This window comes from Sphingobium sp. YR768, assembly GCF_900111125.1.
GTDB lineage: Bacteria > Pseudomonadota > Alphaproteobacteria > Sphingomonadales > Sphingomonadaceae > Sphingobium.
Genome location: NZ_FOGE01000019.1, coordinates 1 through 57,671, shown reverse-complemented (window position 1 = coordinate 57,671; position 57,671 = coordinate 1). Strand labels below are relative to the sequence as shown.

Below are 57,671 nucleotides of genomic sequence, written 5' to 3'. Positions count from 1 at the left end.
TGATGCTGGCGAGCAACAGGATGGCAAGGAGCAGAGAAGGTGCGAAGCCGGAAAAGGCGCAGGGCAGGGCGATGACGGGCAGGATCGTCATGATGATCAATCGGCCACCACGACGGCTGCCGATGGCAGAATCTGCGCTGAGGCCGCCCAGCATATAGCCCGATACGCCCGCGATCAGCAGAATGACGCCCAGCATGTTTGCGAAGTCGGGCAGTTGCGCGTCGAAACTGCGCATCAAAAGCGGCGCGGTCCACGCTGCGACCCCGACGAACGCAACATAATAGAGGCAAAAGCCCAGAAATAGCGGCACGACGACGGCACGTTGCCGCCACAGATAGGCCAGCTTATCGACGGCAGTCGGCCCGCGCATCGCATCGGCACGAATGCCGCGCCGCGCCGGTTCCTTGACCGAAAAGAAGAGCAGGCCGACAATCGGCCCGATCGCACCGCATAGGATGAAGGCGCTGCGCCAGGGTATGACGAGGCCATACCCCGGAATGGAAAGGTGCAGATTGGCGCCCACTATCCAGCCGGGAATGATCGAGGATAGCGCGGTGCCCATGCTGGCGCCGATCAGGTAGGTGCTGAGCGCACGTCCGCGTCTTTCTGGTGGAAACATGTCCGCGATCAGGGAAAGCGCGGCCGGAGCGACGGCGGCTTCCCCCAGACCCACAAGGGCGCGGAAGATGAAGAAGCTTTCGAAATTGGGCGCAAGGCCGCCCGCGACGGTCGACAGGCTCCATATGATGATCGCGCAACCCAGGACCGTCCGGCGAATATGGCGATCGACCAGCGTGCCGAGCCACAAGCCGCACACGCCACTCAGCAGCGAATAGGCAAGGCCCAGCAACAGGCCCATCTGAATGTCGGTAATGCCCAGGTCGGCCTTGATCGGTTCGGCCAGCACGCCGACGATCGCCTTGTCGATGCTGTAGAGGTTGGCGGCCAGGAACAGCAGCAGCATCGGCCACCAGCTGCGCGATAGCGGTGGATAGGGGGATGGTTCAGTCAACGCGCACGGCCCTTCCGTCGATGCAGGCAAGCAGTCGGCCATCGGCATCGTTCAGGATTTCGAGGCGGTCTTCATCCAGATGGATGATATCCTCGAAATGGAACTTGCCGATGTCCGGGCCGATCCAGGGCAAGTCGCAGCTCAACACCATGCCATCGACAAGATCGAAGCTGTGCATACCGCCGCCCGGATGGGGGTGGTCGGTATGCTCAAGGCCCACCGAATGCAATCCGCAGGCGCGGAAATCGGGATTGCCATTGGCCTGGATGCAGGACACGACGATCTTTTCGATCTCGGTCGATCGCTTGCCCGCCTTGAAATGGGGCAGGGCTTCGCGCCAGCCCAGCCGGGTGGCGTTGTAGTGTCGCAACTGTTCGGCCGACGGTTCGCCGATGATGGCTGTGCGGCCGATGTCGCTGGTATAATGATTAAACTCGGTGGTCGCATCGAACGTAACGGTGTCGCCCTGTTCCAGCGTCGCATTTTTGGGCAGACGGCCAAAGCCGGGGCGGTAGGGCGTGATGAGCAGGAAGACCGGGCGGCCGCCCGCCAGTGCGGCGGCGGACCAGAAGACCCGTTCGGCCTCCGCACAACTCGCGCCCGCAGCGACGGCTTCGGCGGAAATCTGAAGCGCCAGTTCGGTCTTCCGCGCGGCAGCGCGCATGTGCGCCATTTCGGCAGGGGTCTTTACCATGCGGATGTCGCGCAGCAGGTCGCGCGCGGCGACAACCTCCAGCGAGCTGCCCAGCAGGGCGTTCACGTCCAGGCCAAGCCCGCGATCTTCAAAGGCTATCCGGCCTTTGTCGAGCCTGAGTTCCCGCAAATGGGCGGCGATGGCCTCCTGATGATTTTGCGGCAATCCCTCGGCGGTCATCACGCCCTGCACACCGCCCGCGCCAAGGCCCGGTTTGCGGGCATAGCCGCGCACGATCATCCATGTGCCCTGGCCTTGTTGCGGCTGGCCCATATCGACTTCTACCGTCAGGACAGCGGCGTCCAGGCTATGATCGCGCGGCAAAATCGCCAGCGCCAGATCGCCAAATCCCCAGCTCGCGTCGGTGGCCCAGCTGCTGAGGTAAAATGTGTTCACGGGGGTGGAGGCTATGATGGCATCCACGCCTTGAGCGTCCATAAGACTGTCGGCGCGGTCGCGATTGAGCAGCATGGCCCGTTTCCCATATGAGTGTTCAGGACCAGCCTGCCGATGTGGCGTGCGGACTGACGCTGCCGTTTTTGGCCATCCTGTCATGGCGCTGAAAAATTTAGGGGAGGGCGCCGCAGGCAGCCCTCCCCTCTTATGCTCATCAGAAGTTATACTTCACCCGGACGCCTGCCGTGCGCAATTCGCGCAGGGCGACGGCAACGCCAGCGTTATTGGCCAGGCGATTACCGGTATTAGTGAAGAGGCTGAAGTCGATCGCGCTGGGATAAGCCTTGTTATTGAACACATTGTTCACAAAAGCTTCGATCGAGACCGTACCGTTGCCAATGCCAGCACGCAGGTTGACCTGTGTCAGGTCCGGCGTCTTGGTGGTGTTGGCGGCGTTGGTATAGACGCCCGACTTATAGGCGAAGTCGATGCGGCCGAATGCTTCCAGATCGCTCGCCTCGATCGGCACCGTATATTGCGCCGACGCGGATGCCGCATATTTCGATGTCAGCGGATTTTCCTTGCCACGGAAATCGCTGACCCCGGTCAGCCGCGTGACGGTCGGCGCGCTAAGCGAACGAATGCTGCTGTCGTTGATCGAACCGTTCAACCCCAATGTCAGGCGCGAACTCACCGCTGCGGTGATGTCGCCTTCGATGCCAGTCATACGGACGCGGCCGGTATTGTCGGTTGCCTGGATCGAATAGAAGGCGCCTGTGGCCGGATCGGTCAGCGTGGTGGTGATCGCGTTCAGCTGGTCTTTCCAGATGCCGTAATAGGCCGCGAAGCTGTAGCGCACGACATTGCCGAACGCGCGCCCCTTCAAGCCGATTTCGTAATTGTCCAGCTTTTCAGGGCGGGCTGCGATCTTCAGACCGGCGGCCGCAGCAAGCGCCTGCGCAGGTGCGCTCAGGTTGCTGAGGAAGACGGTGTTGAATGCGGCCGGGTTGATGCCCTTGGAGTAGGAGGCGTAGACCATCGTTTCGGGATTGATGTCATAATTGACGATCACGCGCGGCATGAAATTTCGATACTTTTCCTCGACCAGCACCGATCCGCCGGGGTAGAAGCCGGCAGGCGCAAAGGCGCTGCTAGTCAACGTCTGGCCGTCGGGACGGGCATAGGCGATAATGTGGTCGACCTGATAACGACCATCGAAATTGATGCTAAGGCCGGGCGTGATCTTATAGCCCAGACCAAAGAAGATGCCGTAGGTCTTGTTGCGTGTGGCACCGCTGACGACACTGAACTGGCTGACGCCCAGACCGCCATTGTTGCCGCCGCCGCCGCCCTGGAAGAAGGCGTTGAGATAGCTGGCGCCCAAGGTGGCGGTGAAGGGACCATTATCGTCATAGCTGGCACGCAGTTCCTGCGAAAAGTCCCGGCTGACGGCTTCGACCAGATAAGGATAGTTGAAATAGCTGGGCGCACCGGCGCCGATACCCAGACCGGTCGACTGGTTGGGAATGCTGGTGTCGTAATAAAGGTCGAGGTCCGACAACTGGCTGCGGCGCTCATTATTGTATCCGGTCAGCGACGACAGCGTCAGCGCGTCGGTAGCTTCCCAGTCGACCGCCAGATGGAGGTGATAGAAGCGGCTCTTGAGGCCATAGCCCTGCACCCCGTCCTTGGGATCGATCAGGCGACCTTTGGGATTGGCGAGGAAGTTTTTGATGAAAGCGTCGTCAACCGTGTTCATCGACGGGGATGTCGAAGGCAGGCCCGGCAATGTGCCGCAGAAATAGCGGTTCGCGCCAAATGAGCAGTTGGACGAGTCCGGCACCACTATAGCGCCCGTGGTTGGGTGCTGAACGGCATAAGCCGCCAGGAAACCGGTCGCGTTTGGGCCGTCATCATTCTGCGAATACATACCGAACGCCTTGGCGGTCAGATTGCTGGCAGGCGTGAAGTGCAGGGCCAAAGTCGCGGCGCGAGTGCGCTGATCGCCCAAGGTCTGGCCGCGAACGCCCTGGTTCTTCCAGGAGCCTTGCTTTGCGTTTTCCTGCACGGTTGCGCGGAAGCCCAGCAGTCCGTCGAAGATCGGCCCGCCGACACCCAACTGGACGTCATGATTGTCGCGCGTGCCCAGCATCCCGGATGCGGTGCCTTCGAAGCTGGACGGCGGCGCCTTTGTCACGACATTGACCGCACCGGCAAAGGTCTGGCGGCCGAAATAGGCGCTCTGCGGGCCTTTTAGCACTTCGATACGTTCAGGATCGGTGATCGTCTGAATGCCCGTCGCGGTCGAAACCGGGACACCGTCGATGAACATCGACGTCGTCTGGGCGGCGGCGCTGGACGGGGTGAAGCCACGCACGATGACCTGTTGGAACGAGCGGTCGTTGCGACCCGACGCGCTTCCCACGATCTTGAGGCTGGGCGTGAAGTTGGACATGTCGGAAACCGACTGAATGCCCTTGGCCTGAATCTCTTCGCTGGTGAAGGCGCTGACGGAAACCGGGGTCTTGAGGATGTCCTCGGCGCGCTTGCGTGCGGTGACGACGATTTCGCCGCTGCCACCATTGGACGAATCGGCCTGTTCGGCAGGCGTCGCTTGCTGCGCGGAAGCGGAGATAGAGTTTGCGGAAATAACGACTGCGATGATAGAGCATCCGCCAATGAATGATGGACGAAGACGTTTTATGCTATTCATTACCCCAGCCCCTTAAGCTTGTTCGGTTTCGTAACGACCGTTCCAAATAATTTCCTGCGAAATCAGACTTATTCCCATAATATTGTCGTGGTAGGGAGTTTCCCGTCACGACCTGGAATTTTTTCTTCCGTCTGACATGGCAATCTTGTTGAGCATGCAGGCTGTCTTCCACCAACACGGGCAATTTAACCGCTACGCAGATAAATTACTGCGGTGTAGCCAGCGGCGCCGCATTTGCCGTGGAGCTGTGGAAACGGCCTGCGGCCAGGAAACCGAAGCCTGTCCCAATCACCAGCGACACGGTCCCGACGATCGCCATGGAATGACCCACAGCCGCTGGATTGTGAAACACATGTTCCGTCAGGAACGCCACCAGCAACGGGCCGCAGGAAAAGCCGATGAGTGTCAGGACAAAGGCATAAAGCGCCACGGACAGCCCGCGCATGCGCGTCGGCGTGGCTTCCGATATGATCGAGAGCATGGCCGTGCCGAACAAGGCGCTGGCGCAGGTGATTTCAGACAGGAGGGCGATCGCGACGATGCTGTTGCCGACCATCCCCCCGAGAGCCGCAGGAATGGCTGCGAGGCACATGAAGGCAGCGAATCGAATCTTGCCTGCGACACCGCTGCGTCGTGCAACGCGATCGATCAAGACGCTCGCCACCGCTGCACCGATGACGGCCCATATGATCTGGCCGGTTCCCAGGCTCTTACCCGCCGCGCCGATGTCGAACCCATAGGCGCGGGTGAGCAGCACGGCGCCCCACCCGGTCGCCACCGATCCGCCCAGACCGAAAAAGGCGACCATGGCATAGAGCGGCGCAAATATACCGCGCTGGCCAGCAAAATAGGCGAGCGAGGCGGGCAGGCTTGCCCGTGTCCTGGCGTCGCCGGTTCCGCCAAGGCGCGGCGGATCGCGCATCAACAGCATCAAGGCGGCAATGACGAAGCCGAATGCGCCGACCAGGACAAAGGCGATCCGCCACGGCGCCAATGTTCCGACCAATGGTATCCAGGCGAATGTGCCCTGTGGCGCGGCTTGCAATATATATCCGCTCACCACCGACCCCAGGCCATAAGCAATCATCGTTCCGAAGACATAGACCGACATGGGTCGGCCGCGCCGATCGGGTGGAAACATGTCGGTGATCATCGTCACGGCGCATGGTCCCAATACTGCTTCGCCAACACCAATGAACAGCCGGGATGCGAACATATGGCCGAAATCGGCGGACAGTCCGCCGCAGATCGTCGCCGCGCTCCATAGCAGGATGCCGCATATCAGCAACAGCCGTCGACTTACGACGTCGGCGACAGCGCCCAACGGCAGGCCCATCGTGACGTAGAAGATGGAGAAGGCCAGCCCCTGCAGCAGCGCGATCTGGACTTCGCTGATCGCCAGGTCCGCGCGGACCGGATCGATGACCAGCGCCAGCATGCCGCGATCTATGGTCGATACGATCTGGGCGAGGCACAATATGATGACGGCGAACCAGGCCCGCGCCGCCCCGGTCCGAAATTCCGGTTTGGGCGAGGCTCCATGTGTAAACGGAGTGGCGGCGTGGATCATGATAGTCTCCTTATAGCAGCAGCATGGCATCGGAGACGATGGGAGCGCGGCGTTCCGCAGCTTTGTCCGACTAACGGACAGGGACGAACGACGCCCGGCAGCGCACCATAAGGTGCAATAGGAGATGCTATGTTCAACAGGAGGTTTCGATGAAGCTTTTGGCGTTTCTGATGCAGACCGGCGGGCATATCGCAGGCTGGCGGCATAGCGGCGCGGCCGCAGATGCGCTATGTGACATCGACTATTTTCGTTCGCTCGCCCAGACGGCGGAACGGGGCCTGTTCGACGGCGTGTTCCTGGCGGATTCGGTAGGATATGCACCGGTGAAGGGGGCAGAAATCTTTGCGTGCCTCGAAACTCCCAAGCTTGATCCTGCACTGGTCCTTTCGACGATCGCCGCCGTCACGAAGCATATCGGCCTGATCGGTACGGCTTCGACCACCTATTGCCAGCCCTATGAACTGGCGCGCCGGTTCGCGACGCTGGATCATCTCAGCCACGGCCGGGCGGGCTGGAACATCGTGACGTCCACGATGGAAAATGAGGCGCATAATTTCGGTCGCGAGGCCCATATGGATCATGGCGCCCGCTATGAACGGGCAGCCGAATTCGTGGATGTCGCGCGCAAGCTGTGGGACAGCTGGCAGGATGGCGCGGTTCTGGCGGACAAGGATCGCGGTCACTACACCGACCCTGCGCGCATTTCTGCCATCAACCATGCGGGTGATCATTTCAAGGTCGCGGGGCCGCTCAACGTACCGCGCGGGCCGCAGGGGCATCCGGTGCTGGTGCAGGCGGGGGCGTCTGCTACCGGCCAGCGCTTTGCGGCCAGTTGCGCGGAAGTCATCTTCACCTCCCACCCCGGCATCGAAACGGCCAAGGCTTTCCGCGCGGCGATGCATAAACAGATCGCGGAATTTGGCCGGTCGCCCGAAACGCTCAAGATCATGCCGGCGATGACGCCTGTGATCGGGGCGACGCGCGCGGACGCAGAGGCGTTGCAGCGCGCACTCGACTCGCTGATCCCGACTTCCATAGCGATCAGCAAGCTGGGCGCGCTGTTGGGCAATATCGATCTGTCGGGCGCAGACCATGATGCACCACTGGCGCCGTTGCCGGAAGCTGCATTGGCGGGGCAGAATTCGACGCGCGACCGCGTTCTCGAACTGGCCGAGCGGGAAAAGTTGCCGCTTGCAGAACTGGCGCGCCGGGTGGCGGCCGGGCGGACGGGGCGCACGATAGTCGGCACGGCAGAGGATGTTGCCGACGAGCTTCAGGCCTGGGTCGAGGAAGGGGCCGCGGACGGCTTCGTCATTTCCCCGCCCGTCCTGCCGGCCGGACTGGAAACGTTCGTCGATGGCGTCGTACCAATCCTGCAAGCGCGTGGCGCGTTCCGCAAGGCGTATGAAGGTGCGACGCTGCGCGAGAATCTTGGCCTCCAACGTCCGGCCAACATGTATGAAACAAACCCCGCGCTGATCGAAAAGCCGGAAGTCTGGTAAGGCGCAAAGGGGACGGATACCGATTGGTGTCCGTCCCCCCATTCGTCGTTTCACGCCGCGAAATACGCCCATGGCCGTTGGTGCCTGTCGGCGGCGCGGAATGCCTCGATCCTGTCGCGGCGCTGGAGCGTCAGGTCGATCATGTCGAGGCCGCCCAACAGCATCGCCTTGGCCTCTGCCTCGATTGCGAAGTGCCAGCTTTGTCCCGATGCTGCCACGACGGTTTGCGCAGCAAGGTCGATGGTCAATGGCAGGGCCTGAGCGGCGTTTGCCACCGGGCCGCTCTCCAGCTCAATCGGCACGATGCCGTTACGGATGCAATTCCCGCGAAAGATCGGGTTGAAGCTGGGCGCGACGATTGCGCGAAAGCCATATTCGGCGAGCGCCCAGGCGGCATGTTCGCGACTGGACCCGCAACCGAAATTCTCCCCCGACAGCAGGAATTGCGCGGCGGCATAGTCTGGCTGATTTAGGATGAAGGCAGGGTCGGGATTGCGGCCGCCGATCTGCGTATAGCGCCAACCGGCGAACAGGCCGTCGGCCAGTCCCGTCTTCGACACGGATTTCATCTCGCGCGAGGGAATGATCGCGTCCGTGTCGACATTGTCGCGCAGCAGCGGCGCGGCGGTCGCGGTGAGGGTAGTAAAGGGCTGCATGGCTCAGTTCCCTGTCTGCAAGAGGCGCGGGTCCGCGATCATCCCGGCAATGGCGGATGCGGCCACCGTCTCCGGCGAAGCAAGGTGGGTTCGCGTACCCGGTCCCTGACGGCTTTCGAAATTACGGTTGGTCGAACTTACCACCCGCTCGCCCGCGCCGAAACTTTCCCCGCCAGCAAAGAAGCACATGGAGCAACCCGATTCCCGCCATTCGAAACCTGAATTGCGGAATATTGCGTCCAGTCCCTCCGCTTCGGCCGCTGCCTTGACCCGACTCGATCCCGGCACGCAAATGGCGCGGACGCCCGGTGCGACATGCCGCCCTTTCAACACAGCGGCAGCGCGGCGCAGGTCGGACAGGCGCGCATTCGTGCAGGAGCCGATGAAGGCCGCGTCGATGCGCAGGTCGCGCAGAGACTGACCCGCCGCCACGCCCATATAATCGAGCGCCCGGTCATAGGCTTCCCGGCTGTCGCGCGCAGCAACTCCCTCATAAGCGGGCACGACAGCATCGATCGGCGCATAATGTTGCGGACTGGTGCCCCATGTTATGCCCGGAGCGACGTCGGCCGCATCGATCCGCAAATCCGTATCGAAGCGAGCGCCATCGTCGCTGCGAAGGTCATGCCAGCTTTCGACCGCACGCGCCCATTCGTCGCCCGTGGGCGCATAGGGACGCCCCTCCAGATAGGCGAAGGCCTTTTCATCAGGGGCGACGATAGCGGTAAAGGCGGCCAGTTCGGTGGCCATGTTGCACAGCGTCAGTCGCTCTTCGATCTCCAACGCGCGCACCGCCGACCCGGCATATTCAACCACATGGCCTTTTGCGCCCGCTGCGCCAAATCGGCCGAGAAGATGCAGGGCCAGATCCTTGGCCGTGACGCCAGCGGCCAGCGACCCCTCGATCGTAATGCGCATGCTTTTGGGTTTGCGCACGCGCAGTGTCGACGTCGCCAGCGCATGTTCCGCCTCGGTCGACCCGATCCCCCAGGCGAGGCCGCCCAAGGCGCCCTGGCTGCATGTGTGGCTGTCCGGGCAAACCAGCGTCAGGCCCGGCAGGATAATCCCTTGTTCGGGCGAGACGACATGGACGATGCCCTGTCGATCGTCGCCCAGGTCGAACAAGGTGATCCCGGCGGCCTGCGCTGCCGTACGCGTAGCAAGGATGAAGTCGCGGCCGGTCGGCATGATCGTGGCGTCGGTGCGGCCCGGCAGCGTATCGACGACATGGTCCATCGTCGCGAACACTTGCGCAGGCGCATTCACGGTGCGCCCCGCCGCCGCCAAGCTTTCTAGTGCGACGCCACCGGTGCGTTCATGCAGCATGACCCGGTCGATCAGGATCAGGCCAGTGCCGTCCCCAAGATCGTCGATGCAATGCATGTCCCATAATTTGTCGAAGAGGGTGCGTCCGATGCCGGTGTTTGTCGTCACAGGGCCGCTTCCGTTGCGCCGACGATCCGGGCGATGTCGGCTTCGGGCAGGCCGAGTTCTCGCAATATCGCGTCGGCGCCTTCGTTGACCTGCGGGATGTCATGACGCAGCCCGGTGCGCGCGCCGTCAAATTCGATCGGCAGGCCCGGCAAGCGGGTCTTTGCGCCACCCGAAATGGTAACATCCAGCAACCCCCCATCCGCGAGATGCGGATCGTCAAAAAGTTCGTCGGGCCGTGTGATCGGCGCGAAGGGAAGGCCCAGTTCTTCCAGCTTTTCGACCAGTATCTCGCGCGGCATGGCCTGAAACAGAGTCCGGACCTGCGGCAGGATGACGTCGCGCGCGACGACGCGGCCATTATTGGTCACATAATCGGGGTTGAGGCCCAGCTCCTCCAGATCGAACGCGCCACAGAAAGTGCGCCATTGTCCATCCGATACGACTCCGACGAACAATTGTTCGCCTTCACGGCTTGTCTCGAACACGTCATAGATTGCCCAGGCCGAAATGCGCACTGGCATGGGCTGGGCGGCTTTACCCGTGACGGCCATCTGCGCCATGTGCTGACCCACCAGGAAAGCCGTTGTTTCATAAAGCGAACATTTGACTGCGCCGCCCACGCCCGTGCGATGTCGTCGTTCCAGCGCCGCCAGGATGCCGATCACCCCGAACATGCCGCCAGTGATATCGACCACCGAAGAGCCTGCGCGCAGGGGGCGTCCGGGCGGGCCGGTCATATAGGCGAGGCCGCCCATCATCTGGGTCACTTCATCCAGCGCCGTGCGATGTTCATAAGGGCCGTTGAGGAAACCCTTGGCCGAACAATAGATGAGTTCGGGATGATTGGCCGAAAGAGTGTCGTAACCCAAGCCCAGCCGATCCAGCGTGCCGGGACGGAAATTTTCCACCACGATATCGGACCTAGCGATCAGCTTGCGGGCAACATTGACATCGCGCTGGTCCTTCAGGTCGAGGCACAGGCTGCGCTTGTTCCGGTTGAACATCGGGAAATAGCCTGCGCCCGAACCCAGCAGCTTGCGGGTTTGGTCGCCGCCCTTGGGTTCGACCTTCACCACCTCTGCGCCAAGGTCGGCCAGGATCACGCCGACGGATGGTCCCATCACCATATGAGTGAACTCTACTACACGGATTCCGGCCAGGGGTAGTTGCTCTTCGGTCATTTCCATCCTCGATGCTCGACGGCTGTCATGGTCGGGATATGGCAATCGGCCTTAGTGTCGAAGGGTAGCTGACATGACTGACCGCGCAGCGGACATAGATATTCTGGTAAGCGAAGTGGGACCGCGCGACGGTCTGCAAAGCATCAAGGCGATCATGCCGCTGGAAGCCAAGAAGGCATGGGTCGCAGGCGAGGCGGCCGCAGGCGTGCGCGAGATAGAGGTGGGGAGCTTCGTTCCGGCAAAGCTGCTGCCGCAACTGGCGGACACGGCTGAACTCGTGCGCTTTGCCAAGACCATTCCGGGGCTGACCGTTGCGGTACTGGTCCCCAATGCGCGCGGCGCGCAGGCTGCGCTGGAGGCGGGCGCTGACAAGCTGACGCTGCCGCTTTCTGTGTCCGAAACTCACAGCCTCGCCAATCTGCGCAAGACGCATGAGCAGGTGCTGGCCGAGGCGAAGGCGATCGCCGGCATTATCGCGGCTCTTCCGCACGGGCAGCGACCCCATTTCGAAGGCAGCCTGTCGACCGTGTTCGGCTGTACGCTGGAGGGCGCCATCCCCGATGCTCAGATCGCGCGCTTGGCCGAAGGCTTGATGGCGGCGGGCTGCGACGAAGTCGGCCTGTCCGATACGACCGGCTATGCCGACCCGTCCGCCGTCCGTCGCCTGATCGGGCTGGTGCGCGGCGTTGTGGGGGAGCGAGCCGTGACCGGCATCCACCTGCACAATACTCGCGGCCTTGGCCTGGCCAATGCGCTGGCCGCGATCGAATGCGGGCTGGACACGCTCGACAGTTCATTGGGCGGCATTGGCGGCTGCCCCTTTGCCCCAGGCGCCAGCGGCAATATCGTGACCGAAGATCTGGTCTTCATGCTGGAGGCGATGGGCCTGCGCACCGGCATCGACATGGACCATCTGTTCGCTGTGCGGACACAGGTGGCGGCCGCGCTTGAGGGCGAACCGCTCTACGGTTTCACTCCCGATGCAGGTTTGCCCAAGGGCTTTTCCCCGGCGGCAGCGCAGCGCGAAGGAGGTTTGGCATGACGATCGTTGGAACGCAGATGGTGACAGATGGACGCACCGCGCGCGAGATATTCGATCAGGTGATGGCCAACCCGGCCCGGACGAAATTTGGGTTTGGGGAGAAGCTGGCGATCGTCAACGTCGATTTCCAGAACGCCTACACCCGGATCGACGAGTTTAAGACGGCGTATGAAACCGATCCGCGCCAGATCGAACATACCAACACCATCTCTCGCCTGGCGCGGGAAAGGGGAATGCCCGTCATCTGGACCCACGTCGCTTATATGGACGACGCCAGCGATGCCGGTATCTGGGGGACGCGGACCGACACGCCCGACAGCCTTCAGAACATCAAATATGGAAGCCGCCGCCATGCCTTTGACGATCGGTGCGAGATCGATCATGCCAGGGACGCGATCTATACCAAGCGCATGCCATCGGCCTTTTTCGAAACGCCGCTGCAAAGCCTGCTCGTCTGGCACAAGGTTGATACCGTCGTCGTTACCGGCGGCTCCACCTCCGGCTGTATTCGCGCGACGGCGGTCGACAGCCTCAGCCGTGGCTATCGCACCATCGTTCCGATCGAAACCTGCGCGGACAAGCATGAGAGCTATCATTTCGCCAACCTTACCGACCTTCAGCTGAAATATGCCGATGTGGAGCCAGTGCAGACGGTGATCGACTGGCTGGAGGCACGTTGATGCGGGAAGGGGAAGCCGATCCGTGCCTTTATGGCTATAGCCCCTATCGCGGGCGTCCGAAAATCGAATGGCCGGACGGCAAGACATGCGCCGTCTGGATTTCGCCCAACCTTGAATATTACGAGCTGGATCCGCCCGCCAACCCGCACCGCAAGAGCTGGGCGAAGCCGCATCCCGATGTCGTGGGCTATGGTCATCGCGACTATGCTAACCGCGTCGGCCATTGGCGTATGGCAGAAATGATGGAAAAGCACGGGTTCAAAGGATCGGTATCGCTCTCCGTCGCGCTGTGCCAGCATGTGCCGGAGGTGGTGGCGAACGCGAATGAGCTAGGTTGGGAGTTCTTCAGCCACGGCATCTATAACACCCGCTATAGTTACGGGATGAATGAGGCGCAGGAACGCGCGATCATCGAGGACTCTATCCGCACCGTGCGAGACGCGACCGGACAGACGATCAAGGGCTGGCTAGCGCCCGCGCTGACGCACACGCCGCGTACGCTGGACCTGATCGCCGAATATGGCCTGACCTATACATGCGACCTGTATCATGACGATCAGCCTGGACCGGTGTCGGTCGGGCAGGGACGGCTCATCTCCATGCCATACAGCCTGGAGGTGAACGACCATTATGGCTTCTTCATCTACAATATGTCGCCGCGCGACTATGCCGACACCTTGATCCGCCAATATGATCGCCTTGCCGAGGAGGGCCAGAAGTCCGGGACGGTGATGTGCATCCCCCTACATAGTTATCTGATCGGTCAGCCGCACCGTATCGGCCCGTTCGAGCGGGTGCTGGAGCATATCGCGAAGGACGGACGCGCCTGGATTACCCGTTCCGGCGACATCGCGGACCATTTTCTGTCCCATTACTATAACCGCGCGGAGGTGTTGAGCGCATGAGCCTGGACCCCGTCTATCTGGACTATCCCCATCGCAAGCAGGGGATGGATCATGACCTCTATCCCTGGTCCAACCTGTTCGAGCGCTCGCCGCTGACGTGGGCTGACGGCAAGCGGCTGTTGACCTGGATCGTGGTCGATCTGGAATGGTTCCCGATCACGCCGACCGACAAGCCGTTTCGCGCGCCCGGTCATATGCAGACGGCCTATCCCGATTATCGACACTACACGTCGCGCGACTATGGCAATCGCGTTGGCATCTATCGCCTGCTCGATGCTGTCGAAAAGGTCGGCGCGCGGATATCTGTCGCCGCCAATGGGGCGATTGCACAGCGCTACCCGCAATTGATCCGCGACATCGTGGCAGCAGGCCATGAGGTCATCGCCCATTCGACCGATATGAATGGCACCATCGCCAGCGGTATCGGGAAGGATGTCGAGCGCGATCTGATTGCCGGATCGCTCGATATGATCGAAGCAGCGTCGGGCATTCGTCCCGGAGGCTGGTTGTCCATCGCCCGGTCGCAGTCGTTCGACACGCCTGCGCTCCTTGCCGAGGTGGGAGTGACGTATATGTGCGACTGGGTAAATGACGATCTGCCCTATGCAATGAATACGGCCGGCGGGCGCATCATCAACCTGCCGCTCAATCATGAAATGTCCGACCGTCAGATACTGACCGTGCAACAGCATTCAGCTGATAGCTATTGCGAGCAGATACAGGATGCGTTCGCATGGCTGGATGGTGAGGCGAAGGCTTATGGCGGGCGCATCCTCCCGCTGAATATCACGCCATATATTATGGGATTGCCTTATCGGATCGGCGCCTTCGAGCGCCTTCTTGGCTGGATGGCGGCTCAGCCTGGACACGCCTATGCCACGGGCGGTAACATCGTGGCGCAGGCTGCACCGCAACTGGGCTGAGCCGGCCGCATCCTTATCAATTGAAGAAATGGTCCGATGATAGATCCATCCCTGTTCCGTGAAGCCATGTCCACTTTCCCCACTGGCGTCACTGTCGTCACCGCGTTGGGAGAAGATGGCGGGATCACGGGCTTTACCGCTAGCGCCTTTACCTCCCTGTCTTTGGATCCGCCGCTCGTTCTGATCTGCCCGGCGCGTACGTCAGTGACTTATGCCAATATTCTGGCGCGGCGATCATTCGCCATTCACTTCCTAAGCGATGAACAGGAAGCGGTCGCCTATGCTTTTGCATCGAAGGGGCCGAACAAGTTGCCGCAGAGCGAATGGCGCCTGAGCGCCAACGTAAATCCCGTTCTCCATCGGCACGCATGTTTGATCGAATGTACGCTCTGGCAGGAATATGACGGCGGCGACCACGCGATCGTCGTCGGGGCTGTCCAATCGATCCAGCAGGGCGATGCCGATGCGCTTTTCTATTACCGTGGCAGCATGTTCAGTGGAGCGAAAATTCCTCAGAGCCTGTCTTGAATCTCATGCGTAACGAGCGATGCGCCTTATGAGAACACTGGCTGCGGCAGCATAGAGAAAAGCAGTCGCGGATTTGATGGTTCGCTCGAAGTCCTTGGCCAAGCGGCGATTTGGGTTGAGCCATGCGAAAGTCCGTTCGACCACCCATCGTCTGGGATGAACGACGAACCCGGTTTGATCGGCGAATTTGCGGACAATTTCGATCGTGATGGAGGTGGCGTCACGGACGCGATCGCTATTGTAGGCGCTGTCGGCATAGGTACGCTCGACGAATGGATGCCGCTGGCGTGACTGCTTGAGCAAGGGCGCCGCGCCGTCCCGGTCCTGAAGGTCGGCGCTATGGACCAGCAGTTCAAGTGCACGCCCATCGGTATCGACCATGGCGTGACGCTTTCGTCCCATGATTTTCTTGCCCGCGTCATAGCCTCGCGGCCCACCTGCTTCGGTGGTCTTCACACTCTGGCTGTCGATGACCGCCGCCGATGGCATCGGTTCTCGCCTTGTTCGGACGCGGTCGATCTGGACGAGATGGGGGTTGAGACTTTCGAACACGCCATCGTCACGCATGGTGCAGAACCATCGATAAACCGTGCGCCACGGGGGAAAGCTGTCGGGCAAAAGTCGCCAGGGGCAGCCCGTCCGTAGCAGGTAGAATATGGCTTCCATGATCTCCCGCATCGGCCAGCGGCGTCGGCGACCGCAATGGCAAGGCACAGGCAGATATGGCTCAATCAAACGCCATTCCGCGTCAGTAAGATCACTTCCATAACGTAGCTGCGCACGGCTATGATGCACGCGGGCGGTCGGGTTCCACATAATGATTTCCAAGGTTGGTGTCGCAACCCCCTCGGAATCATATCCAAACTCGATCGTCCACCATTACGTATGCGTTCTGAGACAGCCTCTGACAAGCTTGGCCGGTTATGTAGCCCTTCGGGTTGCTGTGCGCGTGTAGACCTGACCTCTGCGGCCACCTCGCGCATGGGTAACTGGCCTCACCTCATGGCAATTATCGCCATGCCGACGTCGCCGCCTTCTGGATTTTCCCGGCCCAGTGAACTTGGCCGCCATGATCGCTGATGAGATCCTGTCTGATCTCAATCTCCGCATAGCGCAGGTTCCGGGGAAAAGCGTGAAAAGGTGCCGTGTAGTCGGTGGCGTCCATGCGATAGGGCGCGTTGTCGCCCACACATATCGTTCTGTCGCCCTGTAATTGCGCAACCATGGCCATGGCGCAATCCGTGCGTCCAAGCCAGTGCAAAACACCTACATGCCAAGGCCGGATAAAACCGTCCAGCTTTGGGGTGAAGCTGTGTAGCGAAAGCAGGATAGTCTCAGTACCCGCCGCCTGCCTGGCGTCGAGCATGGCCGATATGGCCGCATGATAGGGCGTGTGGATCGCCGCTATCCGGGCTTGCCTGGCTGCGTCGTCGAGTGCGCCATTGCCTGTGATGGATGTGCCATCGGATTGGATGACTATTGCGTCCTCATGCCCGGGATCGCGATTGCAGTCGATCACGAGGCGCGAATAGGTCTGATGGATGAAAGGCGCGTCTAGCAGGCGGGCCAATTCTCTGCCAAACTCCCGCACGCCGATATCGACAGTGATATGTCGCGCCCGGTCTGCGGATTTTAGACCCAGATCGCCCAGCGCTGCGGGAATGGCGGCCCCGGCATGATCCCCAACCAGCAGGAACGGCGAGCGCCCTTCCGCGTTATCGATAGCGAACGGCGCCGGATCGTCCGGACCCAATAGTATCGCCGCCTCTCGGGCCATCGGGATCTTCCTTTCATGCCGTTGTTGACGATCCATCATGTCACCACATACCGCTATCAGCAGCCCGTGTCGCTGGGCGAGCATCGTATCATGATGCGGCCGCGAGAAGCCTTCGACCAGCGATTGCTGTCCGCCCGGCTCGACATCGATCCCGAACCCAGCGAACTGCGCTGGCTGCATGATGTCTTCGGAAACTCCGTAGCCATTGCCTTGTTCAAAAAAAGAGCGTCGCATCTGATCGTCACCAGCGAGGTTACGCTGGAACATGCGCCGCTGGCGCAGCAGCAGGTCGATGTCGAACCCTATGCCCGCCTCTTTCCGTTCACTTACTCATCGGAAGACATGCCCGACCTGCTGCGGTCCATCGAGCGGCAGCATCTGGACCCGGGACGAGTTGTCGACAATTGGGCGCGCGATTTCGTCCGCAATGACGGCAATACCGGGACGGTCGACCTGCTGACCCGGATGGCGACCGGCATCCAGCGCGACTTTACCTATGTCCCCCGGCATGAGAAGGGCACCCAGTCGCCGATCGAGACGCTGCGCAAGCGGCAGGGCACCTGCCGCGACTTCGCGGTGCTGATGATCGAGGCCGTGCGGGCGCTGGGCTTCGCCGCGCGCTTCGTGTCCGGCTATGTCTACAACCCATCCAGGCACGAGGGCGTGGTTGGCGGCGGCAATACCCATGCCTGGGTGCGCATTTTCCTGCCCGGATCGGGCTGGGTCGAGTTCGATCCGACCAATGGCATCATCGGCAATCGCGGCCTTATCCGCGTGGCGATCGCGCGCGATCCCTATCAGGCGCTGCCGCTGTCGGGCACCTGGATCGGCCTGCCCGCCAGCTTCCTGGGCATGGACATATCGGTCGACGTCCACCGGGCCGATCCCAAGCTCTTCCCCACCACTGGCCATGGCGCCATCAACAGCCGCATCGCCGGCGCTCCAGGAAAGACCCCGACATGCTGATCCGCTGCGGTTATGATATTGAATTCTCCATCGACAAACAGATTGCGATGATGGCGATGCTGAGCCTGCACCCTTCACGCCATCAGGATCTGCGCACGCCGCAGCGGCTGATGGCCAGCCCCGACATCCCGCTCTATCATTTCGAGGACGGGTTCGGGAATGTGGCAACACGGCTGACGCTTCCGCCCGGCAACGTCACCCTGTCCTGCGACTTCGTGATCGAGGATAGCGGCGAGCCGGACCGGCGCGCGCCCGACGGCCCGCAAATGCCGGTCGAGGAACTGCCCGATGCGGTCATGCCCTTCCTGCTCGGCAGCCGTTATTGCGAGACCGACCGGCTAATGGACGTCGCCTGGGCCAATTTCGGTCATCTCGCCGCCGCGCGCGACCGGGTCGATGCGATCGTCGATTTCGTCCACAACCATATCGAGTTCGGCTATCATCACGCCCGGCCGGACAAGACCGCCTGGAACGGCTATCAGGAACGGCAGGGCGTGTGCCGCGACTTTGCCCATCTTGCCATCACCCTGTGCCGCTGCATGAACATTCCGGCGCGCTATTGCACCGGCTATCTGGGCGACATCGGCGTGCCGCCGGTGGACGCGCCGATGGATTTCAGCGCCTGGTTCGATGTCTATATCGATGGCGACTGGTACACCCATGACGCTCGCCACAACCGCCCCCGGATCGGCCGCATCCTGATGGCGCGGGGCCGCGATGCCACCGATGTCGCCTTGACGACCGCCTTTGGCCCGGCAAATCTGGTGCGGTTCCAGGTCCATACCGATGAGGTTTGCTCTCTTGACTGATCCGATCGCCAATCCGCTGCTGCAACCCTGGACCGGCCCGCTCGGCGCGCCGCCCTTTGCGCAGGTGCGGGACGAGGATTTCCTCCCGGCGCTGACGACGGCGATCGGCTGGCATGAGGCGGAGATTGCCGCGATCGCCGGGCAGGACGCGCCGGCCACCTTCGACAATAGTATCGCCGCGCTGGAGCGGTCGGGCGAGGCGCTCGCGCGGGTGCGCCGGTTGTTCTGGACGCTGTCCTCGGCGCAGGGCACGCCGGGCATCCGCGCGATCGAGGCGGAGATATCGGCGCGGCTGAGCGCGCATTCTGTCGCGATTAGCCATAATGCTGCTCTGGCTGCGCGCATCTTCGCGGTCCATGCCGCCCGGCAGAAGAGCGGCCTGACCCCGGAGCAGATCCGGCTGGTGGAAAGCAGCCATGCCGGCTTTCTGCGCGGCGGTGCGGCGCTTGCCCCCGCCGAAAAGGAGCGCTTCGCCGCCATCGACGCGCGGCTGTCGGCCCTGTCGGTGCAATTCGGGCAGAATGTTCTGGCGGCGACGGCGGCCTGGGTGCTCGATCTGGGGGCGGAGGATCTAGCGGGACTGCCGCCCGCCATGTGTGAGGCGGCCGCCGGGCGCGCAGCGGCCAAGGGGCAGGCGGGCCGCTATCATGTCACGCTCGACCGCACCGATTTTGAGGGCTTTCTGACCTTCTCGCAGCGGCGCGACCTGCGCGAAACGGTCTGGCGCGCCTTCACCGACCGCTGCGACGGCGGGCTGCACGACAATTGGCCGATCATCGGCGAAACGCTCGCGTTGCGGCGGGAGCGGGCGGTGCTGCTCGGCTATGCCGACCACGCCCATTATGCGCTGGAAGACAGTATGGCGCATGACCCGGCGGCTGCGACCGACCTGATGCGCCAGCTATGGGAACCGGGCAAGCGGCGCGCAGCGGAGGAAGCGGCGGAGCTTAAGGCGCTGATCGATGCGGAAGGCGGCGGCTTCGCCCTCGCTCCGTGGGACTGGCGCTTCTATGCGGAGCAGGTCCGGCGCGCGCGCTATGCGCTGGACGGCGTGGCGGTGGCGGCGCATCTGCGGCTGGACGCGGTGTGGCAGGCGGCGTTCGACACCGCCGCGCGGCTCTATGGTCTCCGCTTCACCCGACGGGCCGATATTGCCGGCTATCATCCCGATGTCTGGGCCTGGGAAGTTACGGACAAGGACGGCGGCGCGGTGGGCCTGCTCTTCACCGACTATCTGGCGCGGCCGGAGAAGCATGGCGGTGCCTGGATGGGCAGCCTGCGGGTGCAGGAGGCGATGGACGGCGACGTCCGTCCCGTCGTCTATCTGGTCGCGAATTTCGCCGCTGCGCCGCCGCCCGATCGCGGCGCGACCCGCCTGTCGATCGACGAGGCGCGCACCCTGTTCCACGAATTCGGCCATGCGCTGCACGGCCTGCTCTCCCGCGTCGTCTATCCCAGCCAGTCCGGCACGGCGGTCGCGCGCGACTTTGTGGAGTTTCCCAGCAAGTTCATGGAAAACTGGATCGTCAGCCGGGAAGTGCTGGCCGGCTTCGGCGTGCCCGACGATCTGATCGTCGCGATCCGCCAAGCCGAGGCTTATGGCCAGGGTTTCGCCACGGTCGAACTGATCGGCTGCTCGCTGGTCGATCTCGCAGTCCATCAGCAAGCAGCGGCAGAGACGGATCCGCGCGCCTTTGTCGCAGCGGAACTCGACCGGCTGGGCATGCCGCCCGAAGTCGGCATGCGCCATCGCTTTCCCTACTTCACCCATATTTTCGACGGCGGCTATTCCGCCGCTTACTACAGCTATGCCTGGTCCGAAGCGCTCGACGCCGATGCGTTTGAGGCATTTGTGGAATCGGGCGACATTTTCGACCCGCAACTCGCCGCGCGTTTCCGTGACGAAATACTGGCTGCTGGCGACAGTCGCGATCCTATGGAGTCGTTCCGCGCCTTCTTGGGCCGCGCGCCCGACGCACAGGCGCTGATGCGCGCGCGGCACTTGGTGGGAGCTTGAGAGCGAGCAATGAGATAAGCTGCCGTTGGTCACATACGGCGCATTTCTGCTATGGTGCTGGCGGCGCACAGCGACCTCCTTCTATAGTCAGGTCCTTGCGATCGGGACGAATTGCGAAGGCTTTCGGACTGTCCGGATTATGCATGGTTTCACCGGTATGATATGCAAGCACACTAAATAGACGGATCGCTCTCGGAAGCGACGCATATCAGGGACGATGATCGCGATCTCGACGCGTATCGTCCGGAGGAGGAGTCAGGATGTCGGGCTTGAACGAAATCTTGCTGCGTGACCTGCGGGTGCTCGACAGCAACTCCTATCTTATCGAGGTTGCTACCAATCAGCTGGTCGATATCGTCAGCCATGGCCGCGCCGTGCTGCATGTCGTGCTGGAGGGTGTCGTCACGATCGCGCTAGTGGGGGGCGACCAAACGCTGACGCTACATGCTGGCGAGACTGCCACCTGTTTCTATGGCGATCATCATCGCCTGAACCCCGGTGGGGACATGGCGCCTGTCACGCTGTCGCTGGGGGACGGGGACACGGACAGTATCGAACAGATCGCTATTCACGCCGATGGTGCGCCGCGCCGGCGCGGTGCCCGGATGTTGAGCACGGTGTTCAGCTTCGCCCATGTCTCGCCCGCCGCTTATTCCATCCGCGCTGGCCTCAGCCTGTGGCGCATGGGACGTGACGGTGGAAACGGCTCCAATAGCGCGCTTGCCTTTGATCCCGATCAGATAACTGAGGATTGCGGCGGCCCCGGCGCACGCGCCGCGATTGCGAGTTTCAGCACGCTGATGCTGATCCGCTCCATCCGCAACATGCATCGCAGCCTGTGGAACGATCGTGAGATGCCGGTATGGGCCCCCAATGCCCGACGGATCGCATCTGCGCTGCTGGCCATCCATGCCCAGCCGGAACGGGAATGGACCGTGGCGACCCTGGCACGCGAAGTGGGGCTGTCGCGATCCTGTTTCGCCAGCGCTTTTGCGGCCGAGGTGGGCATGACGCCGATGGCCTATCTCACCCAGATCCGCATGAGGCGCGCGGCGCAACTGCTGCAGAGCGAGCGCTTTGCCATTGCCGAGGTTTCGCGGCGGGTGGGCTATCGTATTCCTTCCTCCTTCACCCGCGCCTTCACCTCCTATCATGGCGTCCCGCCCAGCCATTTCGCGCAGGAAGACGATACTGGCGTGCCGACACGACAGTGATCCACAGACAATAAAATGCGGCGCCCGTGACCGGCGCTGCCTATTAGGGAGAGAGACATGAAAGCCTATTGGCTGCGCTGCGGCTCCGCGGCGGTGATGAGTTGCGCCCTTTTGCCGTCGCCATGGACGGATAGGACTCTGGCGCAGGAGACGCTGGCGGCACCCTCCACCGAGGATATCATCGTTACCGCGCGGCGGCGTGAAGAGACGCTGATTTCGACGCCTGTCACCATCGCGGCGATTGGATCGGAAGAACTCAGCCGGCGCGCCATCGTCAATCTGGAGGGGATTGCGCGCACGGTGCCGCAACTGATCATCGGCAACGGCTCGGGATCGGTGCAGGGCGGCGCGATCGCCCTGCGCGGGGTGAGCGCCGGCGACTCCAATCCCTTCGGCGATCAGGCTGTGGCCTTCAACATCGACGGCGTTCAGGTCGCGCGGGCGGCGCCGCGGCGGATGGGCGAATTCGACATGGCGCAGGTGGAGGTGCTCAAAGGGCCACAAGCGCTCTATTTCGGCAAGAATAGCCCTGGCGGCATCGTCGTCATCCGCACGGGCGATCCGACCGACCGGCTGGAAGCACGCATGTCGGCCGGCTATGAAGCCTATGGCCGGGAACTGCGCGGCGAAGCCTATGTGTCCGGCCCGATCAGCGATACGCTGGGCGTGCGGGTCGCAGGTTATGGATCGCGCACCAATGGCTGGGTCCGGGACAGGACCACCCCATCGGCTCTTTACGGTTCGCAATATGGCCTGCTGCCCCACGACCGCGAATATGGTGGCCGGGTGACGTTGAAGTGGGAGCCGAGCGACGCTCTGTCCGCTCGCTTCAAATTCGCCTATGGATCGGTCCGCACCGCTGGCCTCACCGAAAATACGCAGCGCGTTTCTTGTCCGCTGGGCGCGCCCCAGCTTGGCGGCCGCGACGATTGCATCGCCAACGATACGGTGGTTCGTTCGGGCCTCGGCCCCAATTTTCAGGCGCTCAACGCCCGGCTGACGCCCGATCCCTACTCCCGCCAGCAGCAATATCTGGTGGGGCTGGATATTCAGTATCGGTTGAGTGACACGCTGTCGCTCGCGCTGCAATCCGGCTTTTACCGCAATCACCTGACCTATAACGAGAATTTCAATGCGACCGATTCGACGGCTGCCAACCGGACTTTGGGATCCGCCGGCGAACTGACGATCCGCGAAATCTCCCAGGAATTACGCCTATCGAGCGATTTCGATGGGCCGTTCAACTTTCTGGTCGGCGGTTTCTTCCAGGATTCGCGGCTAGACTATGACTCCGTCACCGCGCTCAATGCGGTGACCCCCGCCTACATCTCCACCCCCTATCATGCGCGGCAGGAGGGGACGGCCTATTCGCTCTTCGGCAGCGTGAGCGTCAAGCCGGTCGAGGATATCGAGATTTCCGGCGGTGCCCGCTATTCCTACGAGCGCAAGCGTTATGAGCCTACCCTTATCGATGGCACGCCCTTCGACCCGATGCTGCCCGGCGGTACGGCGGTGCCCCGGAAGAAATGGACTAATGTGTCGCCCGAGGTGACGATCAGCTATCGTCCGAGCAGCAACCTCACGCTGTTCGCTTCCTACAAGCAGGGTTTCCTGTCGGGCGGGTTTAACGCTGGCAATGGCAATCAGGGGCTCGACCGCTCCTATGATCAGCAGACGGTCAAGGGGCTGGAGGGCGGCGTCAAGGCCAGGCTGCTGGGCGACCGGCTCGCGGCTAACCTGTCGCTTTATGATTATAAGATCTCCGGTCAGCAGGTGACATCGCTGATCGGCGTGACCCAGATAGTCACCAATGCGGCGTCGTCCAAGACAAGGGGTGTCGAGGGCAATCTGAACTGGCGCACGCCGGTCGATGGTCTGTCGCTCCATGGCGGTGCGTCCTATAACCGGGCGCGCTACATCACCTATCTGGATGCGCCCTGCTATGCGGGGCAGACGATCGCGCTGGGATGCGACCTCAATCTGGTCGGCGGCGTCTATCGTGCGCAGAGTCTGTCGGGCGCCGCGCTGCCGCGTGCGCCCAAATGGGGACAAAGTCTGGGCGCAAGCTATTCGGCCACCGATACTGCCGGAACCCGGTTCGACCTGTCGGTCGATGTCAATCATACGTCGGGCTATTTCACCGATGCGACCAACAAGCCTGCCAGTTTCCAGAGGGGATATTGGATGCTGGATGCGTCGGCCAAGGTCGCGCTGGCTTCGGGCATCGAATTCGCGCTGGTCGGCCGTAACCTCACCAACGTCTATTATTTCCAGCGTTCCTCGGACAATCCGCTGACTGGGGCAGGCACCGGCACGGCGACAGGTTTCGGGGCAGACACCGTTGCCTATGTCAGCCGTGGCCGTGAACTGCTGCTGCGTTTCAGCGTCCAGCTGGACAAGCTGCGTGCGCGCTGAACCCGTCAGCGCCGTCAGCGCCGTCACGCCAGCAGCCATCTCATGGATGGGCAGGAGCATGCGCTGGCGCATGCTCCTGATCGCCTTTCTGGCCCAGAACCTCTCCTTCGGGCTGGCCTTCGCTGCGTTTGGCACATTGGTGCCCATGATGCAGGCGACATTGGGCATCGGCCGCACCTATGCCGTAACCGGGCTCAGCCTGATGTCGCTGTCCATGGGGCTGCTGGCGCCCTTTGCCGGCCGCTGGCTCAAGCGGTTCGGCATTCGGCGGATCATGCTGCTGGGCGTAGGGATCGGCGCGTCCGGTTATGGCATGGCGGCACTGGCGCAGAGCGGCGCCGCCCTGCTGCTGGCCTATGCGGTGTTGATCGGGCCGGCGCTTTGCCTGTCGGGCGTGATCCCCGCCTCGGCACTGGCGACCGGCTGGTTCGATAAGGGCAAGGGGCGGGCGCTGGGGGTAGTCAACATGCCCGCGATGACGGTGCTGGCGCCGCCTATGGTCGCATGGTTTGTCGAAGGTCATGGGCTGCCGGCCACCTTCCTGATGCTGGGCGCGCTGCAACTCGCGCTGCTGCCGCTGCTGGCCACCATCGTGGAGCCGCCGAGACAGGTCGTGGTCGGGCCTGAAGTCGCCTCTGCGGACATGACGAGCCGGGAAATCCTGCGCGATCGCGGCTTTATCATATTGGCGCTGGGCATCGGCCTGCTCACCATGGCAGGGGTCGGCATCGTCACCCATCTCGTACCGCTGGCGATCGATCGCGGCTTGAGCCTGCAACAGGGGGCCTTGCTGCTTTCCGCCTTCGGCATCGCCGCCATCTTCGGCGCGATGGCGTCGGGCTGGCTGGTCGATCGGTCCGGCGGTCGGATTGCCCTGACCCTGTTGGCGCTTGGCTGGACGGTGCCCTGGCTCCTGTTGCTTTTCGCCGGGGCGAGTCTGCCGCTGTTGCTGATTGCCGCTGGCGCTATCGGTTTCTTTTCGGGCGGCATCAATCCGCTGCTGACGGCGACGATGGGCCAATGGCTGGGGGCGGGCAATTTCGGACCAGCCATGGGGCTGTGCTATTTCGTCAAGATCCCCTTTTTGTTCGCCGCCGCGCCATTCGATGGGCTGCTGCGCGAAGTATCGGGCAGCTATGACAGCGCGATCCTCCTGCACATTGTCGGCTTTGCGCTCGTTGCCGTGCTGATGCTCGCTTTAGGCAGACGATAAGTGAAGCCTGCCGCACGATCGGTTCGATGACGGCTCATCGCCATCGATATAGGATGCCAGCATATCATCGGCCGCGCCGCCAGCAGGCGGGCAGCGATGCCGTCAGCGGGAAGAGGATGAAGCGATGCAGGACGAACCGGATATGATTGAGGCTTTCAACCGGGCCTATGACAGGCTGATCGCAATGACGGCCGATGATCCGCAAGTGGCGGGGCTGGTGCCCGATGCCGCCGTCACCGCCGCGATCAAGGCGCCGGGCGCCTCGCTTGCGGAGATCATCCGCGTCACGCTGGCCGGCTATGCCAATCGGGAAGCATTTGGCAGTCGCGCCTATGACATCCGGCGCGATGCGGACGGTCGGGCCGTGCGCCATCATCTGCCCTCCTTCGAGACGATACGCTATGCCGATCTGGCCCGGCAGGTGGAGGCGATCGCCAGCGCCTGGCGCCATGAAGCGACGCTGCGTGTCGATCCGGGCGATTTCGTCGCCTTCATAGGTTTTACCGGTGCGCATTATGCAACGATCGATCTCGCCTGCGCTTATGCGCAAGCCATCGCCGTGCCGTTGCAGGCGAATATCGCGGCGGCGGATATGGCCGACATACTGGCGGACACCGCGCCCCGTTGTCTGGTCGCCAGTATCGATCATCTCGATCTGGTCGTGGAACGCGCGCTCGGCCAGTCGACCATAACCAGTCTTATCGTCATCGATGCCGATATGCGCGTCGATGACGATCGCGAACGTATCGAGGCGGCAACAGCGCGCCTTGCCGACGCGGGCTCGCAGATCGCGCTGATCGATTTTGCGGATATCGTGGCGCGGGGATCGCAGCATGTCTGGACGCCGCTCGCGCCCTCGCCCGACGGGCTCGAAGTCATGTCGCTCATCATGTATACTTCGGGCAGTACGGGCACCCCCAAGGGCGCGATCATCCCGGAACGGATCGCCAACCAATATTGGAACGGCATCGCGCGGATGCAGCCGACCGTGACGCTGGCCTATGCGCCGCTCAACCATTTCATGGGCCGCAACATGGTGGCGGCGACGCTGGCGCAGGGGGGAACCACCTGTTTCACGCTGCGCAGCGACATGACCAGCCTGTTCGAGGATCTACGGATCGTCCGCCCGACCTTCCTGCTGTTCATCCCGCGGGTGTGCGAACTGGTGTACCAGCATTATCAGTCCGAAGTGCAGCGACTGATCGCACAGGGCGAAGCATCCGATACAGCCGATGCGCAGGTCCGTGCCACCATGGCGCGGGGCTTCCTGGGCGACCGGCTGGTGGCGGGCGGCGTCGGCAGTTCGCCCACCGCGCCTGAAGTGCGCGCCTTCATCCGCGACTGTTTCGATATCGCCTTGGTGGAGGGCTATGGCACGACCGAAGCGGGGGGTGGGATTACCTCCGGCAATCGAGTGCTGCGTAGCGTGGTGGAGGATTATCGGCTGCTCGATGTGCCCGAGCTGGGGTACAGGACCACGGACCGCCCCTATCCGCGCGGCGAGCTGCTGGTGAAGTCGAAGATGGCAATCCCAGGCTATTTCAAGCGCCCGCAGGAAAGCGCCGCGATCATCGATGCCGATGGCTATCAGAAAACCGGCGACATCGTCGAGGAGCGCGGCCCCGATCATCTCGTCTGGATCGACCGTCGCAACAATGTGATCAAGCTGTCACAGGGCGAATATGTCGCGATCGGCGGGCTGGAGGCGGGTTTTGCCAGCGGCAGCGCGCTGATCCGGCAAATCTATGTCTATGGCAGTGCCTATCGCGCCTTCCTGCTGGCGGTGGTCGTGCCGGACATGGAGGCGCTGCGCGATCTGCATGGTATCGATCCGCAGGACGACAAGGCCATCAAGGCCGTCATGATGGCGGCGCTTCAGGCGGTCGCGCGGGAGGCGGGCCTCAAAAGTTTCGAAATCCCTCGCGATATCTTGATTGAGACGGAGGCTTTCAGCCATGAGAATGGCCTGCTGTCCAGCGTGCGCAAGCCGCTGCGTCCCAATCTCTACCGGCGCTATGGCGAGCGGTTGGAGGCGCTGTATCAGGAGATGGACCGGCAGCAGCATGCCGAACTCGCCATGCTGCGGCGTGAGGGGACGGCCCTATCGACGGTCGAGCGGATCGCTGGCGCGTTCAAGGCCAATCTGGGGCTCGCGTCGGTCGATCCGGCATCGGACCAGTGCTTCGCCGATCTGGGCGGGGATTCGCTGGGTGCGGTGTCGCTGGCGGCATTGCTGGAGGAGATGTTCGGCATCGCTGTGCCCGTGAGCATCATCCTGCATCCGGCGGGCAGCGCGCAGCGGTTGGCCGACTTCATCGATCGGGCGCTGACAGATGGCGATAGCGGCCCGACCTTCGCCCGCATCCATGGCGCTGGCGCGACGATGATTCACGCCATCGATCTGACGCTCGACCGGTTCTTCGACGCGGCGACACTGGAGGCAGCCGCTCAGGCCGAACCGCCCGCAGACCGAAAACGCCATATCGTGCTGACGGGTGCAACGGGCTTTCTGGGCCGTTTCCTCTGTCTGGCCTGGCTGGAGCATCTGGCGGAGCAGGGCGGAACGCTGACCTGCATCGTCCGCGCGCGCGACGCGCAAACAGCGCGCGCCCGGCTGGCGGAAGCGCTCGGTGGACCTGATCGGCAGCTCGCCGACCATTTCCGCCAGCTTGCGGACCGCCATCTGCAGGTCATCACGGGCGACCTGTCGGCGCCGCATCTGGGCCTGCCCGCCGACGATTTCGCGGCGCTGGCACGGTCGGCGGATCATATCATCCATCCGGCGGCGCTGGTGAACCACCGGCTGAGCTACGAAAATCTGTTCGAGCCCAATGTGGTCGGCACGGCGGAACTGATCCGGCTGGCGCTGACGGGGCGGCAGAAGAGCTTCGACTATATCTCCTCGACCGCCGTACCCTCGATGCACCCGGCGCTGCAGGGCGACGAGGATAGCGATGTCCGCATCGGGGGCGTCAGTTGCACGCTGAGCGATGGCTATGCGGTCGGATATGGCGCCAGCAAATGGGCCGGCGAAGTCCTGTTGCGCGATGCGCATGAACGCCATGGCCTGCCGGTCAATGTCTTTCGCGCCGACATGATCCTCGCGCATCGCCGCTATGTCGGACAGATCAACGTGCCCGACATGTTCACCCGCCTGCTGTTCAGCCTGATCGCGACCGGCACGGCGCCGCTGTCCTTCTACCGCCCGGCCGCGGACGGCGGCCGCGCGCGGGCGCATTATGACGGTCTGCCGGTCGATTTCATCGCCGCTGTCATGCAGCAGCTGGGGGCGGAGGCCACCGACGCCTTTCGTACCTATAATATCGTCAACATGCATGATGATGGCGTATCGCTCGACTGCATCGTCGATTGGGTCGCCAGCGCCGGCTATGCGATCCGCCGCATTACCGACTATCGTGGCTGGCTGGCGGAGTTCGAAGACCGGCTGCGCGCCCTGCCCGAAGAGAAGCGCCAACTGTCCTCGCTGGCGATCATGGGTGGCTTTTCGCAGCCCGCCGATCCGGCCTCCGCGCATCCGACATCGCGCAATTTTGCCGCGGCCGTCCGTCGTCTGACGGCCGGGCCTTCCGTGCCCGGCATCGATGAAGCCTTCATTCACAAATATCTGGCCGACATGCGTAGTCTCGATCTGGTGCCCGCACCGGTGGAGGCGACCTTCGCATGACGACGTCCATATCTCAGGGAGCAGGACTATGAGCATATTCTCCGGCAAGGCGATCATCATCACTGGCGCGTCCAGCGGTCTGGGGCGGGCCATGGCGATCCGGCTGGGTGCGGCCGGCGCCGACCTTTGGCTGACCGGCCGGTCGCAGGCGGAACTGGACGTCACGGCCAACAATGTGGTGGAGGCCGGTGGCCCGCGCCCGCAACTGCGCGCCATAGATCTGGCGGAGACGGGGCGTCTAAGGAAGCTGGTCGAGGAAGCAGCGCAGACGAGCGAGCATTTGTTCGCACTGGTCAATAATGCCGGGCTGATGTTCCCTGAACCCATCATGCAGGGCACGCCCGATCGATGGTCGGCCATGCTGGCGGTCAATATACTCGCCGTGCTGGAAGGCGCGCAGGCCGCCGTCACAGCGATGCGAGGCCATGGCAAGCCGGGCCATATCATCAATATCGGATCGATCGCGGCGCGGTGGGAGGAAGGCGGCGTCTATGGCGCGACCAAGAAGATGGTCGAGACGATAACCGCCAGCCTGCGCGGTGAGGTTGAACAGGATGATATTCGCGTGACGACCATCATCCCCGGCGGGTTTGCCACCCAACTGGCGCGCGGCTTCATGCCGGAACAACTCTCCACCGTGCAGGAAAGCTTTGCCAAAAGGGGGATAGGCGCGGATGGCGTGGGCGCTGAACGGCTGGTTTCCGACCCCGTGCATCTGGCCAATGCCGTGGCCTATGTGCTGGAACAGCCCATTGACGTGAATATTCAGGAGATACTGATCCGCCCGCCGGTCGCCACCGGCGTGTGAGGCTGAGGACATGAGCGATCAGGGCCTGGCATCTATCATCGGCAAACGGATTTATTGCTTTACGTCCTAATCCGATATGCCGCCGCGGCAGCACCATATTCTGATCGCCATTGCACCAAGCAAATCTAAGAGCTGTCTGTCCGCTTCCGGAAAAGATATTTCATTGCCTAAGCGTTAGCAATGGGTCGGCTCTGATCAGGCGTTAAAGCGCTACTGCCTCCATCTCCAAGGCATGCGCGAGCGCCCAATCCTGGTCATTGGCATATGCGTCGGCAAATTGGCCGGGCCTGCCACTGACGGTCAGCGGATAGATGAAGGCAGCCGATCCCCGGCCATCGGCTGTGAACAGCCACAGATTACCGCGAAGCGTGGTTTTCGCGCGATCGCGCCAGGCAACATCGCCTGTCGCTTTCGCCATGAGTTTCCAGGCCAAGGCGTTGAGCGAGGACCAGTAATGCGGGAACGTATCGCCTCACCTCGATCAGAGCCGCTGGTGGGACCGGCATGATCGGACGCCCCTTCACCACTGGTCGGGATTCGACGCCCTTTTTTAGGATCGTCAACGTGCTTTTTCATAAGAGATCAGTGCCTTTTCATTTATTGGTCTGAGCGGCGTAAACCTGATTGCTGCCATCCATGTTGGAGCGGAAGATCATCCACTTGCCATCCGGCGTGAAGGTGATGTTCGGTTCCAGTCGATAGTCGTGGCCGCGCATGTCGACGATCTTCTCTGTCTCCAGCGTGCCGGGTGCGATCAGATCGGCGGCATTATCCGCATGGATTCCCGCTACGTCGGGGATTTCCCTGGGCGTGAAGAGGTAAAGATATTTGCCGTCGGGTGCATGGGCGACCATTTCGCTGTCTCCACCGTCGCCGGAAAAGCGCTTCATGTCAGGCATCTGGTTATAATGGACCGACCACATGTTGCGATCGACATGATACCAGCGCCGCTTGCCGGTCGCTATCTCATAGCCCGCCAGCCAGAACACCTCGCCGCGCGGGGTCTGAAGATCATACCAGATCCACTTGCCGTCGGGCGAAAAGAACTCGTGCCCGGCAATTTCCATGTTCATCGTGCGTTTGTGGACCTGCTGTTGGCCGCTGCCGTCGGTGCGGATGGTCCAGATGCGGTCGACCTTGTGCCATGGTCCTTCATGGCAATATAGGATGAGGCCGGGATCGGTGGGTGAAAACTGGACATGGTTGAGCCAGTCGGTGGAGGCGACCACCACCTTGCGCGCGCCGGTGCGGATATCGATGGTGAAGATTTCCATCGGGATATTCGCTTCCAGCCGCTCGTTCAGGCGCACTTCCTTCGCCTCGGCAAAGCTCAGCGGCTTGCCGTCCGGGCCGTCGGCGGCATAGTTGGCCTGACCGAATTGCTGCTTGATTTCCGGCGCCTTGCCCTTGGCCGTGCCATCGGGTTGCAGCGGCTTGTCGCTCGCCGCCCATTGGCCGAGGAGCAGCGTCTCATCGGCATTGATCGATCCGATCGATCCCTTGGCGACGGTTGCGACCCTGCGGACCTTGCCGCTGTCGATGTCGGCAGCGAAGATGGTGGTGGCGCCTGCTCCGTCATTCTTGCGCCCCCCAGCATAGTAGACGCTGCGGGTCTTGCGCCCGGTAAAGAGGAGTTGCAGGTCCGTGCCCTTGACCAGCGGCCTGATGCTCCAGTCCGCCAGTGTCACGACGCTGATCCCGTCCGGTGTCGATATGACCATCTTGTCGCCTTGCGGCGTATAGCTGTTCTGGTGGAAATAGAGGCTGGCCGCGCCGCCCGGCTGGTTGGTGATCTGGACGATCTCATGCCCGGTCAGCGCGTCGATCCATTGCTTCACCGGCCTGGCCATCGCCGCGCCGCTCCAGGCCAGCGCCACGAGCGCCAGAGCCGAAATGCTGCTTTTCATCATCACCCTCTCTTCAATCCTGCATCGGCAGCGCATCGGGGATGAGCGCCAGGTTTTCGATCGCGGCAAGCCCCCATTGGGCCGCCGCATTGGTGGACACATGCGGCCACTCGACCGTCGGCGCGATGACTTTCGCTCCCGTCAAGGTGACACGCGGGTCGCCCTTGGACAAACCTTGCCCGGCTTCGCCGGACAGGAACTCGTCCCAAGCCCGACGCGCCATGGCGGCGTCCCCTGTTTCTCGCGCGAGATAAGCGGTCAGGCGCGAATGGCCTTCCTTCAGGTTGCGGCCTTTGTAAGGCTCATGGAACTCCGCCTCCCACTCCGCCTTGGGCGCGTTGAACCAGCGGCAATAATTCAGCCAAGCCCTGCGATAATGGGGCACGTCCAGCAACTGGAGCAGCTCCGCGTTGACCTCCAGCGCGCCGAACACGGCATTGAGGTGCGACAGGTTGATCTTGTCCCCCGGACCCATGAAACGTCCGGTCGCCAGATCATAGGGCGCGCTGCCCGCCAGCCAGCCGCGCTTCAGCCGGCCGATACTGTCCATGCCCGCCATCAGCCGATCGCGCCATTTCCGTGTCCCCGTCCGCTCCCATTCGGTAAGCCAGGCCGAAGCGACCGAACACCACATCGTGCCGAAGCTGAGGTCGATCACCCCTTCGGGCAGTGGGTTACGCTCTGCGCCTGGCACCTTGCGGCCGATCTCGACATGACGGAGCGCCTGATCGGAATCGAGCAGATCGCGCATCAGGTCGCCGACCCGCTCATCCGCCGTCAGATAGTAGAAAATGCGGCGATAGATGGCGTTGCTGACGCGGGGCTGCTTGCTGCTGTCACTCCAGTGCTGGACGCCATGGCGGGTGCCCAGCCCCTTGAAGCGACCCAAATGATAGACGTCGACTTCGCCGCTATGGCGCGTCATCGCCTCGGCGAAGCGGAACAGTTTGGGATCGGCGGTGCGCAACACGCTGAGCCACAGCCACAGGTCGGGCGACAATTCGCTATTGTCCCAGGCATAGCCGCCAATGTCATAGCGCCACTGATGCCGGTCGGCATCATAGGTGTGCATGACGTCGCCATGGTTCCAGAAACCATACCAGCGGCGGCGATCTACCTCGCTTTCGTAAAAGGCGGCAAGATTGCTGATCTGGTCCTCGATCCGTGCTTTCATCGGAGAGGAGCGGTCGGGTAGACCCCATGGGCCGAAGACCCCGGCCATGTGGATGCGATCGGGTGTCGCCATCAGTTGCGGTGGCACCGCATTGGCCTGTGCCATGGCCGAGAGGCGCTCGGCTTCCGGCGTCGACGCGCAGGCCCAGAGCGTCAGTTCGCTAGTGCGGGCGATACCGGTCGCACTGTCCCAGCCCGGCTCATAATCCTCATAGGTGATGGCCAGCCCTTCATTCTGGGCATCATAGCCTTCCATCCCCATCACGCCGCGATAGGGGCGCATGTCCATGGGTTTCGCGTCGGGCGACCAGAGCCAGAGGCTGAGCGCTGCATTGTCGGTTGCCGCGCCGCGAATGTCGATCTGGGCGGGATGCCGCTGCCAGAAATAGCGGGCCGCCATTGCCACGCCGCCTTGCGGCGAGCCGACATAGCCGAGGCCCGGGGCGCGAGTGCCTGCGGTGGCGTCGACCCAAGCATAGCCCGGTTCGGTGCGCTTGACGATGGCGAAACCATCGGCGGTCAATTGGCTGAGGCTGAAGTCGCTCCAGGTCGGGATCCGGTCAAGCAAGGGCCGGACGCCCGGCGCGATGCTGTCCAGCGCGACCGCCTTCCCGGCGATCTGCGCCGCGCGGGCTGCTGCGCCCGGATCGCGGCGCAGGCCGGTCAGCGGACGGACGGCCTCGGAGAAAAGGCTGCCCTCTGCGGTAGCGAGACGGACATGACGGTCATGTGGTGCGCCAACCATGGGCACGGCGGCGCTGAGGCCAATGCTGCTGACGAAATCCTTCGCCGGATCGCCGTCGAAAATGAAGCTGTGCATGACGCGCAGATGATCGCCGCCCGCATAGGCATAGAGGCGCAGGGTGAAGGGCAGCAGCGTCCGCCCCATTCCTTCGTGCACGCCCTCCAGCTTTACGACCACGCGGACCGGTCCCTTCTGCTCGACCGTCACCTTGTCGATCCTGCCGGTGAGGTGCGTGCGCTTGCCATCTTCCGGAGCGTCGTCGACGCTAGCCACAAGGGAGAGCGCGCCCATCACCTGCCGTTCGCCCGACCATGCGCCGGCTATGACGGCCTGCCCCGAACGTGCAATGCGCCAGCGGGTCGCGCCGCTGAGGATCTCTACGGCATCAGCGGCTTCGCGTACCAGCACGGGCGCGGCGGGTGCCTGCGGCTTGCCGGGGACGATTTCCAGACCAGCGGGCTGCGTCACGCCCGCAGACAGGGCGTGGGCCGACCATTTGAGCGAGCCATCGGGCCAGGTCGCCAGCGTCCAATGCTGCGACGCCAGCGATGCGCCATCCTTCGCACGCAGGCTGAGCGGCGCATTGGCCCGCACCGCACCGCGCGGCCATGGCACCCCAAAAGTCTGGCCAAGGCTGAGCGTCGGCGCGTCTCCATCGATCCATCGCACCTGAGTTTGCGGCAAGGCGCGCGTCGATCGGGTGGCTGCGAGTGCCTCGGGCGGCAGCATGGCCGCCGCACTACCCAGCAAACCCAGACGCAACATGTCGCGCCGCTTGACCGTCAGATGTTCGTTCATGTCCCCTCCTTGGCGGGGCCGGCCCCGAATATGCATGATTGCAGGTAGAAATGTGCCATTTCACCCGCAATCACATCAGGGGCGGCTGATCGAGAAATTACGCAGCTGGATATGGCTTTGCGTCGTGCGCACGCCGAAATGGCCGTGCCGATAGGGCGCATCGTCCGTCATGTTGAACAGGGTGACGCCATCCCGTTCCACAGCGATCCGCTGGCCGTCTGCGATCAATCGCAGGCGGAACCAGCGGTTCGGCTCCAGCATGTCTGCCTTACCGGGCCGATCATGCTCTGGCAGCAAGGGGCGCTGCCCCGCCTTGCCGACATAGCGGCGCATACGCGTGGTCGTGTTGCGATTTCCACCGATGCCGACATAATAGGTGCGCAGCAGGTCATAATCCTCGAACACACCGCCACGCCGCTTTTGCAGCACCGATCCGCCAGGCGCAGCGGGGTCGGTCGCCATCCAGAAAGCGTTGACGTCGCTGACCTCATCATGCGGCCCGCCAGCGGAAACAGCCCGGACTTCATAATCGATTGCAATCGGCCCGGTCAGTTTCGGCAGGAACCACAATGTGAGGCCTTTGGGCGTATCGATATCGAGCAGGCCAACCTGCGCGCTGACCTTGGCATCGCCCGCCGCTTCTATCCGCCATTGGCCAAGACCATGGCAGAAATCGTCGCGGTACATGATCGGCCCGGGCGTGCGCGCCGCCACTGGCAGGGAAGCCAGCGCGGCGAGCATTGCCCGACGGCTGAAACCGGTCGGGATCACAGTTTCAGGCGAACGCCGCCATAGACCCTGCGACCGAAGGTTTCGATGATGGTCCGGCGATAGACGCTGTTGGCATTCTCCTTGCGCGTGGCATCGAGCAGATTGACGCCTTCGAGGAAGAAGGCCACGCCCGGCATCACCGTGACATTGAGCGAAGCGTCGAGCTGGCCATAAGCTTCGCCGAACTCGGGATTGTTGCCGCGTCCTTGCGCGACCAGCAGATATTTGGATCGCCAGTTATAGGCACCGCGCAAGCTGATGACATCATCCTCATAATAGGCCGACAGATTGTAGCTGTTGCGCGACAGACCCTGGAAGGGCAGCGAATCCCCGGTGAAGAAATCCTTCCCTTCGTAACCGCTATCCTTTGAATAGGTGTAGTTGGCGATCACGCCCATATTCTTGACGACAGGCACGTCGATGAAATCGAAGGCTAGCTGCGCGCCCGCCTCGACACCATTGATCGTGACCTTCTGCGTGCCGTTGGTGGGCACCAGAATATTGTAGGTAACGCCCGTCGGATCGACATAGGCCTCGGTCGTGTTCTGAATGAAGCTGCTGATCTCCTTGCGGAAATAGGTCACTGACGCGAAGCTGGTCTTGTTCAGATAATATTCCAGGCCTGCATCATATTGGCGCGCGCGGAAGGGCTGGAGCCCCGGATTGCCGCGCGAGCCGGACAGGCCGACAACGTCCAGCGTGAAGCGCGGGGCCAACTGCTGCGGCAGCGGGCGGGCCATCACTTCGGTTGCGGTGACGCGTGCCTGCAACTTGTCGGGGATCAGGTCCGCCTTCAGGTTGATCGACGGCAGGAACTCGGTGTTCTTGCTGGTATAGGACACCGGTGAAATGACCGGCAGCGCGCCACCACCCGGCGAGGTGCTCTGGAAGCCCGACGTGTTCACCTTGGTATTGACGACGCGGGCGCCGATCACGCCGCTGACCGGCACCGGACCGACATCGAATGCGAAGGCGGCCTGTGCGAAACCGGCAAAGTTGCGTTCGCCGACTTCCCATGTGTCGGTAAACACCTGACAGGTGCCACCCGATCGTTCCGGGCAGCCGCCTGCCTCGAACGGATCGGGCACGCCGACCGCGTCAGCGACGCCCTGCGTCATATTGAGCCAGCCAGTGTAGCCGTCTGAGAAACCGAGGTCGCCGGTGTTGAAGAAGGGCGAGGTGCCCAGAGCAGCGTTGCCGCTGACAATATTCTGGATGCGCGCCTGCACAGCCGGATCGGAAAAGCCGTTGAGCGTGGTCGTGCGGGTGAAGAATTTGCTCTTCACCGTCAAATCACGATACTGACCGCCTACCTTGATGGAGGTGATGATGCCAGCGTCGGGCTTATATTCGGCGTCCAGCTTCGCCATCTTTTCCGACTGATCATCGTAGCGCGGGCGGCGCAGCACGGTCAGCTGATTGATGCCGTCCGTCGTGGTGGGATCGAAGGGCAGGGTGATCTTGGGCGCGTGCTGGCCATTGCCATAATCGACCTCCAGCCAGGGCATTCCCGTGACGGCGGCGGTCGCATTGATCTCGTTATTATAGGCTTTCGCCTTGGCGTAGGAGATTTTGGGCGTCAGCGTCAGGTTGCCGGTGGTCCATTCCGCGCCCAGCGCGACATTATAGGTCGTGCGGCGGATATCGCCCAGAATGTTGCGATAGGACACGCCGAGCTGGCTGGCCTGTGCCAGCGCGGTGTTGTTGGTCATCCGCAGATACTGGACGGTGTTGTCCGGGCCAACGACGGTGTTGGCGGTGTCGATGATCCCGCCGCTAGTGCCGGTCTGCAGATATTGCGACGTGACCGACTGGTTGGACCGGGTCCAGTTGCTTTCCAGATAGGCCTTGAAGTCGTCGCTCGGACGCCATTCCAATATGCCATTCAATGCATAGCGGCGGGTTTCGAGTCGATCGATCACGTAACGTGGAATATCCGGAATGAAATCCCTGACGCCGTCGCCGTTCAGATCCCTGCTCTGGACCCAACCGGTAGTGCGCGCCTGATGGTCCTCGACATTGCGGTTCTCAAACGTGCCTGACACCAGGATGCCCAGCGTGCCGTTGGCGAATGTGTCGCTGCCGATGATGGCGAGGCGGGGGTCCATATGGTCGCCGATGTCGGCATAGATGGCCTGCGCCGAGCCTGCGAGATAGGGCTTGCCGCCATTGTCGAACGGCCGGCGCGTGATGACGCGCACGGTGCCCCCAACGCCGCCTTCGGTCATGTCCGCCGTCGCCGACTTCACGACCTCCAGACGGTTGACGAATTCGGACGGCAGATCGCGGAAGTCGACATCGCGGCCGCCACCCACCGTAGTGGAGAGGGCAGTCGTGCCGTTGATTTCGACACGGTTCAGCGACGGATCCGCCCCGCGAATGGTGACGCCAGCGCCTTCGCCACCAGCGCGCGAAATCTGCACGCCCGTGACGCGCTGGAGCGCTTCGCCGACATTCTTGTCGGGGAATTTGCCGATATCTTCTGCCGAGATCGCATCCAGCACCTGCGGAGCGTTGCGCTTTGCGTTAAGCGCACCCTGTAGGCTGCTACGGATGCCGGTTACGACGATATCGGCAGCCTGTACATCTTTGCTATTTGAGACATTTGCCTCAGCCGGATCAGATGCGGACGAATCCTGTGCTGCAGCTGCTGTTGACGCGATGGCAAGCAGCCCAAAGTAGGAAATCGAAGCTAGTTTGGCACAACGCAGATGCATAAGCATCATCTCCCATTCCACATATTGAAATTATGTCTCTTTATGTGGACATACCGTCTTCATCACCTGAGAACAAGAATTAAATCCCTCTAAATGGGATATCATTTCAAACTGAGACATTCGTCCAGCGGACTGTCGTTTCTTTTTTTGGGCGATCCGTTCAGAAGGAATGGAATCGGGTGAAGGCTCCAGCCCGCAATTGCGAGGGCAAATCAGCGTCGGAATTTGACTGATGGGGAGGTCAAGCTGAGCAAATCCGCTTCACGATGTTCTAAGCGCGATGCGATGCGATATGATGTCAATGCCAGCCAGAACACGCTCTGAGGTGACCCACGGGCAGTTAGAGGCATCGTGGTCAAAGCGCCAATTCGTACCGGCACCGCGGGAATCATGCATTGAAGATTATCCGCAGCTGGGCGTGCAGAAATTCTGGAGGAACGGCGGATTTTGGTCGGCTTTGGCGCGTAGCCATTGCGATTTGCCGTGCCGCCACCGTTATCTTCCCGCAGGCAGTACGTGCCTCATTCCTCTGCCCCAATCGACGATAATCGGTGCGTCCAGCGGTGACCAGGTTGGCGCCCTAAACATTATCGCGCCAAACAGGTCCGAACGCAGATAGCCGGACAGCCAGATTTTGAGGCGGGCGAGCTGTTGCTCAGCGAACCAGTCCGGGTCAACCGCCGCAAATTGCCGTACGAACGGAATGATCGCCGCATCTGCCAGACTGGGTGTAGCGCCGCCCAGATTCGCTGCCTTGCTCAGCCGATCTTCGATCTGCTCAAGGAACGCCAGCCCATTCATGCGGTGCGTTTCAGCATTTGAGCCATGGCGTTCGGAATATTTGTAGCGATCCAGGGCATATTTGAATGGCCCATCATTGGCTATAATCAGCGCAGGATCATCCCGCTCTAGCCAGCCTTCTGGATCATTGCGCGCCAATGCCCAGTGCATGATGTCGATGCTTTGATCGATCACCTTGCTATTAGGCAGGACAAGAACAGGGACAGTGGCTTTCGGAGAGGTTGCGAGCATGGCCTCGGGCTTCGTGGACAGTTTGACCTCGCGCAGTTCGACAGGCGTGGCGCTGATCGCGAGAGCCAGCCTTGCCCGCATCGCATAGGGACAACGCCTGAAACTGTAGAGCACCGGGAGCAGCACGCTATAGCGCGCCGTCGTTGATCAGGTTGTAGGCAGCGCTCAGAAGCTTATCCATGTCCTCATCGCCCAGGACATAGTGTGGATCATATTCCAACCCGACGCGCCGCGTACGACGCCAATGATCAACATAAAGTCCCTTGTCCGGGCCGAATATGGAATGAATATGGCGTGCCAGCACAGATGGACAGTCAGGGCGGTTTGCCAAACGGAAGATCGTGGCGTCGACGACATGTGGCCCGATCATGATCCACAGGTGCCCATCCCAGGGAAGCGCATCGGCAGCGAACGGGTTGCCTTCGCCGGACGGAAGCTGACCGCGGCGCACCAGAACGCCATCGACGCTCAGCGCTCCGGCCACAAGGTAGACAGGCACCTGAAGCCGGCGCTGGAGCTGAAATGCCAGCGTCGCGCTCAGCAAGTCATCATTTCGAGCTGCCTGCGGAAACAGTTTGAGAATCTTCGAGGCGCAAGCGGCGATGGCGGCTTGGTCCTGCTCGCTCCAGACATAGGCTTTAAATGCCTTGGCGGCCGCCCACCCGTGGGTTGCGGCGACGCGCTGGCCGAGTTGGGCAAAGTCATTCACGGTTGGCATCGGCAGTCTCGATTGGCTTCAGGTGTTCAGCAATCCGGCGCTGATAGGCGAAAAACTGCCCGTCCGCATCTAGAGACAAAAAATCCACCGCTAAACGGCCATTGTGGGTCGGGCCAAGAAGTAGCGCTGCATCGATCAACCACCTCCGTTGAACCAGCATGCATTTGGAACGGTGCTGCTGCACATCCTACGGAACATGCGTGGCTTATCGACACACTGCCCATTTGTCGCACTGGATGCTGTTCGCGCCTGGAAGGCCGTGCAGATAGTCCTGTGTCCAGCGCACCCCGTCCACAACGACATTGTCCAACGTCATCGGGGCCACGTCCACGGTGACGGACGGCATCGTCTCGCGCCCCACCTTGATGTTCGCCAACCGCAGGTCGCGGACCGGCGCTTGCGGTAAGCCCCGCACGATAAGAACGCGCTCCGTCGATCGGACCGTAATATCCTGCGCGGACACATGGGCTACCTGGGGAACATGACCGCCCCCATTGCCTTCTTCGTAGAGCATCCAGATCTGAATGAAGGCCTTGTCCACCGCCCCGGCATGGAGCCGGCGCAGATGGATGTTCTCGATCATGCCGCCGCGATAACTGTTCGACTTGATGATCAGCACGCGGGTCAAATGCGGGCTGTCCATCCTGCAATCGTGGATAAAGACGTTGCGCACGCCGCCGGTCAACTCGCTGCCAATGGCAACGCCGGCATGACCATCCTTCATCAGGCAGTAGCGAATAACGATATTTTCGCACGGTTTGGCGAGCCGTCGCCCATCGGCATTGCGCGCGGCCTTGATGGCGATGCAGTCGTCGCCGGTATCGAATATGCAATTCTCGATCAGGACGCCATCACAGGATTCGGGATCGATTCCGTCATTATTGGGGCCTTTGCTGGCGCAGGTGACGCCGCGGAAGGTCACCGCAGTGCAATCCACCGGATGCACCTGCCAGAAGGGTGAAGCTTCCACGACGATGTCCTCCATCGACACGCGGTTGCATCGATAGGGCTGGAAGAAAGAGGGACGCAGGCGGCTCCCCTCGCCAAACACCCGCTGCGCTACCGGCACGCCACGCTCGGCCATGTCGAACAGCCGCGCACGGTCTGCCGCCTGGCGTTCCTTCTCCGGCGTATCCCGATAACGGTCCGCCCAGGGGCCTTTCCAGGGCCACCATGTCCGGTCATCCGCCGATCCATCGATCACCCCGCCACCTGTCAGGGCGACGTCCTCTTCCTCGAAAGCGTAGATCAACGGGTGATAGCCCATCAATTCCACGCCCTCCCATCGGGTATGGACGGGCGGTAGATAGCGTGCCGGTTCCGCGATGAACTTGAGGCGGGCGCCCTTTGGCACATGCAGTTCCATGCGCGAGCGCAGGCGGATAGGGCCGGTCAGCGTCACGCCCGCCGACACGATGATCCGGCCACCCCCCGCGTGCGCGCAGGCCGCGATCGCGCGTGAGATTGCAGCGCTGTCGTCGGTACGGCCATCCGCAACGCCGCCGAAATCTTTGACCTGGAATTCGCGATCCGGGATGCGCGGGCGTGCAATGCCGTCTGCGATGAACCTTGCCTTTGCCTCGAAACTATCCTCCTGAGCCGCCGCCCATGCCGGTCGGGCGGAGGCTGCTATACCCAAGGCTAAGGCGCTCTTCACGACGTAGCGGCGCGATGGCTCCTCTTCGGACGGGCAGGCGACATTCCTAGTCTGCTCTGCCATCTGTCTATTTCCTCGCACGCAATTCGACGCTGCCTGGCTTTAGACCTTGCGCTGTCGCTGTGACGCGGAAGGCGCCATCTCCGGCACCGCGGACCAGGGCGACCGCAACGCCACCCAGCGCGGCGCGATCGTGCGAAGGAAAGGGCGTATGATCGATAGACGAGCCATTATCCGTAGCGATCAGAGACCCCGGCCCCTCGATGGCAAAGCGCAGATTTTGGGCGGCGGACGGAACTATAACGCCGTTGGCATCGACCACATGGGCGCGGACATAGGTCATGTCGTCGAACGTCGATCCGATAACGGGCATGTCCGCTTTCAGGGCGATGCGGACCGGCTTCCCGGCCGTCCGCAAACTGTCCGAAACGCCATCCGCGCCGGGATCGCGGCAGGTGGCGCGTACCTCGCCGGGGGCATAACGGACCGCCCAGCGTCGCGGCGATGCATCCTGATGGATCGGCAGCGTGCCCAGTGATCGACCGTTGAGAAACGCCTCGACCTGCTGACAATTGCTGTAGACCTCGATCGTCTCGTCGTGCGGGCTGCGATCTTCGGGTGTCCAGTCGTCGAACAGCGCGACCTTGGGCTTGGGCGTCGCAACCGCGATCATAGTCGGCAGAACCGGCTGATTGGGTCCGCCCGCGCCATCGGTCGACGGACCAGCTGCTGCCGGATCGGCATTGCGCACGACATGAAGGACTGGCCGCTGCGACCACCAGCTTTCCCGCTCCATGCCGCTGATCTTCTGGCGGCCGGTGCGGTCGAGCAGCCCGGCGGGATTCTGGATATTGGGCCAGCCGGACCGGTTCGCTTCCCCCAGATAATCGATGCCCGTCCACAGGAACATGCCCGAAAATGGCGCGTAATCGCGGACAGGCACCCAATTGGTGCGATTATGCGCATTTTCCGTCCCGACAATGCTGCGCCTGGGATTTTGCTTGCTCGCCGCGATCAGTTCATTCTCACGATAATTCTGGCCCACCACATCCAGCATGTCGGCCAGACCGTTTTCATAATCCTTGGTGACGTTCGGTCGGAACAGCGCCATCGTGACCGGGCGCGACGGATCGGTGGCATGGACGATATCGAGGATGCTGCGCAGCGCCGCCTTGGCCTGCACCGGATAGGCGGTGTCGTGAATTTCGTTGCCCGCGCTCCACAGGATGATGCTGGGATGGTTGCGGTCGCGGCGCACCATGTCGAGCGTATCGCGCTTGTGCCAGTCGCCGAAGAAAAGATGATAATCCTCCGGCGTCTTGGCGACATTCCATTGGTCGAACAGTTCGTCCATCACGACCAGTCCGAGTTCGTCGGTCAGGTCGAGAAATTCCGGGCTGGGCACATTATGCGCGGTGCGGATCGCATTGACGCCCTGGCTCTTGAGTGCGGTCAGGCGCTGGCGCCAGACGGCCAGCGGAACCGCCGCCCCGACCGCGCCGCCATCATGGTGCAGCGCAACGCCCTTCAGCTTGAAGTTACGACCGTTCAGCCAAAAGCCGGTCGCGGGATCGAAGCGGGCTTCGCGTACACCGAAATGGACAGCTTCATCGTCCAGGACGGAGCCGTCGGCAGCCAGCACACGGACAGCCGCGTGATAGAGTTTCGGGTCGTCGATGTCCCATCGCTGGGGATTGGCGAGCGCGGCTTCAACCGGGACGATCACCGTCCGGCCTGCCGCCACGCTTGTAACCGGCGCCTTGCTACGTGCGATTTCTCGTCCGTCGGGAGCCGTCAACACCACCTCCACCGTCACGTCCGTCGGCAGATCGGCGCTATTTTGGACTTCGGTCGTGATGGCGATGGTCGCCCGGTTGCCGGTGAGGGTCGATGTGCGTATATAAGCGCCACCCTGCGGAATATGGACGTCGCTCGTCTCGATCAGGCGCACGTGGCGATAGATGCCTGATCCCGTGTACCAGCGCGATGACGGCGCGGCTGACGTGTCGGCCCGCACGGCCAGCATATTGCGCCCGTCCGCACGCAGATGGCGGGTGATGTCATAGCGCTGGCTGACATAACCCATCGGGCGCTGGCCGACATGGTGCCCGTTCACCCAGACGCCGCTGCGCTCCATGATGCCGTCAAATTCGATGAAATAGCGGCGACCCGGCTTCGGCGTGACATCCAACGGCTTGCGATACCATGCGACCCCGCTCGGCAGAAAACCATTTTCTCCCGCTGCCTTGGCGTTCGGATCGAAGGGACCGGCGATGGCCCAGTCATGGGGTACTGATACATTCTGCCACTTACTATCGTCGAGATCAGCTGTTTCAGCATTCTGCGGATCGCCTTGAATAAAACGCCAGCCGTCCGCCAGTTGGGTCAATGCCCGGGGCGCAGCGGACGCGGTGCCGAGGGATGCCAGACCTGCAAACAGAGCGCATATGACGCCAGTAAATATGTTTCGCGGGACATCCTGTGACGGACACAGATTGCCTACATATCTGTTACGCATGCACATTTCCTCTCCGCGGCAATTTGCCGTCCATTTTCCTCTTGAAGTGGCGCCGCACGCGCAGCGCCTACCATCCATGTTGTGAACAGACTTATTGAATATCCCTCTATTTGCAATATGGTTTCAACATGAGGTTTTTTGGTGCGGTTGGATAGTGTAATTCGAACCTGACCAGCCGCGTTCGGCTGCATGGATAGGCAACATCACGTTCTCGCCGCCTTGCAGATACTCGGTGGGCTATGACAGCTGTGATCTGTTCGACCTGGGCGAGTTCGACTCGACGAGCCGACCGAAGATGGCGATGGGAGTGGAATAGCGAGGTCGATAGCGAGAAGGGCAATTTCGATTATCTGATGGGATCGGATGTCGAGTTTCGAAACAACGCCGTTTATGAAGAGCTGAAATATTGGGGATGTTTGCTGGCGGAACAACTGCCATGAGACGGGTTCCGCCTGGACGCAGCCAAGCATATCCCCGCCTGGTTCTTTCGCGACTGGGTCGGCCATATGCGCGAAAGCGTGAATAGCGAGCTTTTCGTCGTCGCCGAATATTGGCATCCCGACATGGAGGCGCTTCAGGCCTATCTTGATCTGGTTGATCAGCAGTTGATGCTGTTCGACGTCGGCTTGCTGCACCGCTTGCATGACGTGGCGCGGGCCGGTGGCGATTTCGATTTGCGCACCCTATTCGATGATGCGCTGGTTGCGGCATCGCCCCACCATGCCATGACGATCGTGGGCAATCATGACACGCAACCGCTTCAGGCTCTCGAGGCGCCCGTAGAGGACTGGTTCAAGCCGCTGACCTATGCATTGATCCTGATCCGTGAACAGGGCGTGCCGTGCATCTTCTACCCTGATCTCTATGGCGCGAAATATAGTGATGCGGGCGGGGATGGCGAAACCCATGAGATAGAGATCATGCCGGTTCCCTACCTGCCAAAGCTGATCGAGGCCCGGCAGCGCTTTGCCAACGGGCCGCAGACCGATCTGTTTGACAACCAGATTGCCTTGGCGTTATCCGGCACGGCACAGCGGAGCAGGCCGGTTGCATTCTTCTCGTCAGCAATGGCGCAGAGACGACCAAGATCATCGAGCTTGGGACAGAGCATGCCGGGGTAAGCTTTCGCGACTTTTTGGGTGATTGCGAAGAAGAGATAGCCGCCGATGATGCCGGAAAGGCGGCGCTGCGCGTCAACGGCGGCTCCGTCAGTCTGTGGGTACGGACGGACAGTCAGGGCTAAGTCGACGAGGCGTCAGGATCGAGGCGGTCGCGCAGCCAATATTCTTCGTTCCATCAAGGCGCAATCCACCGCCATGGGCGTAGTGTCATTATCCATATCGCGCTTCTTTGAGAGGCCCAGCGCGCCGCCAATCGATTTGCCAACCGCTTTGATGATGGAACCCGCGCCCACCTTGCTGCCGGGAGGGTCGCCGGCGGCGCTCAGCGTCGGTGCTGAAAAGCTGCCGCCCACCCTGATCGGATCGACAAGGCGCAGGCCACTCGGATCGCGCGATCGCCCCCTGATCGTGAGCGCTATGCGCTCGGTCGCGAGCGACATGGTTCCCTGGCCCGTACCAGAGGATATGGATGTATCGACCAGAAATGGAGACGGGGTAAGGATGCCGCCTTTGGCCGCAAAGTCGATGGCAAGGCAACGCAAGGGTATTTCCGCGTCCTTGTTGCGCAATGCAGCCCCGATCGCCTTGCCCAAATCCTGCCCCAGAACGGCGGCGAGCGTGCGTTTCACCTGCCCGTCGCGCACCACCAACCCGGCATGCCCGTCGGCCCTGCCAAGCGCTTCCCGAATTGTATCGCCCGTGCCCGACAGCTTTACCCGGCCGCGCAGAGCGCCGGTCGCGCCCTGTGTCCCGATCAATTTTTCGAGGCGCCCGTCGGTAAAGAGCAGATCCATGGCAAAATATGGTTTCGTGACGCCGCCGCGCTGATCGATCCTGACGGTGCCGTTCATCCGTCCGCTCGACATGTTCGCACGGATATCATCGAGTTCGAGCAATTTGCCGGTGAGCCGGATCGTACCAGCCAACGACCGGAACACCGAATCCGTCAGCAATAGCCGATCCGCCTTGAACCGGACGACGCCATCGGTCGGGCCCACCTTCGCAATGTTGATACGGGTGCCGGGCAGGACGCGCGGCCCGATACTGGCTTCGATCGCCCTGGCTTTGGCTTTGCCTTGCGCGTCGGAAAGATCGTCGAAATCGAAGGCGCTGAAATGTACATCGGCATCGATCTTCGTGCGCTCGTCGCGCTTCAGGATGTCGGCTTTCGCGACCAATGGGGATCGGCCTATACGACCTGTCATATGCTCGACGAACCAGTCTCGCCCGGCATGGCGGACCTTGGCGTGCAGATCGATGGGCTGGGTGCCGAACAGACCGGCCTCGATCACGTCATCGAGATATTTGAGATTTGGTGATGTCGCGCGGACATCGAGCGACATGGATCGCAGGTTGAGCGGCCCGCGTGTCTGTCCCGAAGCGTCAAGATGCAGCAAGGGCGACTGGAGTTTCAATTCGATCGGATAAGCCGCATCGCGCCTTTGGCCCGAGATTGACGCGCCCGTGATGGCCAGCCGTGCAGGTGCGTTGTGGAAGCGACCGGCTGCATCGATGCGCAAGCCCTTCCCATCAGAAGCAAAGGTGCCGGAAAGCAAAAGGGCGCGCTTGGCATCCTTTAGGGACAGGCGGCCATCTGGCACGAGCAATCGCCCCAGGCCGCTGCCTTGATCGTCGCTGCCATGTCCATCCTTTGGTCCTTCCCAGTTCGCCCGCCCTGAAGCGTCGCGAACCAGCGCGAGGGATAGTCCGCGCGCCACCGCACTGTCTGGCCGGGCGCCGCCACCTGTAATAAGCGAGAGGATCGAAATTCGGACTTCCACCGATTGGGCTTGAACCATGTTGCCAGTGCCTGCCCATCGCGGCTGCCGGATCGCCAGATCCCGTATCACGATCGTCGGCGTGAAGGAGAAAGCCTCGCGCCGTCCGATCGAGCCGATGGACACATTCGTTGCGAACCTTGCGCCGATGTGACGAGCGATCCTGTCCTTGAACAGGCCAACGGGGAAGGCGGCGAGGGCGATGAGGCAGGCTGAAGCAAACAGGGTCAGGCCGACCAATATCCAGCCGATCCACCGCAGGCGGGGCCCTCTCTCCATCTTTATCATTGCGCGCTAACGCCTGGACCGTTCGGCGGGTCCATACCGGCCTGACCCAGTTTGGATTTTTGTGGGTCGAGGTCGGGTAAATGGCCGCGTTGATGGCTGGCCATAACGGGTGCAGCCAACCCAGGTTAAGCCGTCACGGGAAAATTGATCGGTGGCGTGATTTAGCGGTGAACAAATTGCGTCTGGCGCGTTGTGAAGGCTGAGGCCGATCTCGTCGGCCAATGCCTCGAACAGCAGGGACGAACCTTCGATATGCGCGACAGGCGCATAACGACGGCAACATATGGTCCGCCCCATTGCAATCTGACGACAAGCAGAAAGGCGACCTTCAAATGGCCAGGACTCCGAAATCCAGCGGCAAGACGACCGGCGGCGAAACCCATCAGACTGCCGAGAGTCTGGATGCGGCCGTCCTCACGACCAATCATGGCGTACCGATTTCCGACAATCAGAATTCGTTGAAGAGCGGATCGCGCGGACCCACGCTGCTGGAGGATTTCGTCCTTCGTGAGAAGATCTTTCACTTTGATCATGAGCGCATCCCCGAGCGTATCGTCCACGCGCGCGGATCGGGCGCCCATGGCATATTCGAGGCGACTGACGACATTTCCGATTTGTCCAGGGCAGCAGTCTTTACCAAGGGCGAGAAGACCGAGGTATTCGTCCGCTTTTCGACCGTGGCGGGTGGCGCGGGGTCGGTCGACACGCCGCGCGATGTGCGCGGCTTTGCCGTCAAATTCTACACGCGCGAGGGTAATTGGGATCTGGTGGGCAATAACATCCCGGTCTTTTTCATCCAGGACGCGCTCAAATTTCCCGACCTCGTCCATGCGGTCAAGATGGAGGCCGATCGCGGCTATCCGCAGGCCGGAAGCGCGCATGACACCTTCTGGGACTGGGCTTCGCTGATGCCCGAAACCACGCATATGCTGATGTGGGCGATGTCCGACCGGACCCTGCCACGCTCATTTCGCACGATGGAAGGGTTTGGCGTCCACACCTTCAAACTGGTCAATGCCAAGGGCGAAGCGCATTTCGTCAAATTCCATTGGAAACCGCGACTTGGGCTTCAATCGACCATCTGGGACGAGGCATTGAAGCTTCAGGCGGCCGACAATGACTATCAACGCCGAGACTTGTTCGAGGCGATCGATGCAGGCGATTTCCCGGAATGGGATCTGGGCATTCAGATTTTCGATGAGGCCTTTGCCAATGCGCAGCCTTATGACGTACTTGATGCGACCAAGCTGATTCCGGAAGACGATGTGCCGGTGCGCCTTATCGGTACGCTGACGCTTAATCGCAATGTCGATAATTTCTTCGCTGAAACAGAACAGGTCGCATTCCTGCCCTCGAACATCCCGCCGGGCATCGATTTTTCAAACGATCCGCTGCTTCAAGGCCGGCTCTTTTCCTATCTCGATACCCAGAACTCGCGGCTCGGCACCACCAACTTCCATCAGATTCCGGTAAACGCGCCGCGCTGTCCATTCGGCAATTTCCAGCGTGATGGTAAGATGCAGACAATGGTGCCCAAGGGGCGCGCCAATTATGAGCCCAACAGTCTGGCAGCGCATGGAGAGGAGGGCGGTCCGCGTGAGAGCGAAGATACCGGCTTTGTCACGGTGAATACCGCCACCGGTCCTGATGAGAGTGGCGACAAGCTGCGCGTGCGGTCCGATACTTTTGCCGATCATTACAGCCAGGCGCGCCTTTTCTACCGCTCACAGACGAGCAGTGAACAGGCGCACATCGCTTCGTCCTTCGTGTTTGAACTTTCGAAGGTTGAACTGCTTGATCAAGTGCCGGGTCGCATGGTCGCCAATCTGCGCAATGTGGACGAAGATCTTGCCAGGCGCGTCGCCGATGGCCTTGGCATCGATCTGCCGAAGAAGGCGGCTGCCGCAAAGGAGCCGATCGATATGCCGCCGTCGGACGCGCTTTCGATCCACAAGAATATGCAGGCGACCCTCGAGGGACGAAAGGTCGGCATTCTGATCGCGGATGGAAGTGACGCAGACGAGTTAGCCGCAGTTGTGGCAGCAGTGAAGAAAGCTAAAGGCAAGGCGGTGATCGTCGCACCAAAGGTGGGAGGCGCGAAGCTCTCCGATGGCAAGCGGCAGAAGGCTGATGGGCAGCTTGCCGGGTCGCCCAGTCAGATTTTCGACGCGGTGGCGATCATATTGTCGAAAGAGGGCTGTGCGATGCTCGTCAACGAGGCTGCCGCCATCGAATTCGTGATGAACGCCTACGGCCATCTCAAGGCCATAGGCGCAAGTGCCGCAGCGCAGCCGCTGCTCGACAAGGCTGGCGTGATGCCCGACGCGGGCGTTACGGCACTTGATAGCGCTTTCGTGAAGGCTGCGACTCTCCGCTTTTATGACCGTGAGCCTTCGCTACGCATCCTCGCCTGAAAGGATGTGATGATCCATTTTCCAAGCGCCCGGCGGTTCACGTAAATCGCGAACACAGGCTTGAGCCGCCGAGCGCTATGTTCTCAGGAATGGAGAGCGCGCCGGATCAACGGCGTCGGCATCCAAGGGGTGGCTGATGGGCTTATGATGTTGGAAGCCTTTGACGGCCCCAGCGCGCCTTATACAGGCAGATGCCGGGATCGACCTGCGCATTACGCCACGATAGCGTCCCGGCTTCTCCGCCTTCACCACCAGCCGGTTGGTGCGGCCTGCGATCATGTCCATTTTGCCGGCAAGGCCGGGTATCCGGAAGCTGTGGATCACGACTTTGGCCATCAGTTCTAATACGACCGTCCGGCCGACGGGTACGCGAATTTCGTTGGCCGAAGATAATGGTGGTGCATTATCGGACGGTCGATAGGCAACCCGCCACCAGAATTGCTCGCCTTCCACCCGGATTACCAGATCGCCCGGATCGGCCGGGCGGGGACGTATGGCAGGCAAAGCGTAAAGCAGGAGCCCAGTCAGAATGAGCGTCGGCCCGATCGCCCCGACCCAGAGGATCATGCGCATGCCCTGTTCATGGCTGAGACTATGCTCGGACGCACGGACGGCCCGAACATAGAGGGCGACGGTGATTGCCACGATAAGGATCGCGCCTGACGTCAGAATGATCGCGATGTGCCGGATTGCGCGCGCATCGGCACCAAATACTGCCAGCGTCGATTGCTCCGCACTACAGCCGGTCAGAGCAGCGACCAGCATGGTCAGAAGCAGCATCCGCGCCATCTGGTGTGATAATCCCCTGTCGCTTCCCTGCGTTATATTCTTTCCCAACCCGTCAATTGTCGGGCGGTTCAAACATTTCTGCGGCGCAACAAACGGCAATCGAAAATGGGGGGGCGACATGGGCGCCGGAACCGATACCCTATCGAAATGTTCTTCTTCTCGAATAGTTTTGAAGGGGATCATATGTCGGACACCATCGCACCGCAGGCTGAGCCTCCCCGTCTTTCCGATGCCGCCTTCAAAGCAGAATTGACGAGGGTTATCCCACAGTTACGCGCCTTCGCCCGCAGCCTTTGTGGAAATCACGATCTGGCGGACGACCTTGTCCAGGAAACGATGATGAAGACATGGGCCGCTCGGCAACGCTATGTCGCTGGCACGAATTTCCGTGCATGGACCTTCACGATCCTGCGCAATCATTATTTCAGCCTGACACGTCGTCGCCGCTTCACCGGCGAATGGGATGACCTGGTGGCAGACCGTGTTCTGGCCGCGCCCGCTTCGCAGGATAGCAGCATTGAACTGCGTGACCTCATGCGCGCGCTCTTGCAATTGCCCGAGCCGCAGCGCGAAGCGTTGATCCTTGTCGGGGCCGGTGGAATCTCCTACGAAGAAACCGCTGAAATCGCGGGGGTCGCCATCGGCACGGTCAAGAGCCGTGTGGCCCGGGCGCGCATGGCGTTGGAAGCCTTGATGAACGATGGAGTTCTCGAAACCGCGCGCGCTGATTTTGACAATGAAGAAGATGCCGTTGTCAGCATCTTTGCTTATCTCGACAATATTCAGAACCGTCAGCCAACGCCACCTGATGTGTCAGGGCTGCTGGCACTGGCCGCCTGAGCGGATGATGAAGCGGAGCAAGGTTCGATCCGGCCCCGCTTCCTGGTTTCGTCAGGGCTATAGTCAATGACATCCGATCCAGATCAGTCGCCGATGGATGATCCCAGCGCGCCGGATGATGCCCTGTCGCCGGATGAGGCGCAGGATGTCCGGCGGCGCCAGGCCAGTTCGCATATGGTCTTGCATGAGGCCGTGCGGCTCCAGGGCGAGGAGGAACTGGCAAGGCCTGTCGTTGCTCTGCTGCTTTCGGGTCTCGCAGCCGGCCTCGCCATCACCATATCGCTGCTGGCGGAACTCTATCTGCGCATGCGCTTGCCGGACGAGCGCTGGGCCGAGCTTGTCTATCTGCTGGGCTATCCCGTCGGTTATGTGATCGTCATCATGGGGCGGCTACAGCTTTTTACCGAGAGTACGGTAACTGCCGTGCTCCCCGTGGCTGCACGGCCCAGCATTGCCGGGCTGGCGCGGCTTGCAAGGCTATGGTCTGTCGTATTGACCGCAAACCTCATCGGTGTGTTGATCGTAGTTGCGCTGATGGCAGGTGAGGTCGTCATCACGCATGAGCAAAGGCTAATTGCGATCGATATCCTGCAAAAGCTGCCCGCGCAGGAGGGGCTCAAGACGCTCACATTAGGTATTCCGGCCGGCTTCCTGATGGCGTCCATCGCCTGGCTCCTGCCCAATGCGAAAGGCAGTGAATTCTGGGTCATCTCTTTATTGACCTATGTCATCGCGCTTGGCGGCTTCAGCCATGTCGTGACCGGCTTTTCGCAGACAGCCTTTCTCTGGCTGAACGGTTCCATGACCGTTGCGGATATGCTGCTCGACTTTTTGCTCCCGGCTTTCCTTGGCAACATCATTGGAGGAACTGGCCTGTTTGCCGTGTTGGCGCACGGTCAGATGAGGGAAGATAGCGAGGCGGCAGAAGAGGAATAGCCAGCCGCTAATCCGCCTCGCCGCGAGGCGACGCGGGAACCAGGATCAAAGTTCTCCCTTCGACGCGCCAGGAGGCGAGTTGCGACAGGAAGTTCATGCCCAATATGTCGACCGGGCCGAGGGCAGGGGAGATGACCGTCTTGAGGTTGCTTGCCTCGATCGAGCCGACGGCGAGCCGGTCGATCGAGCCAGTTTCAGCCCGCACGGCGCCATTGGCCGTCTGAAGGACGACGGGCATCAGGCTGGTACCCTTGGTTACATTCGCTTGGGCCGCGGTCTCTTCGGAAATGGCCGAGATCGTTGCGCCGCTGTCGATCAACATGCGGCGCTGTACGCCATTGATCGACGCCCGTGCCCAGAAATGCCCATCGGGGCTCATAGCGATACGCACGTCCGAGCCCGTCATGCGCTGGTCGTCCAGGCCAAGTTGAGACTTTATCCGGGAAAGGGTCGGATCGAACGGCGCCTGCTGGAACAGAAAGAAGAGGCACAGGGCCAGCAACCCGATCGAGCACAGCGTTCGCAAGATGCGTCCGACGAACGGAATGTTGAACAGGATGATGAGGAAGATGGCAGCGCCTACGGCGTAGAGCGCCAGTTGCTGCCATTCAGGGTTGGCGCTGATCTCGACTGGTCCACGCCAGCGCAAGGCTGCGATCACCGGGCGGACGTGGCACTGGCGGGCGCGACCCGCCAGACCGTGTTCGACAGGTCATCGGCCACGATGAGGCTCCCACGCGCCGGATCATAGGTCACGCCTACCGGGCGGCCGCGTGCGTGCCCGTCCTTGATGAAGCCGGTCAGGAAATCGACGGGTTTTCCCGCCGGACGACCATTGGCGAACGGCACCCAGACGACCTTGTATCCGGACAGATCCTGCCGGTTCCAGCTGCCATGCTGCCCAACGAAAGCGCCCTGTGTGAAGGACGGGCCCAGGCCGGCACCGGTCACGAAACTGAGGCCGAGGGCGGCAACATGGGAGCCCAGCGCAAAGTCTGGGCGGATCGCCTTTTCGATCATCTTCGGGTTCTGGGGATGGACGCGCGGATCGACATTTTTGCCCCAGTAGCTGTAAGGCCAGCCGTAGAAGGCGCCGGGGCGCACGGATGTCAGATAGTCCGGCACGAGTTGCGGCCCCAGCTCATCCCGCTCGTTCACGACCGACCATAGCGCCTGCGTCTGCGGATTGATGGCAAGGGCCGTGGGGTTGCGGATGCCGCTGGCAAAGGTCCGGTGCGCGCCGGTTGCGCGGTCGATTTCCCAGATGACGGCGCGATCTTCCTCCACCGCCATGCCGCGCTCTCCCACATTGCTGTTGGAGCCGATGCCAACATAGAGTTTCGTGCCATCCGCGCTGGCCGTCAGCGCCTTGGTCCAGTGATGGTTGAGGCGGGACGGCAGCTTGGTAACTTCCTGACCAGGCGTCGCGATCCGTGTTATGCCGTCGCGATAGGGGAAACGCAGCAGGGCATCCTGATTGGCGACGTAGAGGCTGCCGTCCACGAAGGCGAGGCCATAGGGCGCGTTGAGGCCATCGATGAAGGTGGTGCGCATCTCCGCCTTGCCATCGCCATCGGCATCGCGCAACAGCGTGATGCGATTGCCGCCCTTTACCGGCGTCTTGCCCAGGCTCTTGATATAGCCCGCGATCACATCTTTGGGGCGCATGAGCGGGGCGCTGCCGCCTGACCCTTCTGCCACCAATATGTCGCCATTGGGCAGGACAAGCGTCTGGCGCGGTACCTTGAGGTCGGTTGCCAGCGCCGTGACCGTAAAGCCCTGTGGCGCGGTCGGGCTTTCGCCATCCCAGCCCTCGGGAGTCGCGATCCTGATCGGCGGAACCAGCGTTTGACGCTGTCCGGGAAGGTCGGGATTGGCGCCGGTCTGGTCAAGCCCTGGCTGGCTGCTGCCGCATCCGGCGAGTGCGAGGGTGAAGAGGGCGGCGCAAAGGCTGCGCGCAGGAGCGATGCTCATCGGGCAATCTCCCGCACAGTGCGGTGAGCGACCCAACTGGCCGCCAGGGCAAAGACCGCGCTGATGATCGACAGGATGAGGCCGGTGACGCCAACCGAACTCCAGGCGTCCTGACTATGCTTGAACGCGTTCACCAGACCCGCAATCCACATGATGGCGATCAACCCCGCGTAGATCAACGATCGCTGCCGATGCGCCCGACGCCGGGCGACAATTGCAAGAATGATGCTCCAGACCAGCACCAGAGCGCCGGCCAGCAAGGCGCCCGCGATCAACCAGGAGGAGAAATTGGTCCACTGGATTTCAGCAGTCTGAAGATAGGCGATGTCGGTCAGCAGCGCGACCGTGAATAGCGCCACGGGAAAAGCCAGGAGCAAGCCGTGCAAGGGATGCAGAAAGGGCCTGAAGCCCATAGGCGTACCGGGCAAGGATGGTCTCCTGCTGGGATTGAAATAGAGATATAATGCGCTGCCTGCTCAAATAGTTGCGGTAATGACGCTGTGCCTAACGATCCCGGCCATAATCCCACAGGCGGGGCCGCTCCGTCGAGGTCGCAGCGTCATGTTGTCCGCCCGATGCCCGACGGTTCATCTCGCCAAGAACCGCCTGATCGAGGGATGAATTCTGATCGGCCTCGGCTATCATCAGGAAGGCCTCGACCAGATCCTGATCGCCCCATGCCTTGACGTCTCGCTGATCGGTTCCATGTCCGGCCATGTGTGATCCTCCTGATGCCGGCACTGTCGCGGCTTGTACGGCAAAACCATGCGCGCAGGCCCCTGTTCCCATCGATTGATGCAGATCAACACGCTTTTCCTGCGCGGAACAGAGCATCGTGAAGGCGGTTCTCACCAGAGAGGAGAATGATGATGCATAAGGAAAAGGAAGATGGCGAGGTCGTGACGCATATGTCGACGACGGAAGCGCGCAGCGGTTCGCCAACCCGCATGACGCGCAACATATTGGTGATCAGCCTGATCCTTGTGGCGATCCTGCTGGCCATCGCGGTCGGCTTCGGTTTCTTTGAGACAGGCCAGACAGGCGCTGACAACATCAATGCTGACAATATAGCCGCCGGTTCTGTCAATTGAAGCGACCATGCAATTGCCTTGACCTGGATGCGTATCTAATCCTTCAGCCGTGACAGCGATCGAAAATATAGGGCAGCCACAGGCGCGGCGTATCGCCCTCGGCGCGCAAGGTTTCGGGCAGAAGCGCCCTGTTGCGGCCGGAGTCCGCCATCTGCGACAATTATTGGGCAGGCTTCATCTTCACCAGATTGATAGCGTCAATGTCCTTAGCCGCGCCCATTATCTTCCTGCCTTCTCGCGGCTGGGATGCTATGATCGCACGGCGTTGGACGCCCTCGCCTGGGGCAAGCCGCGTGATCGGAAGCTTTTCGAATATTGGGCGCATGAGGCCTCGCTTCTGCCGTTCGATTTCAAACCACTGCTTCGCTGGCGCATGGCGCAGGCCGATCGCGGAGAGGCCGGCTGGACAGGTATGCGGATCTACGCGACCGAGCGACGCAATGAAGCGATGGCGCTCCTTGATCGGCTAAGGATCGACGGGCCTATGGCGGTGTCCGACTTCGAGTCCCACAAGGGGCAGACGGGCTGGTGGGGGTGGAGCGATACCAAGCGCGCGCTCGAATGGCTGTTCTGGGCCGGCCATATCAGCACGGCTAGCCGGCGCGGCAATTTCGAGCGGGTCTATGACCTGACGGAGCGGGTGGTCCCGGCGGACGTCCTGAACCAGTCGACCCCGTCGGATTTTGATGCGCACCGCGCCTTGATTCAATATGCAGCGCAGGCGCATGGCATCGCGACTAGCGGCGAGTTGCGGGACTATTTCCGCCAGTCGCCGCGCGACGCCATGCCCGCGATCCATTCGCTTGCCGAAGAGGGAATATTGGTGCCCGTCCATGTGCCCGGCTGGCGTCATGCCTGGCTGCATCGTGACGCGCGGCGGCCCCGCCGCATCGACGCGCAGGCCCTTCTCGTGCCCTTCGACCCGCTGATCTGGGAGCGCGACCGCACCGAGCGACTGTTCGGCTTCCGCTATCGTATCGAAATCTATGTCCCCGCCGAGAAGCGGGAATATGGCTATTATGTCCTGCCCTTCCTGCTGGGAGACAACTTGGTCGCGCGCGTCGATCTGAAGGCTGATCGCAAGGCTGGTAGGCTGATAGTCCAGTCGATGCACTTTGAACCGGGGGCGCCATCGGACAGCCGTGACGCTCTGAATGAAGAATTGGCGCGAATGGCACAATGGCTGGGTCTGGGCGTTTGGGCGATGGCGCCATCATCACAGGCGAACCTCTAAATCCGGTCAGTGTCATCTCCTGTAGTAATGGCGGAACGGACTTCCCATCTCCCGACCCATGGAGGACTTGATGCCGATCTGCGAAATAACGAGCCTATGCGTGTCTGGCGGATATAGTTGCCGGCGGGAGGTTGTCGCTTGACCAGTCTCCCCGAGACGATCGGATATATCGGACTGCTCGATGACGAGGACATCGAGTTGGATAGCGCTGCGCTGGCGCTCAGTTCGCTCGATCATGAAGGCCAGGATCTTGAACCCTATCTGGAACAGCTGCGCCAGATCAGCGACGCGGTCGAGGCTGCTTCCAAACAGAGCGTCGCAGCAGATCTGGCGTCCGGGGAAGGGCAGGGCGCATTGCTCGCAGAGGTGATTGGCGAACAGTTGGGTTTCGTCGGCGATCGCGACAGCTATGACGCGCCGCTCAATGCCGATATGATCCGGGTTCTCGATCGACGCCGCGGTTTGCCGGTCAGCCTCTCCATTTTGTACGTGGCAGCTGCCCGCCGGATGGGCTGGCGCGCGGACGCACTCAATACGCCCAGCCATGTGCTAGTGAGCGTAGGCCCGCAAGAAGCGTTTGTGAGTTGGTGCCGGAAATTCGGACAGGGTTTTAAGCTCATGCGGACCTGGAGGAATGGACGGGAATGAAGACGACGAGAAAGCGCTACAGCGCGGATTTCAAGGCGAGGGTTGCGATGGAGGCGCTCCGGGGCGATCTGACGCTGGCGGAACTGGCAGCGAAGCATGGCATCGACCACATGATGATCGGTGCATGGAAGCGGCAGGCGATGGATGGGATGGCCAGCCTGTTCGATAGCGGCGATCAGAGCTCGAAGGCTGCCAGTGAGGCGGAAATCGGGAAGTTGCACGCCAAGATCGGGCAATTGCTGGTGGAAAGGGATTTTTTGGCGAAAGCCTCCGGTCGATGAGCGTGGGGAGGGCAAGCCGCAAGGTGCTGGCCTGGCGGCTATCGAACAGCATGGACGCGGGCTTTTGCGTCGAGGCTTTGGAGGATGCGCTGGCCCGTTTC

At 61.7% G+C, this 57,671-nt stretch carries 47 protein-coding genes and 1 pseudogene (1 of these 48 running past the window's edge); 23 read left to right on the top strand and 25 right to left on the bottom strand.

All coding sequences use genetic code 11. The annotated features are described in order from the left end of the window. From BMX92_RS18875 to BMX92_RS18860, 4 genes are all read right to left on the bottom strand, one after another. A protein-coding gene (locus BMX92_RS18875) for an MFS transporter (protein WP_177185144.1) crosses the window boundary here: on the bottom strand, nucleotides 1–1,012 show its 5' portion. Its footprint begins 317 nt before the window's first position; 1,012 of the gene's 1,329 nt are visible here — the first part of the coding sequence; it begins with the start codon at nucleotides 1,010–1,012; its stop codon lies beyond the left edge, outside the window. Continuing rightward, the gene (locus BMX92_RS18870) at nucleotides 1,005–2,177 is read right to left on the bottom strand and encodes a M24 family metallopeptidase (RefSeq protein WP_177185143.1); all 1,173 of its coding nucleotides are present in this window, start codon (nucleotides 2,175–2,177) and stop codon (nucleotides 1,005–1,007) included. The genes BMX92_RS18875 and BMX92_RS18870 overlap by 8 nt, the downstream gene beginning before the upstream one ends. A gap of 139 nt (nucleotides 2,178–2,316) precedes the next feature. Continuing rightward, on the bottom strand, nucleotides 2,317–4,815 hold the full coding sequence (locus BMX92_RS18865; RefSeq protein ID WP_093019355.1) for a TonB-dependent receptor: 2,499 nt from the start codon (nucleotides 4,813–4,815) through the stop codon (nucleotides 2,317–2,319). 205 nt (nucleotides 4,816–5,020) lie between these two features. Further along, entirely contained in the window at nucleotides 5,021–6,385 is a 1,365-nt protein-coding gene (locus BMX92_RS18860) for an MFS transporter (RefSeq protein WP_177185142.1), read from the bottom strand. A gap of 149 nt (nucleotides 6,386–6,534) precedes the next feature. On the opposite strand from BMX92_RS18860, the gene BMX92_RS18855 reads away from it, so the two are divergent. Beyond that, nucleotides 6,535–7,887, top strand: coding sequence for an LLM class flavin-dependent oxidoreductase (locus tag BMX92_RS18855; protein ID WP_093019351.1), 1,353 nt, complete (start codon nucleotides 6,535–6,537; stop codon nucleotides 7,885–7,887). 50 nt (nucleotides 7,888–7,937) lie between these two features. On the opposite strand, the gene leuD is transcribed toward BMX92_RS18855, so the two are convergent. Genes leuD through BMX92_RS18840 form a run of 3 tightly spaced genes read right to left on the bottom strand, consistent with a single transcriptional unit; the run spans nucleotide 7,938 to nucleotide 11,158 of the window. Next, nucleotides 7,938–8,543, bottom strand: coding sequence for a 3-isopropylmalate dehydratase small subunit (gene leuD, locus BMX92_RS18850; RefSeq protein ID WP_093019349.1), 606 nt, complete (start codon nucleotides 8,541–8,543; stop codon nucleotides 7,938–7,940). A gap of 3 nt (nucleotides 8,544–8,546) precedes the next feature. Beyond that, on the bottom strand, nucleotides 8,547–9,977 hold the full coding sequence (locus tag BMX92_RS18845; protein WP_256213506.1) for a 3-isopropylmalate dehydratase large subunit: 1,431 nt from the start codon (nucleotides 9,975–9,977) through the stop codon (nucleotides 8,547–8,549). Then, a complete protein-coding gene (locus BMX92_RS18840) occupies nucleotides 9,974–11,158 on the bottom strand; it encodes a CaiB/BaiF CoA transferase family protein (RefSeq protein ID WP_093019424.1) in 1,185 nt (394 codons plus the stop codon). The genes BMX92_RS18845 and BMX92_RS18840 overlap by 4 nt, the downstream gene beginning before the upstream one ends. Nucleotides 11,159–11,231: 73 nt before the next feature. Here BMX92_RS18840 and BMX92_RS18835 point away from each other — a divergent pair, with 73 nt between their 5' ends. The 5 genes from BMX92_RS18835 to BMX92_RS18815 are packed head-to-tail and all read left to right on the top strand — an operon-like array spanning nucleotide 11,232 to nucleotide 15,236. Next, nucleotides 11,232–12,200, top strand: coding sequence for a hydroxymethylglutaryl-CoA lyase (locus BMX92_RS18835; RefSeq protein ID WP_093019347.1), 969 nt, complete (start codon nucleotides 11,232–11,234; stop codon nucleotides 12,198–12,200). Then, nucleotides 12,197–12,880: an isochorismatase family protein gene (locus BMX92_RS18830; RefSeq protein WP_177185141.1), complete on the top strand. Its 684-nt coding sequence runs from the start codon at nucleotides 12,197–12,199 to the stop codon at nucleotides 12,878–12,880. Before BMX92_RS18835 ends, BMX92_RS18830 begins: the two co-directional genes overlap by 4 nt. Then, nucleotides 12,880–13,785, top strand: coding sequence for a polysaccharide deacetylase family protein (locus BMX92_RS18825; protein ID WP_093019345.1), 906 nt, complete (start codon nucleotides 12,880–12,882; stop codon nucleotides 13,783–13,785). Before BMX92_RS18830 ends, BMX92_RS18825 begins: the two co-directional genes overlap by 1 nt. Next, on the top strand, nucleotides 13,782–14,708 hold the full coding sequence (locus BMX92_RS18820; protein ID WP_093019343.1) for a polysaccharide deacetylase family protein: 927 nt from the start codon (nucleotides 13,782–13,784) through the stop codon (nucleotides 14,706–14,708). Before BMX92_RS18825 ends, BMX92_RS18820 begins: the two co-directional genes overlap by 4 nt. Nucleotides 14,709–14,744: 36 nt before the next feature. Beyond that, nucleotides 14,745–15,236: a flavin reductase family protein gene (locus tag BMX92_RS18815; RefSeq protein WP_093019341.1), complete on the top strand. Its 492-nt coding sequence runs from the start codon at nucleotides 14,745–14,747 to the stop codon at nucleotides 15,234–15,236. Between the two features lie 3 nt (nucleotides 15,237–15,239). Here BMX92_RS18815 and BMX92_RS18810 read toward each other — a convergent pair whose 3' ends face one another. Continuing rightward, nucleotides 15,240–16,052 carry an IS5 family transposase gene (locus BMX92_RS18810; RefSeq protein WP_093019339.1) on the bottom strand — a complete coding sequence of 271 codons (813 nt, stop codon included), beginning with the start codon at nucleotides 16,050–16,052 and terminating at the stop codon, nucleotides 15,240–15,242. A gap of 193 nt (nucleotides 16,053–16,245) precedes the next feature. After that, nucleotides 16,246–17,013 (bottom strand): N-formylglutamate amidohydrolase, encoded by a 768-nt coding sequence (locus BMX92_RS18805; RefSeq protein WP_093019337.1) that lies wholly within the window; start codon nucleotides 17,011–17,013, stop codon nucleotides 16,246–16,248. Between the two features lie 15 nt (nucleotides 17,014–17,028). Here BMX92_RS18805 and BMX92_RS18800 point away from each other — a divergent pair, with 15 nt between their 5' ends. The 8 genes from BMX92_RS18800 (at nucleotide 17,029) to BMX92_RS18765 (ending at nucleotide 30,140) form a co-directional block, all read left to right on the top strand. Beyond that, nucleotides 17,029–17,979 (top strand): transglutaminase family protein, encoded by a 951-nt coding sequence (locus BMX92_RS18800; RefSeq protein WP_093019335.1) that lies wholly within the window; start codon nucleotides 17,029–17,031, stop codon nucleotides 17,977–17,979. Then, the gene (locus BMX92_RS18795; protein WP_093019333.1) at nucleotides 17,973–18,788 is read left to right on the top strand and encodes a transglutaminase-like domain-containing protein; all 816 of its coding nucleotides are present in this window, start codon (nucleotides 17,973–17,975) and stop codon (nucleotides 18,786–18,788) included. Before BMX92_RS18800 ends, BMX92_RS18795 begins: the two co-directional genes overlap by 7 nt. Then, on the top strand, nucleotides 18,766–20,805 hold the full coding sequence (locus BMX92_RS18790) for a M3 family metallopeptidase (protein WP_371262476.1): 2,040 nt from the start codon (nucleotides 18,766–18,768) through the stop codon (nucleotides 20,803–20,805). Before BMX92_RS18795 ends, BMX92_RS18790 begins: the two co-directional genes overlap by 23 nt. A 260-nt stretch (nucleotides 20,806–21,065) precedes the next feature. Then, nucleotides 21,066–22,019 carry an AraC family transcriptional regulator gene (locus BMX92_RS18785; RefSeq protein ID WP_093019329.1) on the top strand — a complete coding sequence of 318 codons (954 nt, stop codon included), beginning with the start codon at nucleotides 21,066–21,068 and terminating at the stop codon, nucleotides 22,017–22,019. 57 nt (nucleotides 22,020–22,076) lie between these two features. Continuing rightward, nucleotides 22,077–24,434: a TonB-dependent receptor gene (locus BMX92_RS18780; RefSeq protein ID WP_093019327.1), complete on the top strand. Its 2,358-nt coding sequence runs from the start codon at nucleotides 22,077–22,079 to the stop codon at nucleotides 24,432–24,434. Then, complete coding sequence (locus BMX92_RS18775; protein ID WP_177185140.1) at nucleotides 24,424–25,647, top strand: MFS transporter; 1,224 nt, start codon at nucleotides 24,424–24,426, stop codon at nucleotides 25,645–25,647. Before BMX92_RS18780 ends, BMX92_RS18775 begins: the two co-directional genes overlap by 11 nt. Nucleotides 25,648–25,771: 124 nt before the next feature. Continuing rightward, a complete protein-coding gene (gene car, locus BMX92_RS18770) occupies nucleotides 25,772–29,332 on the top strand; it encodes a carboxylic acid reductase (RefSeq protein WP_093019323.1) in 3,561 nt (1,186 codons plus the stop codon). A gap of 28 nt (nucleotides 29,333–29,360) precedes the next feature. Next, complete coding sequence (locus tag BMX92_RS18765) at nucleotides 29,361–30,140, top strand: SDR family oxidoreductase (protein WP_177185139.1); 780 nt, start codon at nucleotides 29,361–29,363, stop codon at nucleotides 30,138–30,140. A 202-nt stretch (nucleotides 30,141–30,342) separates the two neighbouring features. Here the strand turns inward: BMX92_RS18765 and BMX92_RS18760 are convergent, their stop codons facing one another. The 10 genes from BMX92_RS18760 to BMX92_RS18720 form a co-directional block, all read right to left on the bottom strand. After that, a complete protein-coding gene (locus tag BMX92_RS18760; RefSeq protein ID WP_093019319.1) occupies nucleotides 30,343–30,558 on the bottom strand; it encodes a hypothetical protein in 216 nt (71 codons plus the stop codon). A 175-nt stretch (nucleotides 30,559–30,733) separates the two neighbouring features. Next, nucleotides 30,734–32,047: an oligogalacturonate lyase family protein gene (locus tag BMX92_RS18755; RefSeq protein WP_093019420.1), complete on the bottom strand. Its 1,314-nt coding sequence runs from the start codon at nucleotides 32,045–32,047 to the stop codon at nucleotides 30,734–30,736. 13 nt (nucleotides 32,048–32,060) lie between these two features. Beyond that, on the bottom strand, nucleotides 32,061–34,763 hold the full coding sequence (locus tag BMX92_RS18750) for an exo-rhamnogalacturonan lyase family protein (RefSeq protein WP_093019317.1): 2,703 nt from the start codon (nucleotides 34,761–34,763) through the stop codon (nucleotides 32,061–32,063). A 75-nt stretch (nucleotides 34,764–34,838) separates the two neighbouring features. Then, nucleotides 34,839–35,504, bottom strand: coding sequence for a DUF6250 domain-containing protein (locus BMX92_RS18745; RefSeq protein WP_093019315.1), 666 nt, complete (start codon nucleotides 35,502–35,504; stop codon nucleotides 34,839–34,841). 26 nt (nucleotides 35,505–35,530) lie between these two features. Then, on the bottom strand, nucleotides 35,531–38,251 hold the full coding sequence (locus BMX92_RS18740; RefSeq protein ID WP_093019418.1) for a TonB-dependent receptor: 2,721 nt from the start codon (nucleotides 38,249–38,251) through the stop codon (nucleotides 35,531–35,533). 495 nt (nucleotides 38,252–38,746) lie between these two features. Then, nucleotides 38,747–39,409 (bottom strand): glutathione S-transferase, encoded by a 663-nt coding sequence (locus tag BMX92_RS18735; RefSeq protein WP_093019313.1) that lies wholly within the window; start codon nucleotides 39,407–39,409, stop codon nucleotides 38,747–38,749. A gap of 1 nt (nucleotide 39,410) precedes the next feature. Then, on the bottom strand, nucleotides 39,411–40,001 hold the full coding sequence (locus BMX92_RS18730; RefSeq protein WP_093019311.1) for a hypothetical protein: 591 nt from the start codon (nucleotides 39,999–40,001) through the stop codon (nucleotides 39,411–39,413). Next, complete coding sequence (locus tag BMX92_RS27440; RefSeq protein WP_177185138.1) at nucleotides 39,985–40,140, bottom strand: hypothetical protein; 156 nt, start codon at nucleotides 40,138–40,140, stop codon at nucleotides 39,985–39,987. The genes BMX92_RS18730 and BMX92_RS27440 overlap by 17 nt, the downstream gene beginning before the upstream one ends. Nucleotides 40,141–40,206: 66 nt before the next feature. Beyond that, a complete protein-coding gene (locus BMX92_RS18725) occupies nucleotides 40,207–41,721 on the bottom strand; it encodes a glycoside hydrolase family 28 protein (RefSeq protein ID WP_093019309.1) in 1,515 nt (504 codons plus the stop codon). Between the two features lie 4 nt (nucleotides 41,722–41,725). Further along, on the bottom strand, nucleotides 41,726–44,047 hold the full coding sequence (locus BMX92_RS18720; protein ID WP_218145804.1) for a glycoside hydrolase family 2 TIM barrel-domain containing protein: 2,322 nt from the start codon (nucleotides 44,045–44,047) through the stop codon (nucleotides 41,726–41,728). Nucleotides 44,048–44,682: 635 nt separating this feature from the next. Here BMX92_RS18720 and BMX92_RS28085 point away from each other — a divergent pair. Both BMX92_RS28085 and BMX92_RS28425 read left to right on the top strand, forming a co-directional pair. After that, nucleotides 44,683–45,297 carry a hypothetical protein gene (locus BMX92_RS28085; RefSeq protein ID WP_371262475.1) on the top strand — a complete coding sequence of 205 codons (615 nt, stop codon included), beginning with the start codon at nucleotides 44,683–44,685 and terminating at the stop codon, nucleotides 45,295–45,297. Next, nucleotides 45,195–45,419: an alpha-amylase domain-containing protein gene (locus BMX92_RS28425; protein WP_371262477.1), complete on the top strand. Its 225-nt coding sequence runs from the start codon at nucleotides 45,195–45,197 to the stop codon at nucleotides 45,417–45,419. Before BMX92_RS28085 ends, BMX92_RS28425 begins: the two co-directional genes overlap by 103 nt. Nucleotides 45,420–45,431: 12 nt before the next feature. On the opposite strand, the gene BMX92_RS18710 is transcribed toward BMX92_RS28425, so the two are convergent. Continuing rightward, a complete protein-coding gene (locus tag BMX92_RS18710) occupies nucleotides 45,432–47,354 on the bottom strand; it encodes an AsmA family protein (RefSeq protein ID WP_177185137.1) in 1,923 nt (640 codons plus the stop codon). 341 nt (nucleotides 47,355–47,695) lie between these two features. On the opposite strand from BMX92_RS18710, the gene BMX92_RS18705 reads away from it, so the two are divergent. Beyond that, nucleotides 47,696–49,777: a catalase gene (locus tag BMX92_RS18705; protein ID WP_093019305.1), complete on the top strand. Its 2,082-nt coding sequence runs from the start codon at nucleotides 47,696–47,698 to the stop codon at nucleotides 49,775–49,777. Nucleotides 49,778–49,852: 75 nt separating this feature from the next. Here BMX92_RS18705 and BMX92_RS18700 read toward each other — a convergent pair whose 3' ends face one another. Then, the gene (locus tag BMX92_RS18700; RefSeq protein ID WP_256213505.1) at nucleotides 49,853–50,749 is read right to left on the bottom strand and encodes a hypothetical protein; all 897 of its coding nucleotides are present in this window, start codon (nucleotides 50,747–50,749) and stop codon (nucleotides 49,853–49,855) included. Between BMX92_RS18700 and BMX92_RS18695 the strand changes: the two genes are divergently transcribed. Then, nucleotides 50,750–51,406 (top strand): sigma-70 family RNA polymerase sigma factor, encoded by a 657-nt coding sequence (locus BMX92_RS18695; protein ID WP_093019414.1) that lies wholly within the window; start codon nucleotides 50,750–50,752, stop codon nucleotides 51,404–51,406. 174 nt (nucleotides 51,407–51,580) lie between these two features. Continuing rightward, nucleotides 51,581–52,342: a formate/nitrite transporter family protein gene (locus tag BMX92_RS18690; protein ID WP_256213508.1), complete on the top strand. Its 762-nt coding sequence runs from the start codon at nucleotides 51,581–51,583 to the stop codon at nucleotides 52,340–52,342. A gap of 7 nt (nucleotides 52,343–52,349) precedes the next feature. Here BMX92_RS18690 and BMX92_RS18685 read toward each other — a convergent pair whose 3' ends face one another. The 4 genes from BMX92_RS18685 to BMX92_RS18670 form a co-directional block, all read right to left on the bottom strand. Then, nucleotides 52,350–52,991: a retropepsin-like aspartic protease family protein gene (locus BMX92_RS18685; RefSeq protein ID WP_256213504.1), complete on the bottom strand. Its 642-nt coding sequence runs from the start codon at nucleotides 52,989–52,991 to the stop codon at nucleotides 52,350–52,352. A gap of 8 nt (nucleotides 52,992–52,999) precedes the next feature. Beyond that, nucleotides 53,000–54,316, bottom strand: a complete 1,317-nt coding sequence (locus BMX92_RS18680) for a PQQ-dependent sugar dehydrogenase (protein WP_093019301.1) — start codon at nucleotides 54,314–54,316, stop codon at nucleotides 53,000–53,002. Then, nucleotides 54,313–54,729 carry a DUF2231 domain-containing protein gene (locus tag BMX92_RS18675; RefSeq protein WP_093019299.1) on the bottom strand — a complete coding sequence of 139 codons (417 nt, stop codon included), beginning with the start codon at nucleotides 54,727–54,729 and terminating at the stop codon, nucleotides 54,313–54,315. The genes BMX92_RS18680 and BMX92_RS18675 overlap by 4 nt, the downstream gene beginning before the upstream one ends. Before the next feature lie 91 nt (nucleotides 54,730–54,820). Then, the gene (locus tag BMX92_RS18670) at nucleotides 54,821–55,033 is read right to left on the bottom strand and encodes a hypothetical protein (protein ID WP_093019297.1); all 213 of its coding nucleotides are present in this window, start codon (nucleotides 55,031–55,033) and stop codon (nucleotides 54,821–54,823) included. A gap of 146 nt (nucleotides 55,034–55,179) precedes the next feature. Here BMX92_RS18670 and BMX92_RS18665 point away from each other — a divergent pair, with 146 nt between their 5' ends. The 4 genes and pseudogenes from BMX92_RS18665 to BMX92_RS18650 form a co-directional block, all read left to right on the top strand. Continuing rightward, nucleotides 55,180–55,407 (top strand): hypothetical protein, encoded by a 228-nt coding sequence (locus BMX92_RS18665; RefSeq protein WP_256213503.1) that lies wholly within the window; start codon nucleotides 55,180–55,182, stop codon nucleotides 55,405–55,407. Between the two features lie 49 nt (nucleotides 55,408–55,456). Then, complete coding sequence (locus BMX92_RS18660) at nucleotides 55,457–56,641, top strand: winged helix-turn-helix domain-containing protein (protein WP_256213502.1); 1,185 nt, start codon at nucleotides 55,457–55,459, stop codon at nucleotides 56,639–56,641. A 138-nt stretch (nucleotides 56,642–56,779) separates the two neighbouring features. Then, nucleotides 56,780–57,289 carry a transglutaminase family protein gene (locus BMX92_RS18655; RefSeq protein WP_093019293.1) on the top strand — a complete coding sequence of 170 codons (510 nt, stop codon included), beginning with the start codon at nucleotides 56,780–56,782 and terminating at the stop codon, nucleotides 57,287–57,289. Next, nucleotides 57,286–57,555, top strand: a pseudogene (locus BMX92_RS18650) (transposase); the annotation flags it as partial. The gene BMX92_RS18655 and the pseudogene BMX92_RS18650, both read left to right, overlap by 4 nt. Between the last annotated feature and the right edge of the window lie 116 nt (nucleotides 57,556–57,671).

Coding starts and splice junctions, on each gene's coding strand:
- BMX92_RS18870 (WP_177185143.1), bottom strand. CDS start 2,177: ATGCTGCTCAATCGCGACCGCGCCGACAGTCTTATGGACGCTCAAGGC.
- BMX92_RS18865 (WP_093019355.1), bottom strand. CDS start 4,815: ATGAATAGCATAAAACGTCTTCGTCCATCATTCATTGGCGGATGCTCT.
- BMX92_RS18860 (WP_177185142.1), bottom strand. CDS start 6,385: ATGATCCACGCCGCCACTCCGTTTACACATGGAGCCTCGCCCAAACCG.
- BMX92_RS18855 (WP_093019351.1), top strand. CDS start 6,535: ATGAAGCTTTTGGCGTTTCTGATGCAGACCGGCGGGCATATCGCAGGC.
- leuD (WP_093019349.1), bottom strand. CDS start 8,543: ATGCAGCCCTTTACTACCCTCACCGCGACCGCCGCGCCGCTGCTGCGC.
- BMX92_RS18840 (WP_093019424.1), bottom strand. CDS start 11,158: ATGACCGAAGAGCAACTACCCCTGGCCGGAATCCGTGTAGTAGAGTTC.
- BMX92_RS18835 (WP_093019347.1), top strand. CDS start 11,232: ATGACTGACCGCGCAGCGGACATAGATATTCTGGTAAGCGAAGTGGGA.
- BMX92_RS18830 (WP_177185141.1), top strand. CDS start 12,197: ATGACGATCGTTGGAACGCAGATGGTGACAGATGGACGCACCGCGCGC.
- BMX92_RS18825 (WP_093019345.1), top strand. CDS start 12,880: ATGCGGGAAGGGGAAGCCGATCCGTGCCTTTATGGCTATAGCCCCTAT.
- BMX92_RS18820 (WP_093019343.1), top strand. CDS start 13,782: ATGAGCCTGGACCCCGTCTATCTGGACTATCCCCATCGCAAGCAGGGG.
- BMX92_RS18815 (WP_093019341.1), top strand. CDS start 14,745: ATGATAGATCCATCCCTGTTCCGTGAAGCCATGTCCACTTTCCCCACT.
- BMX92_RS18810 (WP_093019339.1), bottom strand. CDS start 16,052: ATGTGGAACCCGACCGCCCGCGTGCATCATAGCCGTGCGCAGCTACGT.
- BMX92_RS18805 (WP_093019337.1), bottom strand. CDS start 17,013: ATGGCCCGAGAGGCGGCGATACTATTGGGTCCGGACGATCCGGCGCCG.
- BMX92_RS18800 (WP_093019335.1), top strand. CDS start 17,029: ATGCCGTTGTTGACGATCCATCATGTCACCACATACCGCTATCAGCAG.
- BMX92_RS18795 (WP_093019333.1), top strand. CDS start 17,973: ATGCTGATCCGCTGCGGTTATGATATTGAATTCTCCATCGACAAACAG.
- BMX92_RS18790 (WP_371262476.1), top strand. CDS start 18,766: ATGAGGTTTGCTCTCTTGACTGATCCGATCGCCAATCCGCTGCTGCAA.
- BMX92_RS18785 (WP_093019329.1), top strand. CDS start 21,066: ATGTCGGGCTTGAACGAAATCTTGCTGCGTGACCTGCGGGTGCTCGAC.
- BMX92_RS18780 (WP_093019327.1), top strand. CDS start 22,077: ATGAAAGCCTATTGGCTGCGCTGCGGCTCCGCGGCGGTGATGAGTTGC.
- car (WP_093019323.1), top strand. CDS start 25,772: ATGCAGGACGAACCGGATATGATTGAGGCTTTCAACCGGGCCTATGAC.
- BMX92_RS18765 (WP_177185139.1), top strand. CDS start 29,361: ATGAGCATATTCTCCGGCAAGGCGATCATCATCACTGGCGCGTCCAGC.
- BMX92_RS18760 (WP_093019319.1), bottom strand. CDS start 30,558: ATGGCGAAAGCGACAGGCGATGTTGCCTGGCGCGATCGCGCGAAAACC.
- BMX92_RS18755 (WP_093019420.1), bottom strand. CDS start 32,047: ATGAAAAGCAGCATTTCGGCTCTGGCGCTCGTGGCGCTGGCCTGGAGC.
- BMX92_RS18750 (WP_093019317.1), bottom strand. CDS start 34,763: ATGAACGAACATCTGACGGTCAAGCGGCGCGACATGTTGCGTCTGGGT.
- BMX92_RS18745 (WP_093019315.1), bottom strand. CDS start 35,504: ATGCTCGCCGCGCTGGCTTCCCTGCCAGTGGCGGCGCGCACGCCCGGG.
- BMX92_RS18740 (WP_093019418.1), bottom strand. CDS start 38,251: ATGCATCTGCGTTGTGCCAAACTAGCTTCGATTTCCTACTTTGGGCTG.
- BMX92_RS18730 (WP_093019311.1), bottom strand. CDS start 40,001: ATGCCAACCGTGAATGACTTTGCCCAACTCGGCCAGCGCGTCGCCGCA.
- BMX92_RS18725 (WP_093019309.1), bottom strand. CDS start 41,721: ATGGCAGAGCAGACTAGGAATGTCGCCTGCCCGTCCGAAGAGGAGCCA.
- BMX92_RS28085 (WP_371262475.1), top strand. CDS start 44,683: ATGCGCGAAAGCGTGAATAGCGAGCTTTTCGTCGTCGCCGAATATTGG.
- BMX92_RS18710 (WP_177185137.1), bottom strand. CDS start 47,354: ATGGAGAGAGGGCCCCGCCTGCGGTGGATCGGCTGGATATTGGTCGGC.
- BMX92_RS18705 (WP_093019305.1), top strand. CDS start 47,696: ATGGCCAGGACTCCGAAATCCAGCGGCAAGACGACCGGCGGCGAAACC.
- BMX92_RS18700 (WP_256213505.1), bottom strand. CDS start 50,749: ATGATCCCCTTCAAAACTATTCGAGAAGAAGAACATTTCGATAGGGTA.
- BMX92_RS18695 (WP_093019414.1), top strand. CDS start 50,750: ATGTCGGACACCATCGCACCGCAGGCTGAGCCTCCCCGTCTTTCCGAT.
- BMX92_RS18690 (WP_256213508.1), top strand. CDS start 51,581: ATGGTCTTGCATGAGGCCGTGCGGCTCCAGGGCGAGGAGGAACTGGCA.
- BMX92_RS18680 (WP_093019301.1), bottom strand. CDS start 54,316: ATGAGCATCGCTCCTGCGCGCAGCCTTTGCGCCGCCCTCTTCACCCTC.
- BMX92_RS18675 (WP_093019299.1), bottom strand. CDS start 54,729: ATGGGCTTCAGGCCCTTTCTGCATCCCTTGCACGGCTTGCTCCTGGCT.
- BMX92_RS18670 (WP_093019297.1), bottom strand. CDS start 55,033: ATGGCCGGACATGGAACCGATCAGCGAGACGTCAAGGCATGGGGCGAT.
- BMX92_RS18665 (WP_256213503.1), top strand. CDS start 55,180: ATGATGATGCATAAGGAAAAGGAAGATGGCGAGGTCGTGACGCATATG.